General features: G+C 61.2%; 51 protein-coding genes (1 of these 51 running past the window's edge). 18 read left to right on the forward strand and 33 right to left on the reverse strand.

Going from position 1 to position 57671, the window contains the following annotated elements:
• The 3 genes from G9463_RS04960 to G9463_RS04970 form a co-directional block, all read right to left on the reverse strand.
• Nucleotides 1-114 (reverse strand): transposase (locus G9463_RS04960; protein WP_165896142.1); only part of this gene is annotated, 114 nt, incomplete at its 3' end.
• Between the two features lie 173 nt (nucleotides 115-287).
• Nucleotides 288-2744: a polyphosphate kinase 1 gene (gene ppk1, locus G9463_RS04965; protein WP_165896143.1), complete on the reverse strand. Its 2457-nt coding sequence runs from the start codon at nucleotides 2742-2744 to the stop codon at nucleotides 288-290.
• Nucleotides 2745-2748: 4 nt separating this feature from the next.
• Nucleotides 2749-3459 (reverse strand): metallophosphoesterase family protein, encoded by a 711-nt coding sequence (locus G9463_RS04970; RefSeq protein ID WP_014031236.1) that lies wholly within the window; start codon nucleotides 3457-3459, stop codon nucleotides 2749-2751.
• A gap of 192 nt (nucleotides 3460-3651) precedes the next feature.
• Here G9463_RS04970 and G9463_RS04975 point away from each other — a divergent pair, with 192 nt between their 5' ends.
• Nucleotides 3652-4290 carry a DUF3267 domain-containing protein gene (locus G9463_RS04975; RefSeq protein ID WP_165896144.1) on the forward strand — a complete coding sequence of 213 codons (639 nt, stop codon included), beginning with the start codon at nucleotides 3652-3654 and terminating at the stop codon, nucleotides 4288-4290.
• A gap of 114 nt (nucleotides 4291-4404) precedes the next feature.
• Here G9463_RS04975 and G9463_RS04980 read toward each other — a convergent pair whose 3' ends face one another.
• On the reverse strand, nucleotides 4405-4650 hold the full coding sequence (locus tag G9463_RS04980; protein ID WP_011222700.1) for a hypothetical protein: 246 nt from the start codon (nucleotides 4648-4650) through the stop codon (nucleotides 4405-4407).
• Nucleotides 4651-4757: 107 nt separating this feature from the next.
• A complete protein-coding gene (locus G9463_RS04985; RefSeq protein ID WP_165896145.1) occupies nucleotides 4758-5603 on the reverse strand; it encodes a DUF726 domain-containing protein in 846 nt (281 codons plus the stop codon).
• A 134-nt stretch (nucleotides 5604-5737) separates the two neighbouring features.
• Here G9463_RS04985 and G9463_RS04990 point away from each other — a divergent pair, with 134 nt between their 5' ends.
• The gene (locus tag G9463_RS04990) at nucleotides 5738-6340 is read left to right on the forward strand and encodes a bifunctional 2-polyprenyl-6-hydroxyphenol methylase/3-demethylubiquinol 3-O-methyltransferase UbiG (RefSeq protein WP_165896146.1); all 603 of its coding nucleotides are present in this window, start codon (nucleotides 5738-5740) and stop codon (nucleotides 6338-6340) included.
• Nucleotides 6341-6382: 42 nt separating this feature from the next.
• Here G9463_RS04990 and G9463_RS04995 read toward each other — a convergent pair whose 3' ends face one another.
• The 5 genes from G9463_RS04995 to G9463_RS05015 all read right to left on the reverse strand — a co-directional run bounded on the left by G9463_RS04995 (nucleotide 6383) and on the right by G9463_RS05015 (nucleotide 10871).
• Nucleotides 6383-7306: an LLM class oxidoreductase gene (locus G9463_RS04995; RefSeq protein WP_165896147.1), complete on the reverse strand. Its 924-nt coding sequence runs from the start codon at nucleotides 7304-7306 to the stop codon at nucleotides 6383-6385.
• Between the two features lie 49 nt (nucleotides 7307-7355).
• Nucleotides 7356-8102, reverse strand: a complete 747-nt coding sequence (locus G9463_RS05000; RefSeq protein WP_127014651.1) for an NAD(P)-binding oxidoreductase — start codon at nucleotides 8100-8102, stop codon at nucleotides 7356-7358.
• A 59-nt stretch (nucleotides 8103-8161) separates the two neighbouring features.
• Entirely contained in the window at nucleotides 8162-9157 is a 996-nt protein-coding gene (locus tag G9463_RS05005) for a DMT family transporter (RefSeq protein ID WP_011222695.1), read from the reverse strand.
• A gap of 145 nt (nucleotides 9158-9302) precedes the next feature.
• Nucleotides 9303-10094 carry an aldo/keto reductase gene (locus G9463_RS05010; RefSeq protein WP_004965389.1) on the reverse strand — a complete coding sequence of 264 codons (792 nt, stop codon included), beginning with the start codon at nucleotides 10092-10094 and terminating at the stop codon, nucleotides 9303-9305.
• Between the two features lie 156 nt (nucleotides 10095-10250).
• On the reverse strand, nucleotides 10251-10871 hold the full coding sequence (locus tag G9463_RS05015; RefSeq protein ID WP_193569538.1) for a hypothetical protein: 621 nt from the start codon (nucleotides 10869-10871) through the stop codon (nucleotides 10251-10253).
• A gap of 99 nt (nucleotides 10872-10970) precedes the next feature.
• Here G9463_RS05015 and G9463_RS05020 point away from each other — a divergent pair, with 99 nt between their 5' ends.
• The 7 genes from G9463_RS05020 to G9463_RS05050 all read left to right on the forward strand — a co-directional run bounded on the left by G9463_RS05020 (nucleotide 10971) and on the right by G9463_RS05050 (nucleotide 18116).
• Nucleotides 10971-11645, forward strand: coding sequence for a class I SAM-dependent methyltransferase (locus tag G9463_RS05020; protein WP_007190593.1), 675 nt, complete (start codon nucleotides 10971-10973; stop codon nucleotides 11643-11645).
• Between the two features lie 83 nt (nucleotides 11646-11728).
• Complete coding sequence (locus G9463_RS05025; protein WP_165896148.1) at nucleotides 11729-12553, forward strand: M48 family metallopeptidase; 825 nt, start codon at nucleotides 11729-11731, stop codon at nucleotides 12551-12553.
• Nucleotides 12554-12668: 115 nt separating this feature from the next.
• Entirely contained in the window at nucleotides 12669-13673 is a 1005-nt protein-coding gene (locus G9463_RS05030; protein WP_165896181.1) for an alcohol dehydrogenase, read from the forward strand.
• Nucleotides 13674-13797: 124 nt separating this feature from the next.
• Entirely contained in the window at nucleotides 13798-15144 is a 1347-nt protein-coding gene (locus G9463_RS05035; RefSeq protein ID WP_011222690.1) for a metallophosphoesterase, read from the forward strand.
• A 202-nt stretch (nucleotides 15145-15346) separates the two neighbouring features.
• Nucleotides 15347-15919, forward strand: a complete 573-nt coding sequence (locus G9463_RS05040) for a helix-turn-helix transcriptional regulator (protein WP_004965402.1) — start codon at nucleotides 15347-15349, stop codon at nucleotides 15917-15919.
• A gap of 8 nt (nucleotides 15920-15927) precedes the next feature.
• The gene (locus G9463_RS05045; protein ID WP_165896149.1) at nucleotides 15928-17682 is read left to right on the forward strand and encodes an Nramp family divalent metal transporter; all 1755 of its coding nucleotides are present in this window, start codon (nucleotides 15928-15930) and stop codon (nucleotides 17680-17682) included.
• Nucleotides 17670-18116, forward strand: coding sequence for a hypothetical protein (locus tag G9463_RS05050; RefSeq protein WP_007190597.1), 447 nt, complete (start codon nucleotides 17670-17672; stop codon nucleotides 18114-18116). The genes G9463_RS05045 and G9463_RS05050 overlap by 13 nt, the downstream gene beginning before the upstream one ends.
• Before the next feature lie 31 nt (nucleotides 18117-18147).
• On the opposite strand, the gene G9463_RS05055 is transcribed toward G9463_RS05050, so the two are convergent.
• Both G9463_RS05055 and G9463_RS05060 read right to left on the reverse strand, forming a co-directional pair.
• Complete coding sequence (locus G9463_RS05055; RefSeq protein ID WP_165896150.1) at nucleotides 18148-21192, reverse strand: FAD-binding and (Fe-S)-binding domain-containing protein; 3045 nt, start codon at nucleotides 21190-21192, stop codon at nucleotides 18148-18150.
• 42 nt (nucleotides 21193-21234) lie between these two features.
• Nucleotides 21235-23013, reverse strand: coding sequence for an L-lactate permease (locus tag G9463_RS05060; RefSeq protein WP_004965411.1), 1779 nt, complete (start codon nucleotides 23011-23013; stop codon nucleotides 21235-21237).
• Between the two features lie 672 nt (nucleotides 23014-23685).
• Between G9463_RS05060 and G9463_RS05065 the strand changes: the two genes are divergently transcribed.
• Nucleotides 23686-24426, forward strand: a complete 741-nt coding sequence (locus tag G9463_RS05065; RefSeq protein WP_049919384.1) for a ThuA domain-containing protein — start codon at nucleotides 23686-23688, stop codon at nucleotides 24424-24426.
• 92 nt (nucleotides 24427-24518) lie between these two features.
• Here G9463_RS05065 and G9463_RS05070 read toward each other — a convergent pair whose 3' ends face one another.
• A complete protein-coding gene (locus tag G9463_RS05070; protein WP_370457893.1) occupies nucleotides 24519-25067 on the reverse strand; it encodes a hypothetical protein in 549 nt (182 codons plus the stop codon).
• A 225-nt stretch (nucleotides 25068-25292) separates the two neighbouring features.
• Complete coding sequence (locus G9463_RS05075; protein ID WP_165896151.1) at nucleotides 25293-25871, reverse strand: NAD(P)/FAD-dependent oxidoreductase; 579 nt, start codon at nucleotides 25869-25871, stop codon at nucleotides 25293-25295.
• Between the two features lie 112 nt (nucleotides 25872-25983).
• Between G9463_RS05075 and G9463_RS05080 the strand changes: the two genes are divergently transcribed.
• Nucleotides 25984-27024: a zinc-dependent alcohol dehydrogenase family protein gene (locus G9463_RS05080; protein WP_165896152.1), complete on the forward strand. Its 1041-nt coding sequence runs from the start codon at nucleotides 25984-25986 to the stop codon at nucleotides 27022-27024.
• A gap of 444 nt (nucleotides 27025-27468) precedes the next feature.
• Here G9463_RS05080 and G9463_RS05085 read toward each other — a convergent pair whose 3' ends face one another.
• The 10 genes from G9463_RS05085 to G9463_RS05130 all read right to left on the reverse strand — a co-directional run bounded on the left by G9463_RS05085 (nucleotide 27469) and on the right by G9463_RS05130 (nucleotide 36900).
• Entirely contained in the window at nucleotides 27469-28674 is a 1206-nt protein-coding gene (locus tag G9463_RS05085) for an ABC transporter substrate-binding protein (RefSeq protein ID WP_165896153.1), read from the reverse strand.
• A gap of 125 nt (nucleotides 28675-28799) precedes the next feature.
• Nucleotides 28800-29732 (reverse strand): ABC transporter ATP-binding protein, encoded by a 933-nt coding sequence (locus G9463_RS05090; protein WP_165896154.1) that lies wholly within the window; start codon nucleotides 29730-29732, stop codon nucleotides 28800-28802.
• A complete protein-coding gene (locus G9463_RS05095) occupies nucleotides 29732-30847 on the reverse strand; it encodes an iron ABC transporter permease (protein ID WP_165896155.1) in 1116 nt (371 codons plus the stop codon). Before G9463_RS05095 ends, G9463_RS05090 begins: the two co-directional genes overlap by 1 nt.
• Complete coding sequence (locus G9463_RS05100) at nucleotides 30847-31827, reverse strand: FAD-binding protein (RefSeq protein WP_165896156.1); 981 nt, start codon at nucleotides 31825-31827, stop codon at nucleotides 30847-30849. The genes G9463_RS05095 and G9463_RS05100 overlap by 1 nt, the downstream gene beginning before the upstream one ends.
• Before the next feature lie 236 nt (nucleotides 31828-32063).
• On the reverse strand, nucleotides 32064-33524 hold the full coding sequence (locus tag G9463_RS05105; RefSeq protein ID WP_165896157.1) for a carotenoid oxygenase family protein: 1461 nt from the start codon (nucleotides 33522-33524) through the stop codon (nucleotides 32064-32066).
• 53 nt (nucleotides 33525-33577) lie between these two features.
• Nucleotides 33578-34567: a DMT family transporter gene (locus tag G9463_RS05110; RefSeq protein ID WP_007190607.1), complete on the reverse strand. Its 990-nt coding sequence runs from the start codon at nucleotides 34565-34567 to the stop codon at nucleotides 33578-33580.
• 306 nt (nucleotides 34568-34873) lie between these two features.
• Nucleotides 34874-35143: a hypothetical protein gene (locus tag G9463_RS05115; protein WP_004965433.1), complete on the reverse strand. Its 270-nt coding sequence runs from the start codon at nucleotides 35141-35143 to the stop codon at nucleotides 34874-34876.
• A gap of 125 nt (nucleotides 35144-35268) precedes the next feature.
• Complete coding sequence (locus tag G9463_RS05120; RefSeq protein ID WP_004965434.1) at nucleotides 35269-35886, reverse strand: class I SAM-dependent methyltransferase; 618 nt, start codon at nucleotides 35884-35886, stop codon at nucleotides 35269-35271.
• A gap of 146 nt (nucleotides 35887-36032) precedes the next feature.
• On the reverse strand, nucleotides 36033-36245 hold the full coding sequence (locus tag G9463_RS05125) for an SHOCT domain-containing protein (RefSeq protein WP_049919357.1): 213 nt from the start codon (nucleotides 36243-36245) through the stop codon (nucleotides 36033-36035).
• A gap of 220 nt (nucleotides 36246-36465) precedes the next feature.
• A complete protein-coding gene (locus G9463_RS05130) occupies nucleotides 36466-36900 on the reverse strand; it encodes a pyridoxamine 5'-phosphate oxidase family protein (RefSeq protein WP_165896183.1) in 435 nt (144 codons plus the stop codon).
• Nucleotides 36901-37002: 102 nt separating this feature from the next.
• On the opposite strand from G9463_RS05130, the gene G9463_RS05135 reads away from it, so the two are divergent.
• Nucleotides 37003-38838, forward strand: coding sequence for a bacteriohemerythrin (locus G9463_RS05135; protein WP_165896158.1), 1836 nt, complete (start codon nucleotides 37003-37005; stop codon nucleotides 38836-38838).
• 68 nt (nucleotides 38839-38906) lie between these two features.
• On the opposite strand, the gene G9463_RS05140 is transcribed toward G9463_RS05135, so the two are convergent.
• Nucleotides 38907-39380 (reverse strand): hypothetical protein, encoded by a 474-nt coding sequence (locus G9463_RS05140; RefSeq protein WP_004965445.1) that lies wholly within the window; start codon nucleotides 39378-39380, stop codon nucleotides 38907-38909.
• Nucleotides 39381-39486: 106 nt separating this feature from the next.
• Between G9463_RS05140 and G9463_RS05145 the strand changes: the two genes are divergently transcribed.
• Entirely contained in the window at nucleotides 39487-40257 is a 771-nt protein-coding gene (locus G9463_RS05145; protein WP_165896159.1) for a hypothetical protein, read from the forward strand.
• A 209-nt stretch (nucleotides 40258-40466) separates the two neighbouring features.
• Here G9463_RS05145 and G9463_RS05150 read toward each other — a convergent pair whose 3' ends face one another.
• From G9463_RS05150 to G9463_RS05160, 3 genes are all read right to left on the reverse strand, one after another.
• On the reverse strand, nucleotides 40467-41315 hold the full coding sequence (locus G9463_RS05150; RefSeq protein WP_004965450.1) for a hypothetical protein: 849 nt from the start codon (nucleotides 41313-41315) through the stop codon (nucleotides 40467-40469).
• A gap of 87 nt (nucleotides 41316-41402) precedes the next feature.
• Nucleotides 41403-42329 carry a hypothetical protein gene (locus G9463_RS05155; RefSeq protein ID WP_004965451.1) on the reverse strand — a complete coding sequence of 309 codons (927 nt, stop codon included), beginning with the start codon at nucleotides 42327-42329 and terminating at the stop codon, nucleotides 41403-41405.
• A 307-nt stretch (nucleotides 42330-42636) separates the two neighbouring features.
• A complete protein-coding gene (locus G9463_RS05160) occupies nucleotides 42637-43935 on the reverse strand; it encodes an amidohydrolase family protein (RefSeq protein ID WP_165896160.1) in 1299 nt (432 codons plus the stop codon).
• A gap of 142 nt (nucleotides 43936-44077) precedes the next feature.
• Here G9463_RS05160 and G9463_RS05165 point away from each other — a divergent pair, with 142 nt between their 5' ends.
• The 3 genes from G9463_RS05165 (at nucleotide 44078) to G9463_RS05175 (ending at nucleotide 48478) form a co-directional block, all read left to right on the forward strand.
• Nucleotides 44078-45421 (forward strand): dihydroorotase family protein, encoded by a 1344-nt coding sequence (locus tag G9463_RS05165; RefSeq protein ID WP_165896161.1) that lies wholly within the window; start codon nucleotides 44078-44080, stop codon nucleotides 45419-45421.
• Between the two features lie 159 nt (nucleotides 45422-45580).
• The gene (gene thrC / locus G9463_RS05170; RefSeq protein ID WP_127014459.1) at nucleotides 45581-46840 is read left to right on the forward strand and encodes a threonine synthase; all 1260 of its coding nucleotides are present in this window, start codon (nucleotides 45581-45583) and stop codon (nucleotides 46838-46840) included.
• Nucleotides 46841-47071: 231 nt separating this feature from the next.
• A complete protein-coding gene (locus G9463_RS05175) occupies nucleotides 47072-48478 on the forward strand; it encodes a uracil-xanthine permease family protein (protein ID WP_007190617.1) in 1407 nt (468 codons plus the stop codon).
• Between the two features lie 109 nt (nucleotides 48479-48587).
• On the opposite strand, the gene G9463_RS05180 is transcribed toward G9463_RS05175, so the two are convergent.
• The 4 genes from G9463_RS05180 to G9463_RS05195 all read right to left on the reverse strand — a co-directional run bounded on the left by G9463_RS05180 (nucleotide 48588) and on the right by G9463_RS05195 (nucleotide 53472).
• Nucleotides 48588-49622, reverse strand: coding sequence for an LLM class flavin-dependent oxidoreductase (locus tag G9463_RS05180; RefSeq protein ID WP_165896162.1), 1035 nt, complete (start codon nucleotides 49620-49622; stop codon nucleotides 48588-48590).
• 99 nt (nucleotides 49623-49721) lie between these two features.
• A complete protein-coding gene (locus tag G9463_RS05185; RefSeq protein WP_165896163.1) occupies nucleotides 49722-50714 on the reverse strand; it encodes an ABC transporter permease in 993 nt (330 codons plus the stop codon).
• Nucleotides 50714-51814: an ABC transporter permease gene (locus G9463_RS05190; RefSeq protein WP_004965466.1), complete on the reverse strand. Its 1101-nt coding sequence runs from the start codon at nucleotides 51812-51814 to the stop codon at nucleotides 50714-50716. Before G9463_RS05190 ends, G9463_RS05185 begins: the two co-directional genes overlap by 1 nt.
• Nucleotides 51814-53472: an ABC transporter ATP-binding protein gene (locus tag G9463_RS05195; protein WP_165896164.1), complete on the reverse strand. Its 1659-nt coding sequence runs from the start codon at nucleotides 53470-53472 to the stop codon at nucleotides 51814-51816. Before G9463_RS05195 ends, G9463_RS05190 begins: the two co-directional genes overlap by 1 nt.
• 308 nt (nucleotides 53473-53780) lie before the next feature.
• Between G9463_RS05195 and G9463_RS05200 the strand changes: the two genes are divergently transcribed.
• Together G9463_RS05200 and G9463_RS05205 are read left to right on the forward strand one after the other, a co-directional pair.
• Nucleotides 53781-54923, forward strand: coding sequence for a BMP family ABC transporter substrate-binding protein (locus G9463_RS05200; protein WP_004965470.1), 1143 nt, complete (start codon nucleotides 53781-53783; stop codon nucleotides 54921-54923).
• Nucleotides 54924-55118: 195 nt separating this feature from the next.
• Nucleotides 55119-56237: a BMP family ABC transporter substrate-binding protein gene (locus G9463_RS05205; protein WP_011222667.1), complete on the forward strand. Its 1119-nt coding sequence runs from the start codon at nucleotides 55119-55121 to the stop codon at nucleotides 56235-56237.
• A 108-nt stretch (nucleotides 56238-56345) separates the two neighbouring features.
• Here G9463_RS05205 and G9463_RS05210 read toward each other — a convergent pair whose 3' ends face one another.
• Nucleotides 56346-57671 carry the 3' portion of an amidohydrolase family protein gene (locus G9463_RS05210; RefSeq protein ID WP_165896165.1) on the reverse strand. The gene runs 390 nt beyond the window's last position, so the window shows 1326 of its 1716 coding nt (coding positions 391-1716); the start codon falls outside the window, past its right edge — the gene reads right to left on this strand; its stop codon occupies nucleotides 56346-56348.

Genomic DNA, 57671 nt, shown 5'->3' on the forward strand with positions numbered 1-57671 from the left:
TCTGACCGTCAGGTCAGAACGGCAGCGGGGGCACTCGACGCCATCACGCCAGCGAACCTGCTGCAACAGGTCCGCTGCAGCCGATTCCGACACGAACCGGCTTATTGGGAACATATCGGGCACCGCTAGCGCGGTGCCCTTGCCCTCTTCGACTTTCAGCCGCTGCTCTCGCTATCAACAATCTCCTTCGCAAGAGCGAAACACATTTTGTGTGAAGCGGTCCCATATTGATGGGGCAACGCAGTTACTGAGCCGAAAAGAAACTGAGAAATAGTATAGCCGAATAGCTATTCCGTATCGCTATACAGTCGTTCGAGGAGATCAGTGACGCCAGCTTTGGTTTTGAGGTAGCGCCGCTCTCCATCGGGCGTTCGAACAGCGTAGTTGTACACGACGCTGTCCGGGACGTACCACCGGTCGCCGTACGTCGAAAGTACCTCGTCGGTCTCCCCACCATCTGTGACTTCAGTTGGGTTACCCTCAGCGGTATCTGCCGCCGCCTGCCGGGTGCTCTCGCCTGCGATACAGAGGTCACCGGCTATCGGATAGTCACCGGGGATACCTGTAATGAGGTTCTCAGAGCGACCGGCTTTTAGCGCTTCTCGCATCAGGATGTCCTGTGCGCTGATCACGCGCTCGCCGTCGTCCGGATACCGCTGGTGGTACTCGCCGTCGCTGTCCATCTCCCAGAGCTTGCGGTTGTCCGAGAGGAGGAGGTCGAGGGTGAAACGGAGTTGGCGCTGGATTTTGGGGCTTGTCACGGGTGTGACTGCTTCGACCCGGTAATCAAGGTTGCGGGTCATCCAGTCGGCGCTACCGATGTAGTACTCGGGGTCGCCCCAGTCGTCTTCGGTAGCGGGGTCGCCCCGTGCGCCGTTCTCGAAGTAGAAGATACGGGAATGCTCTAGAAAGCGGCCGACGAGCGAGTACACCGAGATGTTTTCGCTGATGCCTTCCAGTCCGGGTCGGAGGCGGCAGATATCGCGGACGATGAGGTCGATATCGACGCCTGCCATCGATGCGCGGTACAGTTCGGCGACGATACCGGGGTCTTCGAGTCCGTTGATTTTTGCGACAATACGGGCAGGCCGACCGGCCTGTGCGTGCTGTGCTTCCCGACGGATGCACCGGGTGAACTCCTTGCGCATGGTCACCGGTGCGATGAGGAGTTCGCGGAACTCCTCGTCCAGCGACGGCCCGGTGAAGAAATTGAACACCTTGGTCAGGTCGCGGCCGATGTCACGGTCGGCGGTCAACAGTCCGAGGTCGACGTATCCCTTCGCCGTCTCGGAGTGATAGTTCCCCGTGCCGATGTGGGAGTACAGTTCGACGCCGTCGTCTTCCTCCCGAACGACCAGCGCCGTCTTCGTATGGGTCTTCAGCCCCACCGTTCCGTAGGCGACGTGGATACCGTTTTCCTCCAGTTTGCGAACCCATTCGAGGTTGTTCTGCTCGTCGAAGCGGGCCTTCAGTTCGACCATCACCGCCACCTGTTTCCCGTTTTCAGCGGCTGTTATCAGCGACTGGATGATCTGTGAGTCGCTTGCGGTCCGGTAGATAGCTGCTTTCACCGCCAGAACGTCCGGGTCTTCGGCTGCTGCTGAGAGAAACCGCTGGACGGTGTCCGTGAAGTCGTGGTACGGGTGATGCAGCAAGATGTCTCCGTCCTGAATGCGCCGGAAGACACTCGGGTCCGTCGTATCCGGCCTCCCGAACGACTGCTGTCGGTGACCGTTGAGACGGGGGTGTGGCTGTGGCGTCCACTCGTCCAGCGAGAGGTCCGGTCGGTCAAGGTCGGTCAACTCCGCGAAATCCCGGTAATCCAGCGGACCCGGGAGGTCGTATATCTCGCGCTCGTCGAGACCGAGCTGTGTCGCAAGCGTAGAGCGAATACGGGAGTCGGCGTCGGGAGAGAGTTCCATTCTGACGACCGACGCGAATCGCCGCTGTTCGAGGACGTCTTCGACCATGTCAATGAGGTCCTCGGCAATCTCCTGATTACGTCGGACCTCCGCGTTGCGGGTCAGTCGGAACAGGGCCGTGTCGACGATTTCGACGTTCGGTAACAGTAGATCAAGGTTCGCACGGATGACCTCCTCAAGCAGTACGTATCGAGTATCGTCCCCGAGTTGGACCAACCGCGGCCTGTTCGGCGGAATCTTGATTCGGGTGAACGTCGGGTCCTCGGCGTTCGGATGCCGGGTGAGTACAGCGAGCGAGAGCGACCGATTAGAAATAAACGGGAACGGATGTGCCGGGTCGAACGAAAGCGGTGTCAGGGTCGGCAACACAGACTCCTCAAAGTAGGTTCGCAGTTCAGACTGTTCCGCGTCAGCAGCGTCGTCGTAGTCGAGAATCTCGATACCTTCCGCAGCAAGCGCGGGACGAATCGCGTCGCGGTAACAGCGGGCCTGCGTCGCTAGCATCGGCCGCAGGGTCTCGTGGACCGCCGCCAACTGCTCCTCGGGCGTTCGACCGTCTGGGGCCGTTTCGGTCACATCGGCTTCTATCTGCTGTTTGAGGCCGCCGATGCGTTTCATCGTGAATTCGTCGAGATTGCGAGTGACGATAGCGAGGAACCGGACCCGTTCCAACAGCGGATTCCGTTCGTCCAGCGCCTCGTGGAGCACGCGCCGCTGGAACGCGAGCGCACTCAATTCACGGTTGAGATACAGCGACGAGTCGGTCAGGTCGACATCCGCTGGCTCGTACGCGGGGATGGCGGGTTCTGAATCGTGGTCCATCGGCTTACGTTGATGTCGGCGGGGCACGCTCCGGGTCGACGATGCTATCGGACGACCGGGCTTCGTGGGTCGTCTCCGGGTCCACCGTGACGAACTCCTGCGTCGAGCACTGGTACGCCGTCAACTGCCCGCCGTAGACGCACCCGGTGTCTAGACCAACCGCAGTAGGTGTCTCGAATGGCTCGGAAAGCACCGTGTGACCGAAGAAGATGCGAGGGTCAGCACGGCGTGTTTCGAACCAGTACGGGCGGTCGTAGCTTCCGTCCGGAACAAGTGAGCGCATGTTCAGCAGTTCAGTCAGTTCGTGCTCCGCGATTGACTTGCGGTGGTCGACGCCACCGTGGACGACCAGCGAATCGTCCCACGAGATTGCCACCGGGAGCGACGCCATCCACGAGAGGTCGTCGTCGGTCAACGACGGAATCGATTTGCGGCCGTCGATGAGTTTCTGCTCGTTGTTGCCACGGACGGTGAGGAAGTTCGGCGTATGCCGGACCATGTCGACGACACCAGCGCTGTCCGGACCTTTTCGGACGAGGTCACCAACGAAGACCACGAGTTCGTCCGGGGTGGGGTCTAACCGGTTCAGGAGGCGTTCGAGGGTCGGACGACACCCGTGGACGTCGCCGACAACGTAGATTTCCTCCCATCTGTGACCGCGGATTCGCTGGTGTGGTGCGCCGAGGTCCGGATGAAACGTCGGTGGTGAAGCCATCTATGTAAGGTCGTTTGTGAAACATCGGTGAATCTGGTATAGGTGCTTTATATGAGTTCTATATAGCTGTATGAGAGCGAATATATGCTCGCCGCCTGCTGTCGAACCAACCGGCAGTGACTGGTTGCTTCTCAGTTACAACCGGGCGAAAGTGACATCCTGATTTTTCAGTCCTCCGGCTGAATCACGGGTATGCCGACAAGCGATTACACTCCCGCCGACACGTTGCGCCCTGCAACGCCGGCGGGCTATCAGTCACCCCGGCCGTTTCGATACCCGCCGCTGGTGATACTCGGTCTCGTGAGTGTGCTGGTACCGGTCGCTGCGGTGGTGTTCGGCGGCATACTCTGGTACGCCCAGGGAACCGCACTCGACGCCGTTTTTTCGGTCGACGAAACCGCCACAGGCATCACGTTCACGCTCGCGTCTGGGCTGGTCGCGGTCACATGCATCGGCACGATTGTCGCAGCTACTGTGCTCCATGAACTAGTTCACGGGCTCGCCTATCGATGGTTCGGCTACGATGTTTCCTACGGCGTGGCCCCACAGCTCGGCGCGTTTTATATGGCAGCGTTTCATCAGTTTCAGGAGCGGACTCACAATATTATCGTCGGCATCGCGCCGCTCGTTGTACTCGACGCGTTGCTTCTCCCCGTGTTGTTCGTTCCACTCCCGCTTCTCGCGTTCGCAGCCTTCCTCGCCCTGCTGTTCAATACAGCGGGAGCGGCCGGCGACCTCTACTCAGTTGCAACGCTACTCAGAACGCCCGCGGGGTCACTCACGTATGACAGCGGTATCCGCCATTCGTATATTTTCTGTCCTGAAGCGTAACCACGGTTTATCTGGACCAGCAACGCTGTGACAGCGCACTCAAACGCTCGTCATTGATGGACACTTCCCCCGAAACGCCAGTCCAACAGGCTCAGCGAGTTCGAGGATTGTAAGTCACCCCTCGACGGCATCTCTGGTGTGTTCGGCGTCCAGCCCGAACAGCAGTCCGGCGAGAAACAGTAGTTCGTTACCCTGGTAGTACTGTTCGACCACGAAGTTTACCAGACCGATATCCGGCGTGGTGACACCCAACAGCACCAGAACGAGCGCAAGAACGGCAGCAAGTCCAGCGACCCACCGGACAACGATGCCTGAGAGCAGCCCCACCACGAAAACGACAACAGCAGTAAAGAGGCTCATGTTCCACTCCGGCGCGTAGCAGCCGTTGGTTTGTCAGTAGTTCCCATAGTTGAGGTAACACTTCCGCCGTATATAGTTCTATTAGCAGCAGTGAAGGCAGAGCCACATCACTCGATTTCAGCAACGACACGCGCCAGACAACCCTCACCCGGTTCGAAGTACGAGTAGTGGTCGGCAACGAGGTCAGTGACATTCACGTCTTGGTAGCCGTCGGGAAGCGGCCCAGCGTCACGCGTTCCAGCGTGGCCGACGGCGTGTGTCCGGTCCGACGCTCGGTACACCCATGAGAGGACCTTGTCGTTCTGGCTGTAGAAGTTCGACACCGGAGCGTCAACAGCCTCGATAGCGTCGCCGTAACGGCCACCTTGCACCACGCTATCGTAGGGAATAGCGCCGCCGAGCAGTGACACCGAAGCAAGCACGTCTGTCGCCCCTTGCTCGGCAAGCACGCGAAGTGTCTCGCCGGTCACCCGCGCGCCAAGCGAATGGGCGAGCACGTGGACGGGTCGCCCGTCGATTTCGGCCCACTCCATCAGCCACTGGGCGAGGAGAGTACGGTTCGCCACAGCGTTGTCCTTGGCCTGCTCCCATTCGACGTCGGAATCCCAACTGTATGCGACAACCGGTGCGGATGTGGACTCTCCGAGCGCTAGCTGCGCTGTGTAGGCATTATCTCGCGCCGTCTCAGCGTCGGTACTGAATCCGTGGACGAACAGGAACACCTCCGACGCGTGTTCGAACGACCACGCGCCCTCGGTCTCAGCGGCCGGTTCCTCGGCTGAGTCGAGAAGTCCGCGCGTAGTGACGACTGGCTGTGAGTTCGGCGCAGTATACTCGCCGGAGTCGCCCTGCAGCGACCAGTACACGTAGGCACCGCCACCCCCAAGCAGACCGAGTCCGCTTCCGAGACCGAGAAGCAGTCGCCGTCTGGTCACACCGGTTTGACTGTCCATAGCTGGTAGCCTGTGGATAGGTCACAGGTGTGCAGATAAGTCAGTTGAGATTGTCGCGCCCGGAAACGGAACGCAACGCAAGCGCTGTGGCACAGCCCACAGGCTTCATGTCTTGGCGGGTGGTTACCGGAGCCATGACGACCTGGGACGAGCGATACCGAACGGGGACGTACCCGCAACGTCCGGACCCACATCCAGTGTTAGAACGATACCTGCCGACCTTTCCACCGGGTCGGGCGCTTGACATCGCAACTGGGACCGGGCGCAACGCACTGCCGGTCGCAGCGGCCGGGTACCGCGTCGATGCGGTCGACCAGTCGCGTGCGGGGCTTCAGATTGCCCGTGAAAACGCACGCGCGGCAGGCGTCGAAGGCGATATCGAGTGGCTACAGGCAGATCTCGAATCGTTCGCGTACCCGGCGTCGACGTACGATGTCATTACGATTAGCTTCTATCGGCCCGTCGACCGCCTCCCCGATATCATTGAGGCGCTGGCCGACGGCGGCTGTCTGTTCATTCAGCACCACCTCCGGACGACCGACGACGTGGACGGCGGCCCCTCGGGAGACCGATACCGGTTCGCCTCGAACGAACTGCTCAGGGCGGGACTCGGGCTAACCGTGCTACACTACAACGAGCGAACCACGACGACGGACGGGACGACCGCCGCCACCGCTCAATTGGTCGCCAGAAAGACACAGGGCAGTCGACAGTCGTATCCAGATATCTCAGAGTGACCGCGCCGCGAGATCAACATAGACGGCCATCGACGGCTGGAGTCACAGTTCCTCGATGACTTCGCTGGCGAACGTCGTCATCGCCGCCGCTGGCTCCGCAGCACGAAGCCCGACTATAACATGGTCAAGGCCGTAGTCGTCGAGCCGTCGGAAATACTCTCGGAACCACTCGACGCCGGCCCGATAGCCAAGATGAAGCGGTTCGGGCTCGGCCGTCGGCTCGTCGGCGAACTCGACCTGCAGGGCAATCGTGAACGGCTTCTCCGGCGCGTGACCGCGCCACGTGTCGAGATACGACTCAAGCGTCGATTCGGGAAGGTGGTAGAATATCCAGCCGTCGCCGTTCTCGGCGATCCACTCCGTCGACTGTCTGGCGTTCCCGGTCGGAAACAGCGGAAGCGTGTCTGTCGTCGGCTTCGGGAGGACATCCAGTTCGCCGTCAATCTGGCCCCAGGAACCCTCGAGCGTCGGGTACTCCTCTCGCCAGAGTGCACGGAGTGTGTCGACGCTTTCACGCACCAGTTGGCCCCGGTTTTCGGGGTCGACATTGAACGCCGGATACTCCGGGTCGCGGTCGCCCGAGGCAACCCCAAGCACGAGACGGCCGTCGGAGAGCCGGTCGACAGACGCGGCCGACTTTGCCACGTGGAGCGGGTGGCGCAGCGGGAGGACGATGCTTGAGGTGCCGAGCGCCACCGACTCGGTGTGGGCGGCGACGTGGGACAGCAGCGACCACGGGTCGAAGGCCCCGCCGGCGTCCCCGAACCGCGGCCAGTACGTCGGCACGTCTCGCGCCCAGAGCGCGTCGAACCCGACTGCTTCGGCGTGGCTTGCCAGCCGGAGTTCTGCGTCGATATCCGGCGTCGACTCCGTTTCGTCTGTGAGCGGAAATCCGAGCCCAAACGAGAGCCCCTCCTGCTCGTACAGTCGCCGATACCCGGCGTTCACGTGGTCCACAGCAGTCATCAGGGACCTTTCACGCTGGAGCCGTATTTGCACACGGGTGGCTTGCCCGCTACGGGCCGCCGTCTGTGGTATCGACCGTCACGGTTCCCGCATGCCTGCTTCCGGGAAGCTGCCAATCGATATGTAGCGCGCGGTCTGGGAACGACGGCTTCGCAACGACTTCCAGCGTCCGGTCTTCCGCCGCCGGTGTGACAGGCGCAGCAATCATCAGTCGGGCTACGTCGGCCCGCGAAACGCTTCCCCAGAGCTTCGCGCCGGGTTCGGCAACGGAGACGGTGTCAGTTCGGGGCCCGTTCGTGAGGACGCCAGGACGGAGAATTGTGTGTCGAACCGGCGCCTCACGGATTGCGGCCTCGGCCGTTGCTTTGGCGCGCTGTATCGGCTGGATGGCAACATCGAAGGCCGCCGCGAGCGGACTGGCCGGTTCGTCGCCGACGCCGATGGCGGATTCCATGACGAACGCCTCCACGCCGGCGTCGACAGCCGCATCGAGTAGATTGGTCGTTCCCGCACCGTCGACGTACTCATCTTGTGACCAGACATCCGTGATGTCCGACCCGACGGCGCTCAGGACGACATCGACATCCGACAGCGAATCGGTCAGCGCAATCGGATGCAGCAAGTCGTCGACGACAACCTCGTCAGCGCCGGCCGCCTGCAGGTCGTCTGTTTTTGCCGAGGTGCTGGTCAATGCCCGGACCGTCGGCACACGCGAACTGAGCAGTCGGAGCGTCGCTCGCCCAGTCCCACCGCTGGCTCCGGCGACGAACACAGTTTCCACGTCAGAAGGGTCCATACCGTAGCTAGGAGCCGCCGGTACATGATTGGCTTGGCCTGTGTCACCTGTCGACTTGCTCAGTCGTCACACGGCGGCGTCTGCTTCGGCGACGTGTCTTCGAACCGGCGGTAGAGCCGGCGAAGCTCCATCCGGATCGTCACGCGCTCGATGAGGGCAAAGCCCGCAACGACGACGAGGAAGCCGACAAGCGTCCACAGTGACACCGACGAGCCGAGCAGGACCCAGCCCATGAGCGCGGCGAATATCGGCACGACATAGGCGACCAGGTTCGCACGAACCGGGCCGATGCGATTGATGAGGCCGAAGTAGATGGCGTAGGCGACTGCCGTCGAGGGAATGCCCACAGCCACGATGCTCGCAATCGTCTCCGGGCCGATGCCGATGACGGCCGTGGGTGGCTCCCCGACCAGCAGGCTTGCGACGTGGAGGAGCACCGCGCCGACGGCCATCGCCCACGCAGTCAGCGGAGTACTGTCCATCTGCGGACCGACACGCTGGAGCAGCACGCTTCCCAGCGCAACGGCCGCGGCCGCCCCGAGGACGAGCAGTTGCCCGATAGCGCTCGCGTCGGTGAACGTCGACGGCGACGGCTGTACGATGAGGATGACGCCGCTCAGCGCGACACCGATACCGAGCGCGCCGAGCCACGAGAGTCGGTCGCCCAGCAGCCACCAGGCGAAGACGGGGGCGAGTATCGGGTTCAGACCGTACATCACGGACGCCGCTGCGGGCGTTGTCGCGCCCTGGCCAAGGAACAACAGGCCGTTGTTGAGCGCGATCAGGAACAGCGCCGCCATCCCGATACCCACGAAGTCGCCGCGAGTCCGGGGTAGCCACGTCGACCTGGGCCGGGTAAAGACGATGTAGCCAAGCAACGTCACCGCCGCCAAGTCGAACCGGAGGCCAGCAAACAGCACCGGTGGCAGCTCACGAAGCCCGGTTTTGATTGCGACGAACGAGCCACCAAACAACACGGCGAGCAGGACAAACAGTGCGCTGTCGCGGTAGCGAGCCGGGATTGAGGGACGCTCAGTGACCGCGGACCGCAGCATAGGCCAGGTCAGTTGGACCACCCGTCAGAACAAAAATATCTCATTACCTGTTCAAGGGGTCGAAATGTGAAGAGGGCTGTGGGAGACATGGTGTCACGGACCGACAGCCGATTAGCAAACTCGACCGAGAAACTCCGACGCCGACTTAGTCCCACGCGGCCGGCCCGAAATCCGGGTCGACACGTCGGTCGACAGTATCGATATTGTCGATACGGTCGATGTCGGCGTCCGTCAGCGACAGGTCAAGGCTCGCCAGATTGTCCGTAATGTGGGCTTCACTCGTGGCCTTCGGAATCGCCGTCACACCCTTTTCACGGAGCCACGCGAGGCTGACCTGCGCTTCGCTGGCGTCGTGGTCGTCGGCGATGGCTTCGATGACATCGTGACCGAACACTTCACCGCGGGCCAGCGGCGAGTACGCGACCAGTTCGTAGTCCTGTTCGGCCGCGTGCTCACGGAGTTCCGACTGCTGGAGGAACGGGTGCGTCTCAACCTGATTTGCGAACACCGGAGCATCGAGCACGTCCATCGCCGTTTCGACGTGGTGCGGTTCGAAGTTCGAGACGCCGACGTTGTCAATAAGGCCGCGGTCGACGAGTTCGTCGAACGCAGGAAGCGTCTCTTCAGGCTCATACTCGCCCGCCGCCCAGTGAACGTACAGCAGGTCCACCGAATCGACGCCGAGTTTGTCGAGGCTCTCCTCGGTCGTCTCGATCACGTCGTCGTGCGAGAGATTCGATATCCAGACCTTCGTCGCCAGGAAAATATCGTCGCGGTCCACGTCAGCGGCAGCGATACCGTCGCCGACTGCGCTTTCATTGTCGTATGCCTGTGCGGTGTCAATATGTCGGTAGCCGGCCTCCAGCGCCGTCCGAACGCTCTCGGCACACTGTTCTGCGTCTTCATTCTGCCAGGTACCGAGGCCGAGCATCGGCATACCGCTCGCTCGTGGACCTCCATCTGTCGGGGACTGTTGCTGAGTCATTATTGAGTACTGATGCTTGCGCCATTAAGCCGTTTGGAAGGCGGCGGGTAGCACCGACTATCGGACGGTCTGCAAATAAGCCGGCTCTCGCAGGGAACACGGGGACGGTCAGAAGCCGTACGACCCGAAAATCCAGAGCGCGACCACAGGCGCCACAGCGAGGAGCAAGCCGAGAACGCCCGTGCCGAGAACTGTCTCCCAACCAAGGTCCCGGAGCGATTTCCCGTACCGCCACAGTTGAACCGTAACGTAGACACCAGCGGTGACCACGCCCCCGAGCAGCAGAAACGGCGGAACCCCGAGTGACGGAAACGACGGGAAACCGACCGCCGGAAACGGCTCCGACCCACTCGAAGCTGCGAAATTAAGGCCGATGCCGACAGCGCCGACAGCGGTGGCCGCGACGACATACGAGATGCCAGCGACCACGTGTCGGAGGACTCCGGCCAGCGCAAGGGACTCTGCGTCGGTCGGCAGGACCGCCGGCGACGCATAGCTCCCGACGCCAGTGTAGAGGAACGGGACCGTTAGAACACCGACGGCGGCAGCGTACGGAAGGACCGACGAGATTGCGACGATGAGAACCGCCACTGTCAGGGCGTATGTGCGTCCGGTCGCGTCTCCGAGAACCAGCAGCGGCACGAACAACACGGCAGCGCCGACCACCGTAAACAGACAGATCGGGACAGAGTAGGGCCGGAACCGTCGGAGAAAGCGGGAAACAGGCATGCCGGTGCCGTTTCGGACCCAGGCGCATAGCTTTTCGGCTCTATAGCGAGCGGGGAGTCGGCATGCTTTTACTCTCCGTTGCAGTATCATTTCAAAAGAATGTCACTATCGTGGGCAAAGCGCGCTATCACCGAGTCCTGTCCGGACCGTCTCTACCCGCTGATTGCCGGACTCTATCAGACCGCGTTCCCGCCCGACACGACAGAAGGAGCCGCAGCAGCGGCCATTCTGGACCGGAAGGAAGGCGTGCCGGCGTCGCTCCCGGCGGCAGCGCTCGAACACGTGCAAGTTCTCCCCCAACGGACGGATCTCCTCGAACACCTGCCGACCAGCGGGACCGCCGCCGAGTTCGGTACTGGAGACGGTTCCTTCGCCGAATCAATCAGCAGGGTCACGCGGCCGGAAACGCTCTATCTGGTCGACCAGTGGGACAACGACGAAGAGCGGCAGGCTGTTAAGCAACGATTCAGCGGTCATCAGGGCACTGTACATCTGCGGGACGCTGAGCCGATTACCGTGCTCCGTGAGACCGACACTGACTCGCTCGACTGGGTGTACATCAACAGTTCCCATGAATACGAGGCCACGCTGGCCGAACTCAGAGAGAGCCAGCGAGCAGTCGCAGATGACGGGTACATTACGGGCGACGACTACAAAATCGTGAACGGCGTCATCCCTGCCGTCCACCAGTTCTGTTCAGAGACCGACTGGCGGCTGGCGTCTCTCACGCTTGAAACCCATGGGCGACGGAGTTACGCGCTCCACAAGCCGTAAGCGCTGTATCCACAGCGAAATCCAGTGACGCAAGCGGCGCTATCAGCCAGACGGTTTATGTGGCCGGACGGATTTGACCCTGTATGACAGATTTCGGATTACAGGTGCGGATGCTTGTCGTCGGTGCGGTTCTGTTCGCGTTCTACGTTTTCGCCGGAACGGCACTGTCGGTGCTGTTAGGCCTGCCGCTTGTCCCGGTGCTCCTCGTCGGCATCCTCGTCGTGCCGGCGATCCAGTACAAGCTCGGGAAGTGGCTGGCACTCCGTGGCGCGGAGGAGATGCCGGACGACCAGCGGTTCGGCTACGTCCACCAGATGGTCCGGCGGCTCTGCAGGGATATGAGTATCGAGGAGCCGCGACTGATGGTGATGGACATGGGCGTGCCCAACGCCTTCGCCGTCGGCCGGAAAGGTGCGGGTGTCGTCGTCGTGTCGAGCGAACTGATGCAACTGTTGGACGATGACGAACTGGAGGGCGTCATCGCGCACGAACTGGCCCACATCAAGAACCGGGACGTCATCACGATGGTCGTCGGGCAGTCCATCGGAATGCTCGTCGGCTACGTCGCTTACTTCGCAGTGCTGTTCGGCGGCGAGCGAAACGTCGGTTCCTGGATCATGGCGATGATCGCCTCCTCGCTCGCGAACGCGCTGGTCATGGTGTTCGTGCTGGCGATTTCGAGGTATCGGGAATACGTTGCCGACGCGGACGCGCGCCGCGCCATCGGCACCGGCGAGCCGCTGGCCCGTGCGCTCGAAAAAATCTCTCGCGGTGCGGAGGGGCGGGAATCAGCCGTCGACGACAGCATGAACGCCCTCTGTATTTTCAACGCCGACAAGGGGCTGTTTGAGAAGCTGTTTTCGACCCACCCGCCGACAGAGAAGCGAATCCAGCGGCTCCGGTCCTGAACGAGGAGCCGCCTCGGCGCGGTCTGGTCGGACATCCCAACAAACGCCCCGTACAGCTCTCTGCTAACTGGCCGCTTATCAGCGTCGAGCCGAAAGTAGCGATATGTCTGATACAATGCAAGCGGCAGTCGTACCCGAGCCAGGGGCTGACTTCGAGGTCGTCGAACGAGACGTACCCGAGCCGGACCCCGGCGAGGTACGGGTCTCGGTCGACGCCTGTGGCATCTGTCACAGCGACGTGTTCGCCAAAGAAGGGACCAACCCGGTTGTCTCCTATCCGCGGGTTCCCGGCCACGAGGTGGCGGGCCACGTAGACGCCGTCGGCGACGCTGTCGACGCCTGGGACGTGGGCGACAGAGTCGGCGTCGGCTGGCACGGCGGCCACTGTTCGACGTGTGACCAGTGTCGACAGGGGAACTTCCTCCAGTGTGAGAACGGTGAAATCACCGGGCTGAGCTACGACGGCGGGTACGCGGAGTACATGACCGCACCGTCGGAGGCGCTCGCAAAGATTCCGGAATCACTTGATGCGGCGGCCGCGGCACCGCTCCTCTGTGCGGGCGTGACGACATTCAACGCGCTGCGGAACAGCGATGCGAACGTCGGCGACCTCGTCGCCGTGCAGGGCGTCGGCGGCCTCGGTCACCTCGGTATCCAGTATGCACACGCAGCTGGCTTCGAGACGGCCGCGATCTCCCGAACGCCCGAAAAAGAATCGCTGGCGAAAGAGCTTGGAGCCGACCACTTCATTAACGCGGCGGAGACAGACGCCGGGCAGCGACTGCAGGAGCTTGGTGGGGCCGATGTGGTGCTGGCGACGGCACCGTCGAGTGACGCCATCAGTTCCATCGTCAGCGGCATCGGTGTCGACGGCTCCGTCGTGGTTGTGGGCGTCCCCGGCAAACCGGTAGCGGTGAGCGGACAGCAACTCGTCCAGACCCGGGGCGCTGTCGAGGGCTGGGCCTCCGGACACGCACGCGACTCACAGGACACGCTTGAGTTCAGTTCGCTTCGCGACATCGCACCGGAAATAGAGACCTACCCGCTCGAAGAGGTGAATGAGGCCTACGGCCGGATGATCGACAACGAAGCACGATTCCGGGCCGTGCTTGAACTGTAATCGGGCAGGTCGCGACACCGGCGGGAACACGTATTCCAGCGACACACCCAGCCGAAGCGACGACCTTCCGCCGTGATATCCCGGAGAGCAACGCCTTTGTCTGTGGGTCAAGAACCCGTATTCAATGGACGGCACCGCCGACGACCGCGTCTATTACGTCATCAGCGACCTCCACATCGGCGGCGACGAACAGCTAGAGGACGTGGAGTTTCTGGACGAACTGCTTGATTTTTTATCGCGGCTGGAGACCACCGACGAGGACGTCGAGCTACTCATTAACGGCGACGCGTTCGGGCTGTGGGAGTTCACCGGGATGTCGGGACTGGAGAAGTTCGATGTCCTCGAAGCGACCTATCCGTCGCTGTTCGAGCAGTTGCAAAAGACCGGCGAGAACATCGAAATAACCCTGATCCCAGGGAATCACGACCACGAACTCGCGGCCTATGACGAGTACGCGGAGCGGTTCGCGGCGTACAACGTCAATCTCGTCCAGTCGAAGTCAATTACCCGTCCGGTCGGGGACCAGGCCATCCACTTCGAACACGGCAATCAGCAGGACCCCAACAACCGCATCGAAGACTGGGGCGACACCAACGTGACGCCGCTTGGCTACTACTACAACACGCTGGTGACGAGTCGGGCCGGCCAGCTCTCGGACCGGGGTCGGTACAACTGGCTCAAGGACGTGCAGGCGGTGACGCCAACGGAACGAGTCCCGGTGTGGATGCTCTCGAAGTACTTCTACCGGGAAATGAACCCGCTGTTGCGGTACGCACTCGTCCCGTTCCTGCTGTTGTTCAACGTTAGTGCTATCCTGGCGATTCTGGCGGCGTTGAACCTGCTCGGAGTCTGGTCGGCACCGGTCGAAACGACAACGTCGTTTCTGGGCCAGTTCGGCACCGTCGGGACCGCCATCTGGGTGCTGCTCGTGGTGAATGCGTCGCTGGCCGGGCTCTTGTTGCTCGTGGGCATCCCGCTGTATCTCCTTCGACGGGATATCAAGAAGACCATCAATCGCTTTGGCGTTTTCGAGACAGACCTCACAGTCGACACTCAGACGACGTACAAGGAAGCCGCCCGCGAAGTGTTCGACGAAAAGGAAGACGTGGTTGTCTTCTGCTACGGTCACACGCACCGACCGAGCGTGCAGTCAGTCGACGGTGGGTTAGTCGTCAACAGCGGGACTTGGCTCAAACGGCTCCACCGTCGGGACGGTGTCATCGGGCTGCTTCCCCCGGTGTTTTACCCCTCGTACCAGCTCTGTGCGGTCCGTATCACGGCCGAGGCGGGGCAGGTAATCGTCGACTACGAGGAAGTACAAAAGCCCAGCCCCAGTCCTGAGGAGCTAACACTCACTGAGCGCCTGCTGACGCTCGGTCGGAAACCTGACATCGAACTACCAGAGCGTGCGGTCGTAGAAACCGAGCAGTCGGTGTCTGCACCGGAGCCGGCTGAGCAAGAATTAGACTGATACAACGGAGCGTGGTCGCTGGCGGAGGGAGACCAATGAAGAGGCTTTTTGACACCCCATTGTTGGTGTATCCACTGAGAGGGTACATTCATGCCTTCGTGTGTGATTGATGTCTATCAAGCGTCAGACGGAGGGAAAGTGTTTGCTCCCGAAACGGAGGTTATGCAGAAAAGTCTATTACATACGACTGTAATGGCTACGTATGAGCAATACCGCGGACGATGGTCGGGCTGACGGGTCGCCACCGTCCACGGCAGAGTTCACACCGGAGCGAGTGCTCTCGGTGTTTCAAGATCGGGCGGACCAGGCGAAACCGTTGACGGCAACCGATGTGATGGACGCACTCGGCTGTTCCCGGAAAACGGCACACAACAAGCTCGACGTACTCGTAGAACGAGGGGATCTGGAAACGCGGAAAGTCGGGGCACGGAGTCGGGTCTGGTGGATCCCGTTCTCCCAGCTTGTCGGCTCGGGCGCGGAACCCCAACAGGAACGAGAGCCCCCGGTCGAGCACAGCATCGCCGACGCGGACCTGCCGGGGACGGGGGATGTACTCGACGACCGGCGTGCGGCGCTACGGGCTGCGTACGACTATCTCCGCGAAAACCCCGACACCGATGCCGGGAAACTCATTACCGAGGTGTTTCAAGAGCATCCGGCGGGGTACAAGACCGCTGACGAGTGGTGGGACGCTATCGGGCCTGCGCTGGAGGACCTCCCACAGGTTGACCTGGCTGTCGACCACGGACACGTCTGGCACTACGTCGGTGGGTGAGTTCACCGATGCCAGAGGAAAAGCCGACGGAACAGTCGGACGTAGCGGAAGAGACGGAGTCGGAGACAGCAGAGGTGTACGCCTCCCGCAAAGAGCAGCGCTACCCAATCTCCTCGTATACCCCGGTCGCATACGATAACCTCGAGGCGGCACCGGAGAGCGACGACCATCCAGACACGGGGACCGGCGGGCGGTTCAGAGAACTCTCGTTGCCGAAAGTACCGAAGCTCCGCCATGTCGTCGGTCCCAGCGCGATCATGCTCGGGGCGTCGCTCGGCAGCGGTGAGACGCTGTTCTGGCCACATCTGGTCGCCAGCTACGGGTGGGGGCTGTACTGGCTGTTCCTCGTGGCCGTCTGTCTTCACTTTGTCATCAACACAGAGATACAGCGATGGACCCTTGCGACCGGTGAAAGCGTGTTTCGAGCGTTCGAGCGAGTGCACCCGGTCCTCCCACTAGCCATGCTTATAGGCGGGTTCGTCAGTCTCGGCTGGCCAGGGTGGGCTGCGAGCGCCGCACGAATCGGGGCCGAAGGGCTCGCCCTCGGCACGTACGACTTCGCCGGCGTCGACATCGTTGGCTGGCGACTGTTCGGCATCGGGCTCATGGTGTTCATCTGGGTCACATACCAGGTGACGCCGCTGATGTACAACGTCGTCGAGAGCCTCCAGCTAATCCTGGTGGCCTTGTCGATTGCGTTCACACTGCTGCTGTTCGTTCTCATCGGGTCGCTTGACGTACTGGTCAGCGTCCCGGGGAGCCTGACGGAAGTCGGCGACTACTCGCCGGTCGGAACCATCGCCGTGCTGGTCGGGGCGCTGGCCTACGCCGGCGCGGGCGGCTACCTCAATCTCTCACAGAGCCTCTGGATACGGGAGAAAGGCTACGGAATGGGTCGGTATCAGGGCCGAATCAAGAACCCCTTCGCCGGCGACGACCCCGAGACGGTTCACGAGGACGGGTTCACGTTCACCCCGGACACGCAGAACCTCAAACGGTGGCGGGGCTGGTGGCGCGTGACACAGTTAGAACACCTGTTGACCTTCCTGCTGGGCCTCCTGCTGGTCACGACGATGCTGGTCGTCATCGCGGTGTCACAGGCACCGGGGGCGACGAGTGACGCAGTCGATATGTGGCTCATCGAGATTGCGCCGTCGGTCGGCGGGTTCACGACGAGCGTCATCTACGTCACACTGTTTCTCGCCCTGTTCACGACCGAATACGCGATTATCGAGTCGTTCGTCCGGAACAGCTCCGATATTATCTACGAGCTGTACGGTCGGGAGGCGGGCTGGAGTCTGCCACGACTGTTCTGGGGACTCCTGACCGTCTTCTGTGGCTGGGGCGTGCTCATCCTCACCCTGCCGATATCGATATCCGACCCCTTCGGATTGCTCGTCGTTGGGGCGTCGATGTCCGGGTTATTGATGTGGCCGTACATCGTCATCGTCCAGCTCGTCAATACAGTCCGGCTCCCGGAGCACACAATGCCGGGCTGGGGTCGGATCGCCGCAATGTGGGTCGCAGCCGCGTTTTTCGGCTATTTCAGCGTCCTCCTGATTGGAACTGGGCTGGCGACACGGCTGGGATTACAGATGTTCGCCGTGCAGACGACCGTACTCGGCAGTGCACCGGGCGGGTACGCCCTCTGGGCGGTCTTCCTACTCGTCCAGGTGTATACGATGTATCGGGTGGGACGTGCGAAGGTTGCCTCAGACGGAACGGTCGCTGACGCGGCCACTGCGAAAGGGTGGTTCTCGTGACCGATGAACTCCGCGTCCACTTGCATTACACGATGCGCGGCTCGTACCCGCTCCGGCTTATCGACGTGTTGTTCTGTACGGAGCGAGCCTACTTCGTCGAGTACGACTATCTGACACCCGTCGACCTGTTGTTCGGGTCGCCGGACCAGCGGGCTGCCGCATTCGCGTCACAGGTGGTCGAGGAGGGCGTCCCCGCGGCCATCGAGACAGCCGAACAGGTCGAAACGCAGTCATACGACGCACTCGACAGCGTCGATATCCACACGGGTGGCCGAATCGGTCGGCCGAAAATCACCGCACAGCCCCGGACAGACTCCGCGACGACGGTTCGCGTCCACGGTCAGTTCGACCCCGAACCGTTCACACAGGCGCTTCGGACAACAGTTGACGGGCACGACGTCACGGTCAGGCAGAAAGACGGGTTTGGGTTCTGATCACTGCCGGGGGTTGTCGCTGCATACCCGGTTACTGGATCGCCGCTGCGACCATCTCGATGGGATGTGGCGGCTCAGTCTCGCCATCGCCGAAATCGTCGATCTGGGACCGGCAGGATGCGCCGGGTGCGACGACTTGCTCAGCAGGGGAGTCATCTATCTGTCCCAGCAGGAGGTCCGCGATACCCTCGCTCATCGAGTAGTGTTCGGCCTCGTAGCCGAAACTGCCGGCCATGCCACAACAGCCCGAATCAAGCGGGTCGACAGCATATCCGGCCCGGCGCAGAACGCCGACAGCGTGGTGGTCTTTCTTTGTCGCCTTCTGGTGGCAGTGGCCGTGGTACGCCAGCGAGTCGCCCGATTCGTCGAAGGGGATCGTCTCTCCCAGCCGGTACGTATCGAGATACTCGCAGATGCCATACGTGTTCTCCGCGACGGTATCGACATCGTCGCCGGAGAGCAGGTCACAGTAGTCGACCTGATACATGACTGCGTCGGAAGGTTCGATAGTGACCACGTCCCAGCCGTCGCGGATTCGTGGCGCGAGCGCGTCCACGTTCGCCTGTGCCGTCTCGCGGGCGTGGTCCAGCATACTCTTGGAGAACGCGGGACGACCGCTGTCGGTCACACCGTCAGGCACGACCACGTGGACGCCCGCCGCCTCCAGCACTTCTACGGCGGCCTTCCCGACGTCCGGGTGGCTATAGTTCGTGTAGGGGTCGGCAAGCAAGAGCGCCTTTCGGTCAGCTTTGCTCGCCGCGACCATTGCGCCGCCGCGGTCAGCCCACCAGTCCCGGAACGTGGTCCGGTGGAAGCCGGGTAGCGTCCGCTCTTCTGTGATACCGACCGTTTTCTCCATGAGCAGTCCCGAGCCCGGCAGGTCCATCAGCCAGTTCGACACCGGGGCGAACGTGCTTCCCAGCGAGAGCACTGTCTCGACGTTGGCGAACAGCCGGTCACGAAGCGAAATACCCTCTCGCTGGTGATGTTCGTGGACCACCTCGGCCTTGAGCTTCGCCATGTCAACGCCGCTTGGACAGTCCTTTTTGCAGCCCTTACAGCCGATACAGAGGTCCAGAACCTCGGTGACGAACTCCTCCTCGAAGGGGTCGTCGGGGAGGTCTCCGTCCATCGCCGACCGGAGCATGTTCGCCCGGCCGCGAGTGCTCGTGATTTCCTCCTCTGCGGCGCGGTAGGTCGGACACATGACGCCGCCGGTAGTCTCCTGATGGCCGGTACAGCCCGCACAGCCGTGACAGAGTTCGACCATCCCCTGGAACCCGTTCTCGTTGTCCCAGTCGAGTGCGGGGTCGAAGCCCGCGTCGAACTCGTAGTCGGGGTCGTACCGGAGATTCTCAGCCGGGTCGTGCTCACCACAGATGTTGCCCGGGTTCAGCCGCCAGTCAGGGTCGAACGCCGACTTTAGGTCGCGGAACGTCTCCCAGAGGTCGTCGCCGTAGAGCTTGCGGTTCCACTGGGTTCGGGCGCGACCGTCGCCGTGTTCACCCGACACGGACCCATCGTACTGGACGACAAGGTCAGTGATAGCGTCGGAGATGGCCTCCATCGTCTCGATGCCATCCCCGGATTTCAGGTTCAATAGCGGCCTGATGTGCAGGACGCCGGGGCCGGCGTGGGCGTAGTAGGAGGCAAATGTGTCGTGCTCGTCGAACAACTCCCGGATGTCGGCGATGTATTCCGGGAGATTCTCGGCCGGAACCGCCGTGTCCTCGACGAACGGCCAGTGCTTGTCGTCACCAGTCCGCGACAGGAGGATCGGCAACCCAGCCTTGCGCATCTTCCAGAACTTCGCCTGCCGGTCCGCGTCGTATGCCTCCAGCGCATCGACAGCGTGGACTGGGGCATCGGTAACCGAACTCGCCTCCTCGCTCGGGGACTCTCTGGCGTCGTAGCCCGGGAGTCGGTCGGCGAGCAGGTCGGCGACCTTCTGAGCGCCATCATCGGGCGAATCGGCGTAGAACTCGACAAGCAGCGTCGAATCCGTCTCTTCGGGGAGCATACTGACGACATCGGCGAACTCTGGCGTCTCCGCGGCAAGGTCCAGAAGCACGTCGTCCATCACCTCGACAGCCGATGGGTCATGGTCGAGAATCGGGGCGACGTCTTGCATCGCCGAGATGATGTCGTCGTAGGTCAGCATGGCGATGGCCGTAGCGTCGGGAACGGGTTCGAGCGAGACTGTCGCCTCAGTGACAACAGCCAGTGTCCCTTCGCTCCCGGCGAGCAAGCGGGCAAGGTTGACTTCGCCGCGTTCCCTAGCGCTGTCGACCAGTTCATCCAGATTATATCCCGAGACGTTGCGCTTGAGCTCCGGATATCTGGCGTCTATCTCCGTCGCGTCCTCCGAGAGGATCTTCGCGACTTCGGCGTAAATCCGGGTTTCGAGGTCGGCGTCCGGGCCGACCTCGGCTGCCCGCGCTTCGATGTCCTCGACGTCCACCCAGCCGAAGGTCGTCCGAGTTCCGTCCGCGAGAACGACCTCACACTCCTCGATATAGGCGTCTGTCTTGCCGTATTTCAGCGAGTGTGCGCCGGTCGTGTTGTTCCCGATTGCACCGCCGAGGACGCTCTTATCACCCCACGCCGGGTCCGGCGCGAACTTCAGCCCGTGGGGTTCGAGCCGGTCGTTAAGCCGGGCGATAGTGATGCCGACCTGCGCACGGGCCCGCTGTGCATCCGGGTCGACCGACAGCGGCTCATCCATGTACCGCTTGAAATCGAGGACGACCGCCTCATTGACGGCCTGCCCGGCGAGACTGGTCCCGCCGCCCCGTGGAAGCACCGGAATATCCTCCGCGGCGCAGTACTCCATCACCGCGACCACGTCCTCGGTCGAGACCGGCGAGACGACGCCGATGGGGAGCTGTTCGTACGCGCTCGCGTCGGTTGCGAACAGCTCACGAGTGTACGTGTCGAAGCGTACGTCGCCGTCCACGCGCTGCTCCAGCGCCGAAACAAGGTCCGGTCGGTTGACGCTGTCGCCCTGATAGTCGTAGTTCGCGCTCGGGTCTGTCGCCGGGTCACGTTGCTCGGGGAGTCGGGAATCGTATGCCATGAGTAGGGAGTAGGTGGAGGGTAGGTGGGTAGGTGAGTCGGGTTAGAACGCGCCCGGAGCCACGACGTAGGCGAGAATGAGCGTCAGTATGCCCGTGAACACGCCGTAGTACAGCACCGGAATCAGTTCGAGGCGGATGACACGCCCCTCCTCGCCAATAAGGCCGACCACCGTGAGGGCGGCGACCACGTTGTGAATCGCGATGAGATTGCCGATTGCGCCGCCGACCGCCTGTGCGGCAACGACGATCTGGGTCGGCGCGCCGATCTGCTGTGCGGCCTGGAACTGGAACAGCCCGAACAGGATGTCGCTGACAGTGTTCGAACCGGCGATGAACGCGCCGAACGCGCCGATGAAGCCCGAGAAGAACGGGAACATCTGGCCGGTCCCACTTGCCGTGATTTCTGACAACAGACCGAGCATCCCGGAGTTGATCGGCGCGGTCTCCAGCACGATTGCACTACCGGTCCGCTGCATGATCATGACCGTTGCGACCGCGAACCACAGCGCGACGACAGCCGGTGCAATGTTCCGAAGCGCCTCACTCCACGAGGCCTTGATTTCGTCGGTGGACATCCCGTGGAGCGCGTAGGTAATCACGGCAACCAGCACGAAGAGGCTCCCCGGGAGGTAGAACATCTCGACGCCCTCCGAGAACGGCGTGCCAAGGATGTTGTTCCACATGAGAACGCCGTTGGTCGCCAGGAACTCCTGAACCGGACCGACGACGCGGGTCACGACGAGCAACGCGGCGACGAGGAGGTACGGCAGCCAGGCCATACCCAGCGACATATCCTGCGAGTGCGAGTCTTCAAACGTTGCCGTGCCACCGTCAGCTGCAACAGTTCCCTCTCGGCTCCCGCCCGACGTGGTGCCGACACCCTCTCCGGGTTCGATGCTGCCGATCCAGTGGTCCGGCCACTGGGCCTGCGGGCCGAAGTCCCATTCCTCATCGGGGAGGAAGTAGCCAGCTCGCAGCGTCGTCGTGACCACGAGCAGCCCGACCATCGCACCCAGCAGCGCCGGGAACGTCGGGCCGAGGAAGTACGCGGTAGCGACGTACGGAATGGCAAAGGAAGCCCACGCGAATAGGCACAGCGGCAGGACTTCGAGCGCAGGCTTGATCGACCGCTCCTCGCCGAAGAACCGGGTCATCATCGCCACGCCGATGAACGGGATGGCGATGCCAACGATAGCGTGGATGAGCGCCGCCCACACGCCAATCTGGGCGACGTAGGCACCGACGCTCGCGAAGCCACCCTGCTGAAGCACCTGCTGTGAGGCGCCCGTGCCCTCCGCGAACACCACGTCACGCAGTCCGATGATCAGCGGCGTCCCGACCGCACCGAAGGTGATTGCGAGGATATTCCCCGTGAGCGCAACGACCACTGCGGCCAGTGGCGGGAAGCCCAGACCGACCAGCAGCGGGCCAACAATGGCTGCGGGCGTCCCGAAGCCAGCCGCGCCCTCGATGAACGACCCCATGAGGAAGACGAGCAGGATGACCTGTACGCGCCGGTCGTCGCTAATCGAGGAGAACCCTGCGTTGATGACCTCGAACGCACCGGACTGTTTCAGCGTGTACAGCAGGAGTATCGCCCCAAAGACGATGACAAGAATTCTGGTCGCTGTCAGCGCCCCACGTATTGATGCGGCGGCGATCAGCGTAGGGGACATCTGCCAGCCGACGAAAGCGGCGATGGCCGCCACCGCCCACGCGATGGGCATCGTCCGTGTCGCGGGCTGGTACAGCCCGACCATCAGCACCGCAATCGTCGCCAGTGGTAGCAGTGCCATCAACACCAGTGTGTGTTCAGACATTGGTTCTCACCCCCGCAATCTGTTCGTCCGGACAGGCCGAACTTCCACCAGCCACCCGCTCCGGGAGGCGATGTCGGACTCTCATTTCGGCACCACCTCGCTACGCAAGTCTATCGCTCGAAACCTTCCGATACAGCGGTTTCTGGTAGGGTGCATCAATCACGCCGTCTGGCAGGGAGTATTTATACTTATCTACTGTTTACATCATCATCTATCCAGAATAGCGGTGGAATAGAAGCGAGAAGCCCTGACGGGACAAAATACAGGGTTTATGATGTGTGTCTGGGTAGAATGGAGTACAGTCGTGTGTACCCGGTATAACGGTGCTTTACGCCGCGATTACACTCAACTGTACTCCTACAGCAGCACCATACAGTCGTCTGTATCTGGCCGTTTCAGGGCGTTATTCACAGTCCTGTGGATACGGTTGGAAATCGGGTCGTATCGGGGGCCAACGTTGCAGCTGTTATGGCCACCGTGGCGCGGCGCTGGCGCGCGGTGGGATGACCCGGATGCTCAGGACCAAGATACACAAAACCTATCTGAGGCAGCTAAATCTCTTCTGGAGGTTTCCCGATGAATGCCCAGCAGAGGCGAACCCGGATGGCATCCACTAATCGTACGGATTGCCGCTTGGCGAACGCCGTTACGGCGGAGGAGGAAATCACGACTATGACACGCGTCACGGTCTGGAACGAGAACGTCCACGAACAGGAACACGAAGCTGTCGCGGACCTCTACCCAGACGGGATTCACGGCACTATCGCCACAGCACTAGCAGAGCGCGGGTTCGACACGGAAACCGCGACGCTTCAGGAGCCTGAACACGGACTCACCGAGGATGTACTGGCAGAAACGGATGTTCTGACCTGGTGGGGCCACGCCGCGCACGACGAAGTTGCTGACGAGGTTGTCGCCCGAGTGAAAGAGCGGGTCCTCGACGGCATGGGGCTCATCGTCCTCCACTCAGGCCACTATTCCAAGATCTTCCGCGAACTGATGGGAACGACCTGCAGCCTCAAATGGCGCGAAGCCGCCGAAACCGAGCGCCTGTGGGTCGTCGAGCCAGGCCATCCAATCGCCGATGGCATCGACGAGTACATCGAGCTCCCAGAAACCGAGATGTACGGCGAGCGCTTCGACATCCCCGCGCCGGACACGCTCGTGTTTAATTCCTGGTTCGAGGGCGGCGAGGTGTTCCGGTCAGGATGTTGCTACCGCCGCGGGGCAGGCCGAATATTCTATTTCCGGCCGGGCCACGAGACCTATCCAATTTACCACAACGACGCGGTCCAGCAGGTCCTCGCCAATGCCTGCGAGTGGGCCGCGGCCGGAGATGGTCCGGAGCCATCGTTTGGCAACGCTGACCCGATTGAAGACATTGACGAAAGCGACGAGCGGTCAGTCCACTGATTTCGGCGTAGGCTTAGCGGAATCGTATATCGTCGAGATGTGTTTACAATCTATTACACTGAATACATACAGCCGTGGACTCCATGCAGTCACTATGGAAACGCGGGCTGTGTTTTCTCTCGCCATCGTTCAGCGTTTCCCAGATGGTTTACATCGAGTTGCACCCCAGTCGGAAGTGCCGATTCGAGATGGTCGAACAGCGGGTCAAGCGATGTCTCGACTGGCGACAACACCCGCCACCGGTACGCACCCCCGGTGCGTTCCGATTCGAAGACGACACCGTCGCCGATATAATCGGTAACGACAGCAGGCACCGCACAACACCGGTCAATCCGGGCGTGATACGTATATACAGTTCTGGCAGCCGGCTGCCGGTCGAGAACCTGGTATTCTCGCGTCCCAGAGCAGCCGTGTTCGTCGAGACACTCGTTACAGCGTTCGTTGTTGAAAAAGACTTCATCAAACGCGGGGATAGCGTCAGCGAGACCGTCTACATGATCGATGCGCCACATGGCGTTTTCAGTCACGGTACACGTGGCGTTCCGGAGTCGGAGCGTCGGGTACTCGTGAAACAGGTCCATTACCGGATCAGCACCCACAGTGAACCTGAGGGTGAACGCGAACTCCTTCACAGCAACCACATCGCTCTACGCTCCCATAGTGAATCAGTGGATAATACGGCCAGCCGGGTTGGCGGTCTCGAACCGGCTGCAGCGACGTGATACAGTCCCAATGGCGCAGTTTACGCACCTGCTTAGTACCGGATTGAACCGGCGTCGAACACGGCCCGGACCCGTCAGTCAATGGCCGATAGAACGGTGCTGGATGGGTAGCAATGAGAGACCCGTCCCGAGTCGTTTCGGGGTCTACTCTTCGGGACCGAACATCGCGTCGGCGTCGGCAGGCGTATCGAAGTCGTGGAAGTGCTCTCCCTCCTCCTTCGTGAGAATGTTCAGCGCCGCCGCCGCGCCGTCGCCAGCGGAGATGACAGCCTGCCACTCCTCTGCTCGGACCATTCCCCCTGTCGCGTAGGCGTCATCGACACTCGTCTCCATTGTCACGTCCACGTCAACGACATCTTCAGCGGTCATCTCACAGCCAAGCGACGCAGCGAGGTCACGGTTGGCACCCGTCGCGAGGACGAGGTAGGGTGCTTCGTACGTCTCGTCCTCAGTTGCGACCTCGAATCCGCTGTCAGTTTGGTGCACGTTAGTCACCTCTGTACCCTGCTTTCGGTTGACGCCGAAGCTATCCACCTGTGTCCGGGCGGTTTCCATGAACGCCGACCCGTCCTGAGAACCTACCCCAAGATAGTTGAACAGGTGTGCCTTGTGCATCCAGGTCCCGTCAGTGTCGAAGACTGTCGTTTCCAGGCCGTTTTTCTGTGCAAACAGTGCCGCACTCAGGCCGGCGGGACCACCACCGACAATAAGAACGTCCGTCATGTTTCTGTATTTATATTCCATCTTTGGTAATTGTTTTCATCCAATAACACGGCCGGGCGGATGCGACAGACGGCATGAGAACGGTTTTCCACAGCCGACCCGAAACGGATCTATGCGCGCAGCCATCTACCGTGGCCCCGGTGATATCACCGTCGAAGAGGTTCCCCGACCCGAAATCGAATCGCCAACTGACGCGATTGTACGCGTGACCCACACTGCCGTCTGTGGCTCCGACCTGTGGTTCTACCGCAGCCAGAGCGACCGTGAAGAGGGCTCCCGCGTCGGTCACGAACCGATGGGTATCGTCGAGGAAGTCGGCGACGACGTGCGCTCAGTCGAACCCGGCGACCGGGTGTTCGCCCCGTTCGTCGTCAGCTGTGGCCGGTGTGAGTTCTGTCGGAAGGGACTGCACACGTCCTGTGTCAACGGCGACTCATGGGGCGGCGACAACGGCGGCGGCCAGGGCGAGTACGTCCGAGCAACGGAAGCCGACGGGACGCTCGTCCGCGTCCCAGACCGCCACGCCGACGACGAGGACACGCTGGAAGCGATTCTGCCGCTGACAGACGTGATGGGAACGGGCCACCACGCGGCGGTAAGCGCCGGTGTCAGTGAAGGCGACACCTGTATCGTCGTCGGCGACGGGGCCGTTGGACTGTGTGGCGTTCTCGCGGCGCGACGCCTCGGTGCGGAACGCATCATCGCGATGGGGCACCACGAGGACCGCCTCGAACTCGCTGAGTCGTTCGGTGCGACAGAGACCGTCGCCGCCCGTGGTCAGGACGCCGTCGACGCCGCGGACGACCTGACTAACGGCGGTGCAAATCACGTCCTCGAATGTGTCGGTGCGGCCTCGGCAATGGAGACCGCTATCGATGTCTGTCGTCCTGGCGGGACCGTCGGCTACGTCGGCGTCCCACACGGCCTCGATGATTCCGGATTGGACATGTTCTCGCTGTTCGGCGATAACATCGGGCTCAACGGTGGCATCGCACCGGTTCGTGCCTACGCCGATGAACTGCTGGCCGATGTGCTGCAGGGCACGCTTGACCCGTCACCGATCTTCACGAAAACAGTCGACCTCGACGGCGTTCCAGAAGGGTATCAGGCGATGGACGAGCGCGAGGCGATCAAAGTTCTCGTCAAGCTGTAATCAATCCGCACTGGTTTGCAGCCACACAAATCGCTGCATTACTTGACAGACGTTTGTGGCTAATGGTAAAACAATGTCCACAGAGCAGGCCTCTGTGTGGCTAGTGTTATCGTTCTATACGAGTGCAAGGCCCGGAATGGCGCTAGACTAGCTTTCCGCACGACCGACAGCGAGGGCTGTCAGCCGACGGGTCGTAAGCGAGTGCAACGTCGTTGCAGTGACGGCAATATCGGTCGGAGCCAGTGGTGTATGAGTGCGTGTTTCCTTCGTGTACTAACATATGTTAGTGGATGGCACGGTACTATAAAACTTTTCTGGACAAGTAGGTGGCTATGCCCTTATATTCCATATACACTGCTAACAATTGTGTCTTTTGCAGTTCATTCATCCAGATAATCTAGCTTCTTCCTCAATACTGTTGTTCGGGAGTTTGGATAGTGACAGTTAGATGTCGCCGTTCACGATGTCCGCGACCCGCTGGCGGTCGAACAGCTGTTCTTCGGGCGGAATCTCGGGATAAGGCCCCTCGGTGTAGGTCGGCCACTCGCCGAACTGCTCGGGATACAATTGCTTTGCGGTCATCTCCAACTGGAAGAGATGCAGTATCGGGCCCTGATATCTCGCCCCATGGGGGTAGATCCGGTCGTTCTGTACGGCCGTGATTTCCGACCCAACTGGGTCGGATTTGAACGCCTCCCGTCGCTTCGGAAGGTTCGTACTCGGTTCAAATCCGCCGAGGTGCAGAATGATGTCCGGGTCAGCCTCGAGGAGCGTTTCGAAGTCGACCACTGAGTTCGTCTCCACCGAGCCCTCGAAGGCGTCCCGTGCACCGAATGGGCGAGTGTGTGCGGTCAGGAACCCGGGGTTGTCAAGCGTGTACGCGTATATCTCGTCAAGGTCAGCCGCGGCGAGCATCACTGCCGACGGGCGTTCCGACTCAGGTGGCAAGTTCGCGTCGATGGTCGAGCGCATTTCGTCGTGGATGGCCGCGAGCGCCTCGTAGCGGGCCTGTTCCTGAAACGCCTCGGCCACAAGTTCGAACTGCTCCCAGAGGGTGTAGTACTCGTAGTTCGCCCATCCGGACGGAGGTTCGGCGTGTCGGTCACTCAGTGAGTTGCCAAACCAGGGCGAGACGTTGGTAGCGATCTCCTCGAAGTCCTCCCGACCCCAGCTGTCCTGTTTAGCGATCCAAGCCGGGTCTGCCAGGTGGATATCGCTGTCCAGTTCGTACAGTTTCTCCTTGCTCGGTTTCCACGAGGAGTACAACCCGGTCCAGTCCAGCGACACCCCCGGCAGCCGTTCGACGAACTGGTTCCATAGCCCACTGTAGTACTCTGGGGCGTGCATAGCCGTGACGGTATCTCCATGCCCCAGCGCAAACGCCATGTCGGCGTGGTGTGTGAGCCGCGTAAAGACGGTCTCCGGTGGCGAGTCGAACGTCACTTCTCCCGTTGGTGACATCGACACGGCGTACGAGCCGTTCCCAGTGGGTGTGTCCGTCTCCGCCTCTGACTCCGTCCGTGTTGTCCCGACTCCCTGCTCGGCGTCACTGGTGCATCCCGCAAGCAATCCAGCGCTGAGAACCGTTCCCCCGTATTTCACGTACTCTCTCCGCGTCGGTGTCTCGGTGTCTGTGGTGTCGTCAGCCATTGTTTTAGGCTAGCCTAAAAATTATATAGTTGTTCCGGTTCACCGAGCCAGAACAATCCGGTTTCAAACGCGGACTCCAGCGTCCGCGTCAAGAATCCGTCGGGCAGGGCCCAATTTCGTGGCTCCTATTCGGCAACGACTTCTTCGGCGCGGTCCGACTCAGCAGTATCGCCACCACCAGTGTGGTCGTCACCATCGTGGCGGGCCCGGATTGGATTCACGCGCGGTCCGCGTGGCGTGGCCGAGACCTCTGCCTCGATTTCGAAAACATCCGCGAGTAGTTGCTCCGTGACCACATCTTCGGGTCGTCCCCGAGCCTGTATCTCGCCGTCTTTGAGTGCGACCATCCGGTCAGCGAGGCGGGCCGCCTGCTCGAGGTCGTGCAGGACGACCACGATGGTGATATCGCTCTCATCGCGGAGCGTTTCGATTATTTCCATCACCTCAAGCTGGTGGTGCAGGTCAAGGAACGTCGTCGGCTCGTCGAGCAACAGCACGTCGGTGTCCTGTGCAAGAACCATCGCGATCCAGGCGAGTTGCTTCTGACCGCCACTGAGGCTACCGACTTCGCGCTCACGGATGTGTCCACAGCCGGCCAGGTCAATCGCCCGCTCGACGGCGGCCTCGTCTTCTTCGGTGACACTGTCGAAGAACCCGCGGTGAGGGTAGCGACCGTGATACACCAGATCCTCGACCGAGATGCTGTTTGGCGACGTACTCTCCTGAGAGAGCAGGCCGAGCTTTCGGGCGATCGCTTTAGTCTCCAGCGTCTGGATGTCTTGCCCGTCCAGCAGTACCGATCCCGCGTCCGGTTCGAGCTGGTTGGCGAGGCCTTTCAGCAGCGTGCTCTTGCCCGACCCGTTCGGGCCGACGAGCGCAGTCACGGCCCCGGGTTCGGCGGTGATCGATTCACCGTCGATGACCGGTTCATCCGTCCCCGAGTACGAAAGCACCACATCGTCGCCGACCAGCGGCCGGTCCCGGCGACCGGACTGGGACCCAGCAGCGATGTCGTTGACCGTGGCGATACCATCCGAGTTAGTGTTGTTCTGTGACATTAGATCTCACCCATCTGTTCCCGTCGCCGCATCAAGTAGAGGAAGTACGGGCCGCCGACGACGCCGGTGACGACACCGACCGGAACCTGTGCGGGATTCAGGGCCAGCCGTGCACCAACGTCCGCAACGACCATCAACGCCGGCCCGACGAACACGCAGCCGATGAGGAGTCGGCGGTAGTCACTCCCGACGATGAGTCGGACGATGTGTGGAACCACGAGGCCGAAGAACCCGATGATCCCCGCAACGGAGATTGCCGTACTGGCCGCCAGAATGGCAACCGCGGACAGCATGAACCGGACCCGCTCGACACTCATCCCGAGCGAACTCGCGGTCTCCTCGCCGAGCAGGAGGAGGTTCAGTTGCCGTGCGCCGGCCAGCGCAAGTAGCGTCGCGGCCAGCGTCGGGATGACAGCGATACGGAACTCCTCCCAGCCGACGCCCGTGAGCGAACCGGTAATCCAGGCCAGTGCTGACTGGACAACGCCCAGATCGTCGGCGAAGAAGAACAGCCCCCGCTGGAGGGACGTAAACACCATGTTGACGATGACACCGGCCAGAACCAGTCTAACCGGACTCGTTCCGCCCTTCCACGCGATCATGTATACGAGTAAGAACGCGATGGAGCCACCGACCGCAGCAAACAGCGGGAGAAACGGGGCGAGACTGCTGAACAGAACGAGAGTCAGCAGTACGGTGAGTCCCGCCCCGGAACTCACGCCTAGCACGAACGGACTTGCCAGTTCGTTACGTGTCACGGCCTGGAATATCGCCCCGGAGACGGCGAGGCACATCCCCGCAAGCACGGCGACGATTACCCGTGGCATCCGGATGTTCCAGACGATGAGCGTCCGTTTCGGCAGTTCGGGAAGCTCTGCCCCGAAGAAAAACGACTGCCATGCCTGAACGCTGAACCACACCTTCGGGTCGAACACGGCTTGCCACGCCTGAAGGATCGTCATCGAGTACGCTCCGAAACTCACCTGCAGGAGACCAGCCCCGAAGGCGACGGCAACGCTCGCAACACACAACCCGAACAGGGACCCGTCGAGAGTGTCGAGCCAAGCTCTGGCTTGCGACCATACATCGGTGGCTCCGCGTGTCTCGCTGGCCATTACTCGCTCACCTCCGCGCATCCGTCGCTCGCGCCGAGGTAGTTCCGGATCGTTTTGTCATCCATCGCATCGAGAACAGCGGTCTGGTCGAGCCCCGAAACGACCGCCGCGGGGTCCAGATAGCCTGCCAGTGCTTCTTGCCCTGTTTCTGTGCGATCAGCTATCTCGTCGGATGTTATATACGACGAGCGCCGTTCATCAAGAGCCGCCTTACGGACCCGCTGGAACCGATCCGAATCGGGCTCGACCGGAGCATCCTCGGCGTACCGGTCGTCGAAATATTCGACCCAAGTTGCTCGTTCTGTCCATTCGTCGTCTAGTTCAGCTTCGCGTCGGACCCAGTCCACACCGTCAGCGACAGCCTCCCACCAGCCGTCGTCAAGTCTCGTCTCCGCGATCACCCGACGTGCGACCCGTCCGCCTCGACCGGCCGCAATGATAGCCTGCATATCAGCGGCTTCGGACGGTGATGCAACGTAGAGACCCGGAACCGGTGTTGTTCCGTCCGCGTCAGCATACCCGCGGTCGAAGGTTTCCCGTTCCTCGCCGTCGTGTTCGTACGTCTCAAACATTGCCGCATCGTCGTCCAGACCACGCAGATACTCGCCATCGTAGCGGGTCGCCGCAATGACGCGACGGGTCGTGGCCGGCTCTCCGTCCTGCGTCTCGACGACAAACCCCTCACCATCATCGGTTCTGTCGAGCGAGTCGACCAGATCGGAGACGATGGTACAGCCGGCGGTTTCGGCGTGGTCCTGAATGCGGTCATACAGCGTCTCAATGTCGATACCGGCCGGGAAACCGAGGTAGTTTTCGAGGTAGGCACAGCGCTTGAGAGACGAGCGACCACGGTCATAGATGGCTGTATCGAGGTCCGCTCTGGCCGTGAACACACCCGCCGCACATCCGGCCGGACCGCCCCCGACAATGATGACATCACGGTCGAACGTCGTCCCCGTTCGGTTCCCCACTGCTACCATATTCACAACGCTCCGTTCAGTGTCCGTGACACCGACAGCCGGTGTGACGGTTCAGCGGTGTCGATCGATTCGTTCAACATACTGTTTAGGCCAGCCTAAATGGATAAAGCGTTTTCGAAGTTTAGGCAGACCGAACATCATGTAAAAAATCTGCTGTTCCGGTCAGAGCGACACTGTCTGGATGGGCAAATCTGAGAAGTGATGAAGTCGTATTAAGAAGGGGTCCCCCCGACGACTCAGTCGCCAGCCGCCACTCGGAGCTCGGGGAAGTATCGGCCGTGGAAATCAAACGGGGCTGCGTGGGGGAGCGATGCGCTGGCGCGCTCCTCGAACGTCTGACCGTCGAGGACGAGCAGCCGGGACCGATCGGCGTCTGCATCCAGCGCAACGACTAGCACCACGCCGTCATCCTCGGTGTCGTTGTCGGGTGCGGGGACAAACACCGGCTCGCCGAAGTAGTCCCCTCCGTCGTCGAACGTCTCGACAGCGCCCGTGTCCGTGTCGAGTTTCAGCACGCGCCGGGCCCACTCGGTGACGGGAGTATCCATCCCCATCGCGTACACGTACCGGTGCGGACGACACCAGCGAGCCGGTGAGACGGTCGGCAGCGCACTGCCGTCAGGGTACAACATCTCGCGTGACACCGCCGCGTCGACGTCGCCGTAGCGAGGGGCACCGCTTCCGGTACCGAGGTCCACAGTGAACCGCTCGATGCGGCCAACGATAGCGCCCATCTCGCCTGCACGAAGGTTGTCCAGATATAGCGAGTCGATGGTCGTCGCGTCGGGTACTGTTTCGAGGTCGAACACCAGTTCCCTGCCCCCATCTCGCTCGAACGCGTTGACGTGGTGAAAGCCGAACACGGCGTCGATGACCGGCTCAGCGACGACGGTTCCCGTAGTCCGGTCCATGACAACGATTCGGGTCCCGCGGTCTGGTTCCCACTCGAACTGCTCGATAAACGGTGCCTGCCGGCCGGGCTTGAGAAACCGTCGCGGGTCGAGTCGGAGTGGGAACTCCGTCAGCACAACGTACCGCGGCGTGAGCGCGAAACTGTGCATATATGCCGGCTGGTCGGTGTCGACGCTCCCGACGTGTTTCCGGGCCCCATCGGGTGACATGGCAGTGACGTGGTACTGGCTGGTCCGTCCGAACGCCGTGTCGACGTTCACGAGGACGCCGCTCGTCGGGTCGCGTTTGAGGTGGGCACAGGAGAGTTGCCCAGTCGGGACACCGTCGTCGTGTTCGACGTGACCCGTCGTTTCGAGCGTATTCGGGTCGAAGCGCACTTTCCGGGGCGATTCGGTCAGGGCGACGTACTCACCACCGAACCGCTCGGCGATAATGTTCGTGTTGTCGTACGGGTCAGTCAGGAACGTCGCCAGCCGCGAGCGGAGCGTCGTCTCGCCGGTCGCAAAGCCGCCTTCGAACTCGCCGCTCGTCGCCGCCTCGTACGCGTCCGTCCGGAGGAAGCGGTTCCGATAGTGCACGGCGTCACTGTCGGGGTCAAAAGTGAACCGGTACAGCATCGCGAACCCGTCGAACCAGTGGTCGACACTGCTACCGTTCGGGAGGGAGAACGCGCCGGGTCCGTTCCGGATGAGACTGCCACGGAGCCAGTCCGGGAGGTCACCGGTCACGGAGATGGATGCCGCCGTCTCGTCGTGTAGCGAGTGGAACCCAGGGTGGGAAGTCATACCGTTACAATGGGTGACAGCGGCTAAGGCCTGACGCCCATGCTATCAGGGCATCACTCTCGTGTCGTGTACGCGTTCCCGCTGACGACGACACAGTCGTCCTGTGGCCCGTACGGTCGGTACGACGGCGAGTCTGTCCGGCGGCGGCGTAGCGACCGGAGCACGTCGGCTTTCACCCACGCGAAGCCGACCACGATGACAGCGAAGCCGGCGACGGTCACCGGACCGAGTGTTTCACCGAGCAGGAGCCAGCCGCTGATAGCCGTCACTGCTGGCACCACGTACGAAACTAGACTGGTTTCAGCGGCACCAACTGTGCTTATCAGGCGGAAGTAGAGGAGGAACCCGATTGCGCTGGCGACGATACCGAGATACGCGATCGCAGCTAGCTGTTCAAGCCCAACGGTGACGGTTCCGAGTTGCTCCGAGGGCAGCCCTACGCTGACGGCGTGCAGGATGGCAGCACCGAGCAGCGTCATCCAGGCCTGCAGGCTCACGAGCGGGAGCGAACTGGTGTAGCGTTCGGTCAGGACTGCACCGACAGCGAAGGCGACAGCGGAACTGATGAGGAGGGCGACGCCGAGCAGGCGGCCGCCGACCGCTCCCGGTGTGGGGTTCGCAATAATAACCACGCCGATAAACCCACAGACGGTGCCGATGAGTTCGTGCGGTCGAGCCCTGTAGCTCGGAATCAGTGTCGATGCGAACGCCGGCGTCACAACCGGTGTGAGACTGAGCAGGATTGCGCCGAAGGAACTCGGGACGTACTGCTGTCCAAGGAACAGAAGCGCGAAGTGTGCGCCGATGAGGACAGTCCCGCCGATGAGAATCAGCGACCAGTCATCGCGGGTCTGTGGGCGCAGTGACCGGCCTCGCCAGAGGGCATAGCCAAGCAGGACGACTGCAGCGATGTCGTGTCGGACAGCTGCCAGCAGCACCGGCGGGACGCTTTCGAGACCAGTCTTGATCGCCACAAAGGAGAGTCCCCAGATGAGTGCAAGCGCAGCAAACAGCAAGCCGATATATCGTGTCGAGTGTGTCATTCCAGTAGAGACCAATCGTATGTGCTGGAGGAGTATGAAGCTTCTATCGCCACTGTGACGCACACACACGCCCTCTACGGCCCGGCCTGCTGTTCAGAAATTCTCGAAAACAGTGCGTATCCGCAGTGCTTTCGAAGCCAGTTGTACCGAGACGTATTGTTCTACTCTGGTCCGTAACACGGAGTTCTCATTCGGCCACCGAACAGTCTCTCGGTCCACTGTTAGTAATGTCAAAAACGAGGGTGATGCCCACGTCGGCAGTTCCGAGCGGATGCTCCGAGTCAGCATCCAGATGTATGGCCCGAGTCAGGTCGACACCGTGTCGAAATGCCAGCCCGGGTCGGTCCCGGTTTCGTCAATGTGCTCCGACCGGCACGCCGGACAGCAGTCAGGGACAGCAGTTTCAGACCGGGGAACGTACACCGCGCCGTCACATTCCACACAGGCGTCCGCGACGACTGTCACGCAGTCTGCACAGAGATTGAAGTCGTCGACTGTGAGGTCTCGCAGGGGTTCGAGTTGTTTGTCCAAGAGGTACTCGTCGATAGCCGCCTGACAGTTTTGGCACAGTTGCATAGCGATCCAATTTGATGCATGATACCGTGACACAAATAGTTGCTGCCCGGTTATCGATTGTGAATGTCCCGACGGGTAGCTGTTCGATTATGGAGTCGCCCAGAAGTGACAGATACCAATGCGGGCTACGGCGCACGGAACACGCGAATAGTGTCCCGAGAAGTGGGTTCTCGAATTAGTTGTGCGAACCCGAGCTCTGAGAACACCTGCTTCCAGTTGCGGTGATACAGCGGGAAATCGTCATCGACGTAGCTCACGTCAGTGTCTGCGCGTCCACGTTCGGGGCTGTTGCCTTCGTTTTCGGCGATTACGAGGAGGTCGCCGGCAATACGGGCGATTTCCTCGAACACCCATGCGTCGTCCGGGTGGATGTGCTGGAGCGTCTCAACCGAATAGACGACATCGAAGGCATCGTCCTCGAACTCAGTAACAATGTCTTCGAGGGCACCGGTGTGGAACGTCCCCGAATCCGCGAGCCGCGGGTAGTGCTCAGCCATCACGTCAAAGGATTCGTCGTTGATGTCGATACCAGTGAGATTCCCGTATCCGCTGGTCTGCAGGTGTGCCAGATGGCGGCCCGAGCCACAGCCCAGTTCGATGATTCGGGCGTCGTCGTGGACGTAGTGGTCGAGCACGTTGACCAGTGTCTCACTCACCTCATTCGGTCCGAGTTCGGCGTAGTACGCCGGCGAGAACTTCCCGGAACGGGAGGCCCAGTCGTCTCGAACGTCGTCCGGGTCCATACCCACCGTACACCGTTGTAGAATAAATGTACCACGAAGTGCGTGTCAGGCAGTCGTGGGCGCAAGCAGGGTGACACAGTTTACGCTGCTACGGGTGACGCTCCTTCCGCCAACTAACAGCGGCTGAAAGCTGCCAGTGTCGTGGCCTATGACTCGTGCTGGAGCAAGCGGTCAGCCCGCGTTTCAAGTTCGTTCTCGTCAATCTCACCGGATGCGTACTGCTGTTTAAGCGTTTCCAGTGAATCCGGCTCAACCGTCGCCTCGCGCTGTAGCTGCACGTACAGCAGGCCCCCTATCGCCACAACAGCGATGATGAACGCTGCGAGCAGCAGCCACCAACCGACCGGAGTCGTGCCCATACCCATTCCCCCACCGTGGGGCCCCATCGGTCCGTGCTGGAGTAGCGCAGTTGTTAGCGGTAGCATCTGGAACACCTCTGTTTGTAGATACGGGCCTCACAACATAATTACGTGCGCTGGTTCCCGAGAAGTGAGAACACAAGCCGCGACGCGGAGCAGCGAATACAGCGCTCCAGAGGAGTTCGATACCCGCTGCTGTTAGTGGATTGCAACACCGGTTTCACCCGACTCGGAATTCACGTCCATACCAGTCGTCGATTCGAAGTTCGTACGGCGTCGTCGTCGATGTGTCGTCCCAGCTGACTGGGTTCGGGGCGAACTGTGTGTTGCTGGCCAGCGAGGCAAGGGCCGGTTCTACCTCGCCGTACGTCGTCTCGACCAGCTCACCCGTGACCACGACGCTTCGCCAGACCGATTTGGGCTCGGTTTCCTCGTACACCATGAACCCGACGGAGGCGTCCGCGGTCAGATACCGGTGTTTCTGGCTATCGTCGCTCTCTGACAGGTGAAACGCAAGGCTATCCGTCGCCGGGTCGTACCCGAACGCGACCGGGAACGGATACGGGGCCGCCCTCGTCGGGCCGGACAGCGCCAGCACGCCGATTCCGTTGTCAGTGAGGACATCAACGACCGCTTCGTCACGTAATTCTCGCATCCCGGATGCAACGTTATCTGGCAACTACTTGGAGAGCAGACCGCATTTTCATTCGGTGAGAACGTGAGAGTTGCTTTTCAAATAATGGGTAACAGAACAGGTATGGGCACAGATTCGACAGGGGAGTTCGCCGAGTGGGATGACGAACGGTACAGCACGAATATCGAGCGGTTCGATGAACAGCACAAGCGCCTGTTCGGGCTGCTGAACGACCTCCACACGGCGATGAACGAGGGCCATTCCGAGGAGGAGGTCGGTGACATTCTCCGGGAACTCGAACGCTACACGGAGTACCATTTCGGTGACGAGGAAGAGTTCATGCAGAACTGTGGCTACGCCATGGACTGCAGCGACTGTTTTTACAACCACCGTGAGATGCACGAAGAGTTCGCCGACAAGGTGCAAGAACTCCGCGAGAAACACGAAAACGGGGAGTACGTCACGATGGAGGTCCTGACAGTTGCCCGGGACTGGCTCGATGCGCACATCGCCGCCGGCGACGAGGACCAGAACTACGCTGACTACTTCCAGACAGAGGTCAGCGACGACTACGAGTACGAACCCGGGCAGCTCTATCATGACCGGACGGCATCAGAAGACCCCGTCCCAGTTGATCGCCAGAGCGAGGACGCCGGTGTGCGCCTCGACAGCGACATCTACGACGGAGCCTCGCTTTCGGTCCCGGACGGGTCAGTAGCGGCCTGGTTCGAAGACATCGTTTCGGACCACGGGGACCGGACCGCGGCGCTCGTCCGAGATGACGGCGAGTTCGTCGAACGGAGTTTCGAAGAGCTGGCCGAGCGAGCGAAGGCAGTTGCGGGCGGCCTCCTCTCGACGGAACTGCGCCCCGGGGACCGACTGGCAATCAGAGCACAGTCCCAATACGAGTGGTCCGTACTCGACCTGGCCTGTCACTTCGCCGGGCTGGTCCCGGTTGCACTCTACCCGTCCGCGAGCGACGACCGGGCAGCCCAGATTATCGAGCGGACCGGCGCAACCGGACTCGTGGCAGCGGGAGACGTGGCCGACGACCTCGCGATGGCCGTCGAAACCGTGCTCGATTTCGAGGACTTACCGACTGCTGAGGCGAGAGTGCTGCCCGGTCTGCAGACGGACGGTGACGAGGTTGCGACAGTCGCGTTCGACGTGGCTTCCCCCGCAGAGAAGGCCGGCTGTGCGCTGACACATCGAAATCTTCTGGCGGCAGCAGAGAGCCTCCGCGAGGCGCTTCCTACTGGTCCCGGAGCGACCGGGACCTGTTCGCTTCCGCTGGCACACATCTATCAGCGTGTTTCGACATACTACCTCTGGGCGACCGGGAGTGCCGTCGCATACCTCGGGGCCGAGGAGTTTATCGACCAACTCGCGGCTGTTGAGCCGGAGGTGCTCGTCGGTGTCCCGAAGATGTACCAGCAGCTCTACGGGACGATACAGGACCGTCTGGGTGACATGGGCTGGATGAAACGGAAGGTCGGCGGTCGAGTGGCGTCCTACGGGGAGGGTATCGTCGAAGGCCAGGGAACGCCGCTGAAATACAGAGCCGCCAACCGGCTCGTGTACAAGCCGCTGCGGCAAGAAGCGGGGTTATCAAACCTCACCTACGCTCTCTCCGGGACTGGCCGACTCGACGACCATCTGCTGTACTTCTTCCGGGGGCTTGGCGTTCCGGTATGCGAGCTATACGGTTCGGTCGGAACAACCGGTGTCGGCGCACTGAACCCGGCAGAATCCTTCGTCCAGGGGTCAATTGGCGACCCAATGCCGGGCGTTGAAATCGCTGTCTCCGAAAACAGAGAACTATTGATCCGTGGGCCAACCGTCCTCGGTGGGTTCCTCGACGACGGCCAGACTGGCTCACAAACGCTTCGGGACGACTGGTATCACACCGGCGAAGTCGGTGAGGTGGGGCCGGACGGCACGCTGTCGGTCGGCGAGTGAGCGCCGTCAGGCGGGCAGTAAACACCCCGGTTACCGTTCAGCCAAAGAGGATTGCGCTTCAACTCAGGTCAGACGATCCGAGACCCGAGTGCGACGAGTGGCACGAGGACGAGTAGATACGCAGCCGCCGAAATCGCCCAGTCCCGTCGGATGTCCGCCATCCGAGCCGACGGCAGTCGGGAACGTGGGAGCACGACAAAGACAAAGAAGCCGACCATCAGCGAATAGAGGACCGCAGCAGCGACGACTGTCGCGAGTATTGACTGGCCACCGAGAAGGCCTTCGCTGGTGAGAAGCATCCAGACGAACAACGGCCCAGTCAACCAGCCAGCGATGTAATGGACGACGTTCGCAAGCCGACCCGGCGCGTCGGCTGGGACACTGTTTGTTAACACACCGGAGGCAATGAACGGCGGTGTTTCGCCTTCCGGCAGTCTGGCCATTACCAGATCCATCACAACCGTCGCGGCGACAGCGGCAACCACCCCGATAACAAACCGAAATGACACCGTAAGCGCCGTAACAAGAGGTACCGACTCCATGTACCACTGAGAGGGCGGGGCTGTATTCTGTCTGACGGTTCAGGCCGACTGTGATACCGATTTGTTGGGTGCGAAAGCCTGTGAGGGCGTACCCCGTAAGGGCTTCATGCGCACACAGGATGCAGGACACCGAGCGGCAGCAGTCGCTGCTATCGCTGACCGCGATTATCGGCGGGCTGGAGATGAATACACGCGGGCTGGGTGGCGAGTTCTCTCGGACCCGCGAGAAGGCATTGAGCCGTTCGGTGCTGACGAGAAGGGCTGGGTCGGTGACGGGCTTCAGTACCTCGCAACAAGCGCGGTCTGTTACCGTGTCGCCGGAAACGACACACGCGCCACCCGTCGTGGCGTCGAGGGCGTCGCCGTGGCCAAGGATTTGACCAACGGGCTCGAGCATCCGGTTCAGCACGCTTGTCTCGATGAGTTCGTCGCGGATTTCCGAACCGTTGCAGGGCTCGACGGTGTCGAGGCGGCGTACCGCGAGGCGGAATCAGCCTACAAAGACGCTGGAAGTGCTATTGACAACCCGCAGGCGTGGGGGACGACGCCGCTGTTCGAGTCCGCTGCAACGCTCATCCAGCAGGTCGCCCGTGGCCCCGCCAACGGCGAAATCGCTCTTCCCTGGGAAGACCTCCACGGCACAGACCCGGACGACCCCGGCAGGTTCCTCGCACAGCGGGCTATCGTCAAACGCCAGCGGTTCCCAAGTCTTATTCAGCAGGTCATCAACGACGGCTTCCTTGCGACCCCTCGGGGGACGACGGAGTACGACACCGACCACCACCGGTGCCCACACTGTGGCTCGACAGATGTGAACTGGGTCGCAGAGAGCGTTGTGTGCCTTCGATGTTCCCGTCCAACAGACGAGACCAGCTAATACGCAGTATCTGTTTTCAAAGTAGGGCAAGATATTAGCTCTGTGGGACTATATTTCGACAATACGGCTACAAATATGACTTGTAGAAGGCTATCTTGGCTATTTCTGTCTTGTTTTAATATCGCTTCGTCTATCTTAGTCGTGTGTGAGCTTACTCAGACTGTGAAGAACTGAAGTAGAAAGATATCTATGCAGACCAATTGCGCTGGTCACGTTGTCGGTTCAGTCGACTCGGGTAGTGACTCCGAGTCGGTACGGGCTTCGATTAGAAGTCGCCGATTAACAATGTGATCGACAACGGTAGTGCTATCGAGAATTTCCGTCTCACTGTCGTGGGTTTCTGGGTCGCCGGTGTACCGTCGTATCTTGAACGAATCCATTGCGTTTCGGTTCTCTGAGACTGGTTCGATAACTTCGAGGTACTCACCGGTGGTGGTGTTGCGATAGGTTTCGCCCGTGGCAAAGCCGACAACGGGGACATCCGCAGGCCACTGCCATGAGAACTGCCGTAGATACTGGTCGAACTGCCAGACGAGATGTGCCGGGTCAAGATCGTCGTCAAGCGCTCCCACAGCGGCGGAATCGAGTGTCCGGTCCCAGTAGTCCACGACACACTCTTTAAGATCGTCTTGCAGACAGTCCTCAACCAGTTTCTGCTCGATCGGATAACCGATTTCGATGGCAACGATAGCGTGTCGGTCAAGATGGGTGAGACAGCGCTGGCATTCGATCTCGAACACGGACAGGCCAAGTGGGTTATCCGCAGTCAAGTGCGCCAGTTCGTTTCCGCAATTGGGACACCAGAGAAACAACACCCCGTTGTCTGCACCGGACAGTTCACCGAGCACAGTCAGGTCATCAAACGCAGTGTCAGGTTCATTCGTCCGAGACTCGGATATCGACTCCGGAGCGGCCTCTGCGGCATCATCCGCGTATTTGGCCAGCTTTCGGTCTTTCAGTAGTGACTTGATAACCGAATCGTGCGAGGAGTGCGACTCCGTGTCACGTATCTTCTCTATCTGTTCTTTTGTCCAATCACGTACGCGGATAGTTGCCATTTGTCACACATTCAAACCAAGCTGCAAAAACAGTTTCCTTTTATAATGATTGTTAACCTTCGCGCACAATCACCACGTAGAGGGCGGTTAATGACTGGCAGCAGAGATACGCCGCTTGATTTCGGCGTTCGAGACACGTATCTGGTTGGCTGCCAGTCGATGAGTGACGAGGTCGAGGAGGTCCAGTTCTGACAGTAGTCTCCGTGCATGTGTCTGGCTCAGATCGAGACGCTGGGTCACCTCGTCCAGAGAGCTGGACTGGGTAACAGTCTGAGCGAGCTGGGCCACGGTCACGTCCTGAGAGATACCGAGTCCATCCGCAACAAGGTTGTCGTCGCTGTCCTGCGAGTCAGCCTCGGCAAGCAGGTCAGCGACAGATCTGGCACCCAGTCCGTCCGGTTCTTCGGGTTGACTGTTGTCGCTCACCCTGTCGTCAGAAGGGTCTGACCCGGCATCGGGACCTGCATCGGTGTCAGTATCGGACCCTGCCTGCACGTCTGCAAGACTGAGTCCGCCTGCCTGTGGCGTCGTGTCTGTCGGGTCGTGGATATCGTACTCCACCATATACCGGCGCACAGTTTCGGAAGTCACGTCGGCATCAAGCGCCTCGGTCATCTCCGGGAACGTATCGCAGGCATCGTATGCTGCCTGGAGTGCCTCAGGGTCCTTGTACGCTGGCACGGAATCCGACTGCGAGAGGGTTTCCGCCAGTTCGTTGGACGTGTCCCCCTGATCGCCTGACGGGACCGGTATGTTGGTTCCAACAGGGACGGTAACCGTCACGTCAATCTCGATCCGTTTATCAATCACATCAAACTCCTCAGCGTCGACGGAGACGTCATCATGTATCGATACGCCACCGAATACCGGCGTCGCGAGCGTCAGGTCGGCACTGATCTCGTCGTTATCCGCGGTTGTCTGGCCCCTGACTGAAACCGATTTGACCTCAGTGTCAGACGAATCTAGGCATTCGAGTACCTGCGTGAACGTCTCAAAGGCGTCACTAACTACCATATGTCATCCACGCTCACAGTCCCACTATTACATACGGGAAGCGGAGAAATTTGCCACAATAGACGAAAGAGACAGATTTGGTCCCTCGACCACGCTACAGTCAAAATACCGTGTGTACAGAATGTGCACATTGACTGCGATAGCGAAATATTGCCTGTCATTTTACACCCTTAGAGTGTGAATGAAATTGCGTTCATAGACTGCACTTTCCAGAATGTATCAGCAGATCACATTTACACCCTAAGGGTGTATATTAGTAGGACCTCCAGTAACAGCGAATTGAAACCATCTCCGTTTGGTGACCGCCCTACAGTCGTTCCCAGAGTTCGGCACTGGCATCGCCGACAGCAGTCATGTCCGAATCATCGACGCCAGTGACGCCTGATTGCTGGTCGTAGACAGACTCTCCGTCGATTATCGTCCGGGTAACGTCCGCACGGCTTGCAGCGCTGACGACGTAGTAGGGTGCACTCCCGTCCAGCACCGGGTTCGGCCCCAGATCCAGCGTGACAAAATCACCGCGTTTGCCGACCTCGATACTGCCGACAGCGTCATCCATCCCCAGCACCGCCGCACTGCCGATTGTCGCCCATTCGAGGGCGGTGGCCATGTCGAAGCCGCTCGGGTTGCGCTGCTTGAGTTTGTGGATACCGACAGCTGAACGCATGGTCTCGAACATATCCGGGTCCCACCCGTCGTCACCGAGCCCGATTGTCATTTCGTGGGCTTGCATCGTTTCGACATCGGCGATACCGACGGCGTTGTTGATATTGGAATAGGGGTTGTGAGCAACGTTAACGTCGTGTTCTGCAAGTACTTCGATTTCGGACTCGGTGGAATGGACGCAGTGGGCAGCGATGACCTCAGCATTGAAAAAGCCCATGTCTTCGAGCGCGAACACCGGTCGTTCCCCGTAGTCGGCGATGGATTCGTGAACGTCGACCAGTCCCTCTTCAAGATGGATCTGGATGGGACGGTTGTCATCGGTAGCCCGGTCGACACACTCCGCAACGATGTCTTCGGTGTTGGTAAACAGCGTGTGGAGGCAGTAGTGGCCGGACACGGTGTCGTACTGGTCCTCCGCTTCGTCGATGAACCGCTGATTCTCCGCGATTCCATCTCTGGCCTGGGCTTCGGAGTTTCGGGCTGTCGTCTCGAACGTAATCATCCCGCGGATCGGTGTCTGTGCGACACCCTCTGCGACGGCGTCGAGACCGCCCGGCAGCGTGTTTGGCCCGGAGTAGTTGTCACAGAAGGTGGTGACGCCGCTCTGAAGCATCTCGACAGAGGAACCCAGTGCGGACAGGCGAGCGTCACGTTCGGTAAACGCCTCGTCGACGTTCCACCAGATGTCGACGAGCGCTTCGTAGAAACTCTCAGGTGACGCAGCGAGCGGCGCGCCGCGAATCGGGAGTGCGTACATGTGGGTATGACAGTTCACCAACCCCGGGATGACAACTTCCTCGGTGGCGTCAACAACCTCGTCGCCCGAGGCGTACCCGTCCTCGATAGCGACGATTTCACCGTCCTCGACAACGACATGTACCTCTGACCGGACCGTGCGCTCATCGTCCATCGTGATGAGCGTCCCTGCGTTCAGTATCACAGGTTGGGGGATATCAGCAACTGACTAAAAGCTACTCCGCCCCAGAACAGCCTTAGCAGCCACTCTCTCACAACCACCGTGTGCGACGGATGTGGCGTCTCACACACCAACTGTTTTCGTCATTCGCCCGGGCTGTTCTATCATGACAGACATTCACATTAAAGACGCACAGGTGGTGACGGCATCGGGTGTCCAGCACGGTGAAATCACGATGTCGGACGGAGCGATAGACGCCGCTGGTCCGGCGTCGGCGGTTCCAACCCCCAGTAATCCGGACACCGTCATCGACGCGGACGGCATGGTCGCGCTCCCGGGCGCTACCGACGTGCACACACACATGCACGACGACGAACTGTTTCCTGATGGTATCGATTTCGCGTCCCAGACCGCGAGTGCGGTTGCCGGTGGAGTGACGACAGTCATCGAGCTACCGACCCAGACACCCGTCACGACGCCGGAGGCAATACAGAGGAAAGCGGAGACGTGTTCGACGCTGGCCCACATCGATTTCGGCCTCGTTGCGGGCAATATTCAGGACCCCGATATCGACGTGTCTGGCATCATGAGCGCCGGAGTAGCGGATTTCAAAACGTTTACCGCTGACCCGTATCTGGCGAGTGACGCGTCCATCGCAGCACTCATGCGGCACGTCGGCGATGCCGGCGGAACAGTTCGCGTCCACTGCGAGACGCAGGGACTCCTTGACGACGCGCGGTCGACTATCGTCAGCGATGACCCTGAGGTGTACATGGGTTCACGACCGCTCGAAGCCGAACTTGACGCGATCTCTCGGGCGGGCTATTTCGCGGAATACGCCGACTGCCCGCTGCACGTCGTCCACATCTCAAGCGGGAGCGGCGCACGCGAGGCCGGCCGCTTCAAATCGCGAGCGAACGTCCCAGTCACGCTCGAAACCTGTCCGCAGTATCTGGCCTTCTCGAAGGAGGACGTTGCCGACAAGGGACCGTTCCTGAAGGTCAATCCAAGCCTCAAGTCCGATGCCGAGCGGGAGCGGCTCTGGGATGCGGTTCAGGACGGGACGATCGACCTCATCGGCACAGACCACTTCCCGACGTACCGCGAAACTCGGGATGTCGGCTGGGATGACATCTGGGAGCCATACGCCGGCCTCCCGGGCGTCGAAACAATGGTCGAATTCCTCGTCAGTGAGGGCGTCCACAAGAGTCGGCTTTCGTGGCCACGGCTCCGTGAACTCGTATGCGCGGCTCCGGCCCGAAGTGCTGGCATCTACCCCCGAAAAGGTTCACTGCAGCAGGGCACAGATGCGGACGTGATTCTCATCCGGGACGAGGAGTACGAAGTTACCGCCGACGACCACACGTTCGTCGGTGGCTGGACGCCATACGAGGGACAGCACTGGAGCGCGCGCGTGGACACAGTCATCGCTGGCGGTGAGATTGTCGCAAAGGACCACAGGGTTCGGTCAACGGCGGGCCGCGGCCAGTTCCTGAACCGCCCGTTGTAGCGTTTTGCCGTCCATTGACCTGATAGCCAGTTCACAAATAGATGTGTGGCGTGTGCGACCAGTGTGTGAAGGTGTGTCAGCCACAACAGAGGGGGATCGCCTGACAATCGGGCTGAAGCCACAGTACGGTTTTATACCCAGTTGTACTGAGGAAGTAGTATGGGCATGACGCAAGTCACAACCCTCGAGTGTACACTCTGTGGGGCGGAGTACGACCCGAACCGGATCATCTACACCTGTCCCGAACACGAGGGCGTGAAGGGAATTCTCGAGGTAACGTACGACTACGATGCTATCGATGATGCGTTTGACGGCGACCTCGGCGGGCCGATCGCAAGTCAATGGAAGTACGAGGCGTTTCTGCCAGTCGCAGCGGACGCCGATATCGTGACGCTCAACGAGGGCGGGACGGACCTCTTCGACGCGCCGAATCTCAGCGCTGCGCTGGGCGTCGAGACACTGGTCAAAGACGACGGACGGAACCCGACGGGGTGTTTCAAGGACCGTGCCAGCGCTATCGCTGTCACGAAAGCCAAACACGCCGGGCGCGATATCATCACCTGCGCCTCGACCGGGAACGCCGCCGCGTCACTGTCGGGCTACGCCGCCCGCGGGGGGATGGACTGCCGTATTTTCGTCCCCGGTGACGCCCCGACAGGGAAACTCGCACAGCCGCTCGTCTACGGCGCGGATGTCCTTGCTGTCAACGGCAACTACGACGAAGCCTACGACCTCAGCGTCGAGGTCACCGAGAAGTACGGCTGGTACAACCGCAACGCGGCGATCAATCCGTTCCAGGTCGAGGGCAAGCGCACCGTCGGCCACGAACTCGCAGACCAGTCTATCGCCCGCGGACACGTCCCGGACTGGGTCGTCTTCTCGATGGGCGACGGCTGTACGATTGCCGGGGCCTGGAAGGGGTTCAAGGAGTTCTACGACCTCGGCTACGTCGACGACCACCCTAAAATGCTGGGGGTTCAGGCTGAAGGGGCGTCGGCGATCCACGACGCCTTCCACAACCACGAGGATATCGACGATATCGCCGAAACGCTGGCCGATTCAATCGCAGTCGGACGGCCGCGGAACACGATTAAGGCTTGCCGCGCGCTGGAACAGAGCGGTGGCACGAGCGTGCTGGTCTCCGATGAAGAGATTCTGAAAGCCGAAACGCTACTTGGCAGCACCGAAGGAATCTACTCCGAGCCGGCGGGAGCAGCGCCTATCGCGGGCGTTCAGACGGCGCTCGACCGGGGAATCATCGAACAGGACGAAACGGTCGTCGTGGTGTCCACCGGCTTCGGCCTGAAGGACACGAAAAGCGCCGAGAAGGCGACCGGCGGGGTGGATCGAATCGACCCCGAAATCGCAGAGGTCGAAGGTCTGTACGGCACGGCCGAAGAAGCCGCAGCCGACGACTGACGACCGGACAGTTGCCCCGACACGGGCCCGCACACTGCCATTTTGAGATCAGTTTCAATACACTTCCGAGTCGATGGAGTTGCAGTTGCAAAGTGTAGCAGGACGCATATCCAACGAGTATCACAAATTAGTGAGACATTCGAATAGGTATCTCGGACAGAGTTAAACACATATATTGATATAAGGATTCTAGTAGGTGGATTGAAAAGATAGGGGGCTGGATGGCGTCCCATGAGCGGTCCAGAGGCAGAACAGCAGTCAGTCGTACTGTACGATATCGAAGACAAACCGCCGCTGGGGAAGGCGATTCCACTCGGCATCCAGCACGTGCTCGCGATGTTTCTGGGCAACGTCGCGCCCCCGCTCATCCTTGCCGGGGCTGTCGGCTCCGTCACAGGGGAGACGACGTTTCTCGTCCAGATGGCACTCATCGTCGCCGGCATTGCGACCATCGTTCAGGCGTACCCGGTCGGCCCCGTCGGCGCGCGGCTCCCGGTCGTCATGGGGACCAGTTTCGCGTTTCTCGGGCCGCTTATCGGCATCGGCAACCAGTTCGGTATCGCCGCCGTCTTCGGCGCGTCACTGCTTGCCGCGCCGGTCGAGGTCATCATGGGCGTCTCGTTCGACCGGTTCCGGCGGTTCTTCCCCCCGCTGGTCACCGGTATCGTCGTAATGCTCATCGGATTGACGCTCATCCCCACGGGCATGAACTACGCCGCGGGGGCCTCGGCCGGCCCATCAGCGGAGGGATACGGCTCCTTCGTGAATCTCGGCCTCGCGGGGCTCGTGCTGATAGTCACGGTCGGGCTGAACCAGTTCTTCGAGGGCTTTCTCCGCGTCATCAGCGTATTCGTGGGCATCATCGTCGGCTACCTCGCCGCGCTTGCGCTAGGTGTGGTTGACCTCTCGGCAGTCGCCGCTGCCGGCTGGGTGACGGTTCCCGTTCCGCTCAAGTACGGCCTCGCCTTCGAGCCAAGCGCCGTCGTCACCGTGGCCTTCCTCTACATCATTACCGGCATGGAGACTATCGGGGACATCTCGGGGACGGTATCCGCAACCGGCCGGAACGCCACGCGCGAGGAAATCCGTGGCGGCCTCGTCGCTGACGGCGTCATGAGCGTTTTCGGTGCGGTGTTCAACGCGCTCCCGAACACGTCGTTCTCGCAGAACGTCGGCCTCGTGAACTTCACCGGCGTCGCCAGCCGGTACGTCGCCGGCATCGGGGGCGTCGTGCTGCTTGCACTCGGATTTGTCCCGAAAGTCGGCGCAGTCGTCTCGGCGATGCCCGACGCCGTGCTGGGCGGCGGCGCGCTCATCCTGTTCGCGATGATATTCTCCTCGGGCGCACGCCTCATCACGCAAAACGTCGAGTTAGACCACCGCAATTCGACCATCCTCGCGATGTCGATGGCGCTCGGCCTCGGCGTCGCGTTCCGCCCTGAAATCCTCCAGAACTTCCCGTCTGAGGTACAGACGCTGTTCGGGTCCGCACTTGTCACCGGTGGGATGGCCGCCCTCATTCTCAATATTGTGTTCCCCGGCGGGAGTGTCGGAACCGGGCCAACTGAGTACACCGCAGGACTGGAACCCGATCCTGTCGAGACGGGAGCGGGCGCGCCGCCGGTCGACGACGACTGATACTGTCGGCAGTACGTCTGCGCCACCACGAGGGAGCGAGTATCCCGTCTCAACCACAATTAACAACAGGAAGGGGGGTCTGTGCCGCGTGGCTGCGCGCCGTCCTTGGTTACAGGTAGCCGTCCGCAAACTCGTCGATCATCAGCCGCCGGTCGTCGCCAAGCGGATAGAGAATCGGGCACTGACAGCCCGTCTCTGCGTACTCCCGGACTTTCTCCCGACACTGTTCGGGCGTGCCGCTGGCGGTGAGTTTGTGCACCACGTCGTCCGGAATGAGGTGCATGCCCTCTTTGATGTCGTCCTTGTCGGCCGGCCACCCGCCGATGGTCTCACCCACCTCGTCGATGAGGTCCTGGCTGACGCCGCTGGCTTTCATGATGTGTGGCTGTTGCCCGAGGTACTGCGTGATGAGTTCGCGGGCGTTGTCCAGGGCTTTCTCTTCGTCGTGGTCCATCGAGCAGACGACGAGCTGGGGCCGGTCGATGTCGTCAAGAGAGCGACCACCGCGCTCCGCCCCGGTCTCCAGTGCGTCAAGGGCCTTCTCGTTGTACTCCGGGCTGACAAGGTAGTTCAACAGGGCCCCATCGGCGAAGTGGCCGGTGAGTTCCAGCATCTTGAACCCGGTCCCGCCAACGTAGACGGGGACGGTTCGCGGCCCGTCATCGCCGTGGACCACGTCCAGTTCCACGTCGCGCATCTGGACGAACTCCCCGTCATAGGTGACGTTTTTCATGTCCAGCAGGTCCTGTGTCACCTCGACACATTCGCGCATCGCCCGGAGCGCGCCGCTACGGTCAATACCGACCTTCTCGGCCAGCGGGTCCCACCAGGCCCCGATACCACACATGATGCGGTCCGGGCCGGCGAGTTCCTCGAGCGTGCTCATCGACTGTGCGATCAGCGCCGCGTTGCGCGTCCAGTTGTTGATGACGCCCGTCCCGAGTTTGATGTCATCGGTGACCGCGGCGTACGCGCCGAGCGGGGAGACGGCGTCACGTGCGAGTCGCGATTCAGCCTGCCATATCTCGTCGATGCCCTGCTCTTCCGCGTACTGCACGAGTTCGACGTTCTCTTCTAGCGAGTGTTTGTCCTGCAAGTAGATACCGACACGGTCGCCTCTCTCGAAGACCTGATTGGTGCTCATGAGACATGCTGGATTCTCCGAATACCGATAAATAGATTTGGCCACACACACGGTCTGTGGGAGGTGTGGCCGCCGGTATTGGCCCGCGTCGCGGACCGCTCAGTCCGTCTCGCGACTGTAGGACTGCAACAGCGCCGAGGGGACCGCAAGCTGGTCGCTCTTGGTCCGGATGACGGCGTACGCCAGCACGATAATCGTCGCCAGATACGGGTACGTCCCCATTATCTGTGGCGTCATGAGAAACTCGACGATGGGATTGATGACGCCCGCGAGGTGCGCATCGGGGCCAAGCGTCAACGAGATCGACTGGGAGCGAATGCGGAGCGCGTCGAGCAGCCCGAACAGATACGCCCCCACGAGCATCCGGCGGGGCCGCCACTGCGCGAAGATAACCAGCGCGACAGCGATCCAGCCCCGGCCCGCGGTCATGCCGGGGACCCAGAGCTGTGAGAAGGCCAGCGAGAGGTGAGCGCCGGCCGCGCCGGCGAACCCGCCGCCGATGAGCACCGCGAGGTACCGCAGTCTGAACACGGACACGCCCATCGTGTCCGCCATCTCCGGGTCCTCACCGACAGCAATCATCTCCAGCCCGAGATTCGAGTGGTGCAGGAAGTACCAGACCACGACCAGCAGGCCGAGCGCGAGGTAGTCCGTTGCCGTGCTCCGGAAGAGGGCCTCGCCGATGACCGGGATACCGACAAGGTACTGACCGACGAGCGGGAACGTTATCTGCGGGAAGCCGTTGATCGACTCTTCGACCCAGCCGGAGCCGAAGAACGTCGTCAGCCCGGTCCCAAGAAGCGTCAGCATGACGCCGCTGATGACCTGGTTCGACTTCAGCGTGATACAGAGGAACGCGTGGACCAGCGCCAGCACCATCCCGAGGAGGATGCCGACGCCGAATCCGAGCCAGTGGCTCCCCGTGAGGACGGTGGTGATGAATCCCCCGAGTGCGCCGACGAGCATCATGCCCTCGACGCCGAGGTTGAGGACGCCCGCCCGCTCGCTGATGAGTTCGCCCATCCCAGCGAGGAGAAGCACCGTCGCCGCCTGAACAGTCGCATCGAGCAGGCCGGCGATGAAGCTCACCATCAGTCGTCACCCCGCTGTGGCTGGGCTGGCGTCTCCGCTGGCCCGCGTTTTAGGTCGATACCGACACGGTAGCTCTTGAAAAACTCCGCCGTGATCAGGAAGAGAATGACCAGCGCCTGGATGATCTCGACCAGCGCCGCGGGCACACCGAATGCCACTTCCATGCTTGACCCGCCGACGAACAGCACGGCGAAAAACAGGCCAGCGAGCATCACCTTGAACGCGCTGTTGCGGCCGAGCAGCGCAATGGGAATGGCTGTAAAGCCGTATCCGGGTTCGAACCCGGCACGGTATCGACCCTGTGCGCCGGCGATCTCGCTGATGCCGCCCATGGCCGCGAACGCGCCCCCGACGACAAACACGAGCAGATACACGTAGAACTTGCTCATCCCGGCCTGCTGGGCGGCCTCGTCGTTCGAGCCGACGAACGTGATTTCGAACCCGAGTCGCGTTCTCGTCATCAGGACATACGTCACGACGACCATGCAGAGGGCGGCGAGCAGCCCAGCGTGGACACCGCCGAACAGTTCCGGAATCGTCGCGGCCTCAGAAAACCGGTCTGATTGCGGGAAGTTCCCAGTCCCGCCCTGCATCGGTCCCCGGAGCAGGTAGCTCTGGATTTCGAGCGCGACGAACGTCAGCAGTAGCGACGTGATGATCTCGTTGACATCCCACTTCGCACGCAGGTACGCCGGAATACCAGCCCAGATACCGCCGGCTACGGCTGCAGCGACGAACATCAGCGGAATCAGTGCGAGGCCCGGGAGCGAGACGTTCAGCCCGATCCACGTCCCTGCAAGCGCGCCGGCGACGAGTTGTCCTTCGGCACCGATATTGAACAGGCCTGCTTTCAACGGGAGATACACCGCCAGACCCGTGAGAATCAGCGGAACTGCCTTTGTTAGCGTCTCACTGAGACCGAACTCGGTCACGAGCGTGTCAACGAACATCGTCGTGTACGCCGCGACAGGGTTCACGTCGAGGACGACCAGCGCGATAGCGCTCACCGCCAGTGCAGCCAGCACGGTGAACACGGGCGTCCCGTAGGAGAGCCAGGCCGGAATGTCCTCGCGCGCATCGACGGTTACTGCGACGTTCATCAGCTCTCACTCTCCTGTGTGGCTCCGTGCTGGGGCGGCGCAACCGTCTTGCCGTCGTCTCCACCACCACCGGTCATCTCCAGACCGATCCGTTCCCGGTCGGCTTCGACCGGTGTCGTCTCGTAGACGAACTCACCCTCGTACACGACGAGAATCCTGTCGCTCAGGTCGAGTATCTCGTCTAAGTCCTCCGAGAGGAGGATGATACCCGTTCCTGCCTTGCGCTGTTCGAGCAGCGTCTCCCTGATGAACTCGATTGCCCCGACGTCGACGCCGCGGGTCGGTTGGTTCGCAATGAGGAGGTCCGGGTCGCGGTAGATTTCCCGCGCCAGAATGAGTTTCTGGAGGTTCCCCCCGGAAAGGTCGCCGGCCTGTGTCTCAGTCACGTCGCTGACGCCGCGGACATCGAACTCATCGACCAGTGTTTCGGCGTAGTCGCGGAGTTCCCCGTAGTCCAGAAACGGCCGGTCGCCAAACCGGCTGTCCCTGAAGTCTTTCATCGTGGCGTTGTGCATCACCGAGAGGTCCTCGGCACAGCCGTACTGGAGTCGGTCCTCAGGGACGAACGAGACACCGCTATCGACGAACGTCTTCGGTTTCGCGCCGGTAATGTCTTCACCGTTGACCACTAGCTCGCCGGCCGTTACGTCCCGAATGCCGGCCATGACCTCCGCGAGCTCCTTCTGGCCGTTACCGCTGACGCCCGCAATCCCGACGATTTCGCCCTGCCGAACCGTCAGGTCAATACCCGAGAGCGCTTCGATATCTCGATTGTCGGTGGCTTCGACCCCGCGTGCGCGCAAAACTGGGTCGCCCAAGTCGATCGCTTCCCTGTCTATTTCGAACAGGACTTCGCGACCGACCATCATCTCCGCGAGGTCCGCCCGGGAGACTGACGACACCTCGGCGGTGCCAACGTTTTCTCCCTCCCGGAGCACCGTCACCCGGTCGACGATGGCGTCGACCTCAGTGAGCTTGTGCGTAATGAAGATTATCGAGAGTCCTTCGTCAGTCAGCCGTTCGAGCGAGTCGAAGAGCCGCTCAGCCTCGGTCGGCGTGAGGACTGCCGTGGGTTCGTCGAGAATCAGGAGGTCGACATCCCGGTACAGCGCCTTGAGTATCTCGACGCGCTGTTGCTGGCCGACATCGAGTTCCCAGATCTTTGCGCTCACGTCGATGTCGAACCCGTACTGGTCCGCTAGATCCTGAATCCGTTGTTCGGGCACGTCGAGGCCTAACGAGAACTGTCCGGCGAGCGATTGGACGAGACTGTTGTTCCGGACTGCCGCCGGGAGCCAGCTGTCCTCCGCATCGCCGCGGAACGCTGTGGCCGGCTCACGTTCACCGAGCACGACGTTCTCGGCGACTGTGAGGCGTGGAATCAGCATGAAGTGCTGGTGGACCATCCCGATGCCGGCGTCGATGGCGTCCTGTGGGGACCCCAGATCGAGTCGCTCGCCGTCGAGATAGATATCGCCGGCGTCCTGCGAGTAAAGCCCGTACAGAATCTTCATCAGCGTACTCTTTCCCGCGCCGTTTTCGCCGAGGAGGCCGTGGATTTCCCCGCGCTCGACGGAGAGGTTGACGTGGTCGTTGGCGACGACCCCAGGGAACTCCTTCAGAATCCCCTCCATCCTGAGCGTGGTGTGTTCGGACATGCTCTGTGGTCTTGGCCGGGTATCAACAATGTAGTGGCATAATTGTTTCCAAAGGTAGCCATATTCGCCGTCCAGCACGGGAAATGCCGGACATTTGCCAAGTATCAGTTGTTGTGTGCTGGTGTCCATTGTTAACGGTCACTCAGTCTGTCGCGATACCCAGTACGATGAACATATGCTTCACATTATATTCAATTACCAATTGATAGGGGTACTTTTGTGGCACATATTTGGAAAATAGGAGGGAGAAAGCTGCGTGAACGGAACAATTTAAGTGATTGTTTCCGAAATGGCTATTCGGTTAGTTAATGGTTGACAAGAAACATACCAGATCGAGACGGGAGTTACTGACAGCACTTGGCGCGGCAGGAATAACCGGGTTAGCCGGTTGTAGCGGTGGTGGTGACGGGGGCGATGGCGAGGCAACCACCGACACCGGCGACGGCGGGGCTGGTGACGGTACTGCGACCAGCAGTGACGGCATGGATTCGATTACCGCCGCATGGGTGTACAACTCGGAGGTCGGTGACCTCGGCTGGTCGTGGGCTCACAACGAAGGGCGGAAGGCAGTCGCAGAAGAGTACGACTGGCTAGAGACCGAGTACACCGAGGCTGTCGCCCCAGCCGATTCCGAGCGGGTGTTCGAACAGTACGCACAGGGTGATGCCGATATCATCTTCGGCTGTACGTTCGAGTATCAGGACCCGATGGCGTCCGTGGCGGAGCAGTACTCCGACACGTACTTCGAGCACAACACGGGCTACCTGACGATGGAGAACATGGGGCGGTACATGGGCCGGATCTACCAGCCCCGGTATCTCGCCGGGCAGGCGGCCGGGACCGTGACGGAGACAGACACGCTGGGATACGTGGCGGCGTTCCCGATTCCGGAGGTCATCCGCGGTATCAACGCCTACGCGCTCGGAGCCGCGTCTGTCAACGACAGCGCGACGCTGAAGGTCAGATGGACGAACTCCTGGTTCGACCCCCCGACCGAGAGCGAGGCGGCAAACGCCTTGCTGGACGAGGATGTCGACGTGATGGCCCAGCACCAGGACTCCCCCGCTGCACTCCGTGCAGCCTCCGATGCGGGTATCTGGGCGACCGGCTACGACGCCCCGATGGGCGACATCGCCGGTGAGAACTATCTCACGTCCCCGATCTGGCACTGGGAGGAGTTCTACGGTCCAACCATCGAATCTGTCAGGGACGGCAGCTGGGAATCCGATGCATACTGGGAAGGCATCGAGTCGGGTATCTGTAGTCTAGACGACTGGGGGCCAGAGGTGCCACAGGAAGCGAAAGACACCGTTTCGGAGTCGCGGTCGGCGATACTTGACGGAGAACTGGATGTCTGGGCCGGTTCGGCGTTCGAGGGCGAGAATGACGAGTTCCTCTTCCAGGAGATGAGTAGCTACGTCGACGCCGTCGAGGGCGAGGTCCCCAACTGACCCCGCCACCGGTCTCCGACGACAGTAATCGCCTGGGTGTTGCTGTGGCTCTCGGTCGAATATAACAACGTTCGTAACATTATTCAAGCGTGAATGGGATTTTCGGTCAATTTTTTCCGGATATGTTCGTTCGCTGTACGGTCAAGAATGGTATCGCTTAAGTAGGAGTTTCCGCTACCTCTACCCAGTTCAGTAATGGTGAATACCAACCGAACGATATCGCGGCGGGAGATGCTGGGTGCCCTCGGGGCGACAGGAGTAACCGCACTAGCCGGCTGTAGTGGTGGAAGCGACGACACAGACACGGCTGACGGCACGACGACCAGCGGCGATGGGGGCTCCGGGTCGGACTCCGTCACGGCTGCCTGGGTGTACATCTCAGAGGTGGGCGACCTCGGATGGTCCTGGGCTCACGACGAGGGGCGAAAGACGGTCGACGAGGAGTACGACTGGCTGGAAACCGAGTACACGGAAGCTGTCGCGCCAGAGGACTCGGAACGCGTTTTCGAGCAGTACGCGCAGGGTGATGCTGACATCGTCTTCGGGACGACGTTTGGCTACCAGGACCCGATGTTCAACATTGCGGAACAGTACCCCGACACGTACTTCGAACACGCGACCGGCTATCGCACCCGGGAGAACATGGGACGGTACATGGGCCGGATCTACCAGCCCCGGTATCTCGCCGGGCAGGCGGCCGGGATGGTAACCGAGAACAACACCATCGGCTACGTCGCCGCGTTCCCGATCCCCGAAGTCATTCGCTCCATCAACGCGATGGCGCTCGGCGCGCGGTCGGTGAACCCGGACGCGACATTCAAAATCCGGTGGGTCAACGCGTGGTTCGACCCCCAGACCTCAAAGCAGGCGGCCAACTCGCTTATCGATGAAGGGTGTGACGTCATCTCTCAAGAGCAGGACTCCCCCGCTCCGGTCAGGGCCGCAAACGAGGCGGATGTGTGGGCCTCCGGCTACAACGCGCCGATGGGCGAGTTCGGCGGCGACAACTACCTCATCTCACCAGTGTGGAACTGGGAAGAGGTGTACGGCCCGGCCGTCTCCGCAGTCCGGGACGGAACCTGGGAAGCCGATGCCTTCTGGGGCGGCATGGAGACGAACCTGCCCACGCTCGACGAGTGGGGACCGGAGGTCCCCCAAGAGGTCAAAGACACCGTCGCCGAGACGGAAGAACAAATCGTCAACGGCGAACTCGATGTCTGGGCCGGTTCGCCGTTCGAGGGCGAGAGCGACGAGTTCCTGTTCCAGGAGATGAACAGTTTCGTCGACGCTGTCGAAGGCGAAGTACCGGAGTAAGGAAGCCCCGGTTCGACGATTCCGGTTCCCTCAACACCGTCCCGCCGGTAGCAAGCGGTCGGATTGGCAAGTCGCTATACGGTCGGTCAGAGCCGTCAGCCCGATCAATCAGTCATCAGCAGCGCGGTCAAGTTCGGGGCGAGTCGCACCACCCCATTCCTCGTAGGAGCGGAGCACGTCGCCGTTTCGCTCGCCGGTCAGTTCGCCGTCCCGAACGGCAATCTCGCCGCCGACGAGGACGTACTCCATCCCGTCGGAGAACTGGAACGGGTTCTCGTAGGTCGCGTTCGCCGACACCGAGTCGAGATCAAAAGCCACGAGGTCCGCGATGTACCCCTCACGGACGTAGCCGCGGTCCCTGAGGCCGAGGATATCAGCCGGGTTGCCTGCGGCTTTGTACGCCAGCAGTTCCGGCGAGAGCACGTTCCGTTCACGGACGTACCGTTCGAGGATGCGGCTGAACGCCCCGATAGCCCGCGGGTGGGGCTTTCCGCCGAAGATGCCGTCCGTGCAGAACGTGCCGCGGTCGTCCGCGAGGAACCGCTCGATGTCCGCTTCGGCCATCACGAAGTCGGCCATCGTCACGTCCAACTCCTCCGCGACGAGTAGTTCACACATCGCGTCGACCGGCTCGCGGTCCATCTCGGCGGCGATGTCCGCGATGGTATCACCCTGATAGCGGCCGCTCCCGGTCCGTGTGATGAGGATATTGTCCCACGACCCGGCGGCGTACGCGAGATTCTCCCAGTCACCCGGCTGGGAAATATCAGCGGCGATGCGGTCGCGAACAGCCGCGGAGTTGAGGCGGTGCCAGATGGCCTCTGAATCGCCCTGCCGTGCCCACGGCGGCAACAGCGCGGTAAGCATCGTCGACCCGGCGGTGTACGGATACTGGTCGAAGGTGACCCGCTGACCACGGTCGACGGCGTCGTCGAACAGGTCAAGCACAGCCTCGGAGTCCCCCCAGTTCTGCTGGCCGCCGACCTTGAGATGTGAGACGTGGGCGTGACAGCCGCCGCGGCGACAGATATCGAGATACCGGTCGATAGATTCGACCACACGGTCCGTCTCGTTCCAGACGTGAGAGATCATAAACGAGTCACGCTTGGCGAGGGTATCCGCAAGCGCCACCAGTTCGTCGTCGCGGGCGTACGAACTCGGGGGGTATATCATCCCTTTGGACATGCCGAACGCGCCTTCTTCAAGCGCTACTTCGAGTTCCTGTCGAATCGCATCGAGCTCACCGGGGGCTGTGTCGTGGTCTGACTTCGGTCTGTCCAGCCGTTGACCGGTGACTGGTCCGGCGGCGACGACGTGTTCACCGCTGAGTGGGCGGTCCTCGAATCCGGCCAGCATCGACCTGATGTTGCCATGTGGGGCGTAGTACGCACAGTTGACAGCAGGCTCGACGGATTCGAGCGCTTCGAGGTAGCC

Origin of the sequence: Haloarcula sp. JP-Z28 (assembly GCF_011440255.1) — an archaeon.
Classification (GTDB): Archaea; Halobacteriota; Halobacteria; order Halobacteriales; family Haloarculaceae; genus Haloarcula; species Haloarcula marismortui.

Bases quoted from the DNA above. Each gene is read 5' to 3' on its own strand.
- G9463_RS05025 (WP_165896148.1), top strand. From the start codon at position 11,729: ATGACAGATTTCGGATTACAGGTGCGGATGCTTGTCGTCGGTGCGGTT.
- G9463_RS05175 (WP_007190617.1), top strand. From the start codon at position 47,072: ATGAGCGGTCCAGAGGCAGAACAGCAGTCAGTCGTACTGTACGATATC.
- G9463_RS05190 (WP_004965466.1), bottom strand. From the start codon at position 51,814: ATGAACGTCGCAGTAACCGTCGATGCGCGCGAGGACATTCCGGCCTGG.
- G9463_RS05040 (WP_004965402.1), top strand. From the start codon at position 15,347: ATGAGCAATACCGCGGACGATGGTCGGGCTGACGGGTCGCCACCGTCC.
- G9463_RS05145 (WP_165896159.1), top strand. From the start codon at position 39,487: ATGCGCACACAGGATGCAGGACACCGAGCGGCAGCAGTCGCTGCTATC.
- G9463_RS04995 (WP_165896147.1), bottom strand. From the start codon at position 7,306: ATGACTGCTGTGGACCACGTGAACGCCGGGTATCGGCGACTGTACGAG.
- G9463_RS05135 (WP_165896158.1), top strand. From the start codon at position 37,003: ATGGGCACAGATTCGACAGGGGAGTTCGCCGAGTGGGATGACGAACGG.
- G9463_RS05005 (WP_011222695.1), bottom strand. From the start codon at position 9,157: ATGCTGCGGTCCGCGGTCACTGAGCGTCCCTCAATCCCGGCTCGCTAC.
- G9463_RS05205 (WP_011222667.1), top strand. From the start codon at position 55,119: ATGGTGAATACCAACCGAACGATATCGCGGCGGGAGATGCTGGGTGCC.
- G9463_RS05185 (WP_165896163.1), bottom strand. From the start codon at position 50,714: ATGGTGAGCTTCATCGCCGGCCTGCTCGATGCGACTGTTCAGGCGGCG.
- G9463_RS04990 (WP_165896146.1), top strand. From the start codon at position 5,738: ATGACGACCTGGGACGAGCGATACCGAACGGGGACGTACCCGCAACGT.
- G9463_RS05020 (WP_007190593.1), top strand. From the start codon at position 10,971: ATGTCACTATCGTGGGCAAAGCGCGCTATCACCGAGTCCTGTCCGGAC.
- G9463_RS05100 (WP_165896156.1), bottom strand. From the start codon at position 31,827: ATGGTAGCAGTGGGGAACCGAACGGGGACGACGTTCGACCGTGATGTC.
- G9463_RS05060 (WP_004965411.1), bottom strand. From the start codon at position 23,013: ATGTCTGAACACACACTGGTGTTGATGGCACTGCTACCACTGGCGACG.
- G9463_RS05035 (WP_011222690.1), top strand. From the start codon at position 13,798: ATGGACGGCACCGCCGACGACCGCGTCTATTACGTCATCAGCGACCTC.
- G9463_RS05180 (WP_165896162.1), bottom strand. From the start codon at position 49,622: ATGAGCACCAATCAGGTCTTCGAGAGAGGCGACCGTGTCGGTATCTAC.
- G9463_RS05030 (WP_165896181.1), top strand. From the start codon at position 12,669: ATGCAAGCGGCAGTCGTACCCGAGCCAGGGGCTGACTTCGAGGTCGTC.
- G9463_RS05095 (WP_165896155.1), bottom strand. From the start codon at position 30,847: ATGGCCAGCGAGACACGCGGAGCCACCGATGTATGGTCGCAAGCCAGA.
- G9463_RS05120 (WP_004965434.1), bottom strand. From the start codon at position 35,886: ATGGACCCGGACGACGTTCGAGACGACTGGGCCTCCCGTTCCGGGAAG.
- G9463_RS04970 (WP_014031236.1), bottom strand. From the start codon at position 3,459: ATGGCTTCACCACCGACGTTTCATCCGGACCTCGGCGCACCACACCAG.
- G9463_RS05085 (WP_165896153.1), bottom strand. From the start codon at position 28,674: ATGGCTGACGACACCACAGACACCGAGACACCGACGCGGAGAGAGTAC.
- G9463_RS05045 (WP_165896149.1), top strand. From the start codon at position 15,928: ATGCCAGAGGAAAAGCCGACGGAACAGTCGGACGTAGCGGAAGAGACG.
- G9463_RS05080 (WP_165896152.1), top strand. From the start codon at position 25,984: ATGCGCGCAGCCATCTACCGTGGCCCCGGTGATATCACCGTCGAAGAG.
- G9463_RS05090 (WP_165896154.1), bottom strand. From the start codon at position 29,732: ATGTCACAGAACAACACTAACTCGGATGGTATCGCCACGGTCAACGAC.
- G9463_RS05075 (WP_165896151.1), bottom strand. From the start codon at position 25,871: ATGACGGACGTTCTTATTGTCGGTGGTGGTCCCGCCGGCCTGAGTGCG.
- G9463_RS05130 (WP_165896183.1), bottom strand. From the start codon at position 36,900: ATGCGAGAATTACGTGACGAAGCGGTCGTTGATGTCCTCACTGACAAC.
- G9463_RS05010 (WP_004965389.1), bottom strand. From the start codon at position 10,094: ATGCCGATGCTCGGCCTCGGTACCTGGCAGAATGAAGACGCAGAACAG.
- G9463_RS05000 (WP_127014651.1), bottom strand. From the start codon at position 8,102: ATGGACCCTTCTGACGTGGAAACTGTGTTCGTCGCCGGAGCCAGCGGT.
- G9463_RS05115 (WP_004965433.1), bottom strand. From the start codon at position 35,143: ATGCAACTGTGCCAAAACTGTCAGGCGGCTATCGACGAGTACCTCTTG.
- G9463_RS05195 (WP_165896164.1), bottom strand. From the start codon at position 53,472: ATGTCCGAACACACCACGCTCAGGATGGAGGGGATTCTGAAGGAGTTC.
- G9463_RS05140 (WP_004965445.1), bottom strand. From the start codon at position 39,380: ATGGAGTCGGTACCTCTTGTTACGGCGCTTACGGTGTCATTTCGGTTT.
- thrC (WP_127014459.1), top strand. From the start codon at position 45,581: ATGGGCATGACGCAAGTCACAACCCTCGAGTGTACACTCTGTGGGGCG.
- G9463_RS05105 (WP_165896157.1), bottom strand. From the start codon at position 33,524: ATGACTTCCCACCCTGGGTTCCACTCGCTACACGACGAGACGGCGGCA.
- G9463_RS05055 (WP_165896150.1), bottom strand. From the start codon at position 21,192: ATGGCATACGATTCCCGACTCCCCGAGCAACGTGACCCGGCGACAGAC.
- G9463_RS04980 (WP_011222700.1), bottom strand. From the start codon at position 4,650: ATGAGCCTCTTTACTGCTGTTGTCGTTTTCGTGGTGGGGCTGCTCTCA.
- G9463_RS05200 (WP_004965470.1), top strand. From the start codon at position 53,781: ATGGTTGACAAGAAACATACCAGATCGAGACGGGAGTTACTGACAGCA.
- G9463_RS05065 (WP_049919384.1), top strand. From the start codon at position 23,686: ATGACACGCGTCACGGTCTGGAACGAGAACGTCCACGAACAGGAACAC.
- G9463_RS05110 (WP_007190607.1), bottom strand. From the start codon at position 34,567: ATGACACACTCGACACGATATATCGGCTTGCTGTTTGCTGCGCTTGCA.
- G9463_RS04975 (WP_165896144.1), top strand. From the start codon at position 3,652: ATGCCGACAAGCGATTACACTCCCGCCGACACGTTGCGCCCTGCAACG.
- G9463_RS05015 (WP_193569538.1), bottom strand. From the start codon at position 10,871: ATGCCTGTTTCCCGCTTTCTCCGACGGTTCCGGCCCTACTCTGTCCCG.
- ppk1 (WP_165896143.1), bottom strand. From the start codon at position 2,744: ATGGACCACGATTCAGAACCCGCCATCCCCGCGTACGAGCCAGCGGAT.
- G9463_RS04985 (WP_165896145.1), bottom strand. From the start codon at position 5,603: ATGGACAGTCAAACCGGTGTGACCAGACGGCGACTGCTTCTCGGTCTC.
- G9463_RS05125 (WP_049919357.1), bottom strand. From the start codon at position 36,245: ATGGGCACGACTCCGGTCGGTTGGTGGCTGCTGCTCGCAGCGTTCATC.
- G9463_RS05165 (WP_165896161.1), top strand. From the start codon at position 44,078: ATGACAGACATTCACATTAAAGACGCACAGGTGGTGACGGCATCGGGT.
- G9463_RS05155 (WP_004965451.1), bottom strand. From the start codon at position 42,329: ATGGTAGTTAGTGACGCCTTTGAGACGTTCACGCAGGTACTCGAATGC.
- G9463_RS05150 (WP_004965450.1), bottom strand. From the start codon at position 41,315: ATGGCAACTATCCGCGTACGTGATTGGACAAAAGAACAGATAGAGAAG.